We start from the raw sequence: 57,465 nt of genomic DNA on the forward strand, positions 1-57,465 counted from the left end.
TTCGCAGGTATGTCCGCCATCAAGAAAGAGTCGAAAAACAAGAGCAAGCTGAGCTTGCTCTTGTATAGAAGGCCCCCTTTTAGGGGGTAATCACAAAGCCACCTTCTTCAGAAGGTGGTTTTTTACTGCTAAGACGCCTGCAAGATCTCAGCGTCTTCTCCCAACGACGGGATTGACAGTAACGGCGTAGGATATACCAGCGCTAGATGCAAATGCCACCCGACCAAAGTCCCATCATTTCTGAGCAGCGTTCGGATTGCAACACCACCCACAATATGTTCAGATCTGTGCGCTTTATCACACCAACCTTAATTGAAGCTTGATAGTCAGCACTCATGGCTGACGCAGACTCTGGCAGGGACGACCCATGCTGCACACTTTTTTACTCATCTTGGCGGTGCTGGCACTGCTTAGTATTATTTTTGAAGAAATCACTCACATCAATAAGGCCAAAACGACGCTGTTTCTAGGCTGTATTTCGTGGATTGCCTTATTCGTCGCGGCTGGCGATGGTGGTCATCAAAAACTGGTTCAGGAGCGATTATCAGAAAATCTGCTAGAAATCGCTACCTTATGGTTATTTCTCATGTCGACCATGACGTTTGTTGCCTATCTAAATGCGAAGGGAATGATCCAGATTATTGTTGGCAAACTGTTCCCACAGCAGATCAGCGTCAGGATGTTAATGATCCAAGTTGCCCTGTTTTCGCTGGGGCTGTCGGCCATTTGCGATAACGTCACGGCGACACTGGTATCATTAGGGCTATTGACGACCTTCCAACTCGACAGTCACCTTCGGCGTCGGATGGCGGTATTGATTATTTTTGCCGTGAACTCCGGTGGGGTTTCGTTGATTACCGGTGACGTGACGACTCTGATGATCTTCTTAGGCGGCCATGTGCACATGATAGATCTGCTACTGCTGGTGATTCCGGCAGCAGTTGCGGTCATTTTGCTGGCAATTCTGTTCTCGCTGAGTGCCAAAGGCACAGTAAGCGCGGTTCCGGTGCAGCAACAATATGAAACGGTTGATCTGATCATTGCATTGATTTTCATCAGCACCATTATCCTTACCATGCTGCTCAATATATTGTTTGGTATTCCTCCCGTACTCACCTTTCTCACCGGACTATCGGTGATGTTTTTGGTGGGGAAAACGGTTCATACCGATACAGAAGAGATCCGCATCCTCGAATATATTCGTCAGGTTGAATACGACACCCTGCTGTTTTTCTTAGGAATTCTGTTACTGGTTGGAATGCTGAAGGAGATTGGAGTACTCGATCAACTGGCACAGATTTACGCCGGACATAATCCAGATATTGCCAATTTTGTGACCGGTATGGGCTCCGCATTGCTGGATAACGTGCCATTGACCGCAGCGCTGCTTAAGGCCGATCCGCAATTAGCACTTTCTGGTTGGTTAGGACTGACTTACGCGGTGGGTGTCGGCGGCTCTTTGCTAGTCATTGGTTCGGCTTCTGGCATTATTGCCATGAGCAAAGTTAAAGAGTTGACGTTTGTTTCTTATCTCAAATATGTGCCAGCACTGTTACTCTCTTATTGTACGGGGTATGGCCTAACGCTGTTATTAGGGCACTACCTTAATAACTGACAAACAACATTTGTATCTGATAAGTAGAAAAGGCGCCTAACAGCGCCTTTTCTTAGTCATCAATCGAGTGCCTAGATCGCGGGTACTTTAAAACGTGTTCCTTGAATATCCAGCACCACATCACGTGGACGGATCTCAATAATTTTAAGTTTGCCCTTAATTTTGTCGCCTTCTTGCAACTCCTTGCCATCCACATTCAGCCAGCGCTTTGTGGGATCAGTAGCATACATATGCGCGGTAATATTAAATTCTGGCACCTGCAGCTGCAAACTGGCGGGCAGGTTGCCATAAGAGGGATATTGCAGGTTCTGTTGTTTGGGTAAAGGCTGCTCCTCGGTCGGCGTCATAGGTTTGTCAATGGCATTGCGCCGTTCCACTTCGCTTAGCGCCGCCTGAAATTTGGCAATCAACGCTTGCTGATCTTCTTGCACCGGTTGAGATTGGGGCTGTGGTTGATCTTCAATGCCGGTCTCGTCAGCTGCAGTTTGTACTTCATTTTTCAGATCTTGCAGCGCTTGCAACCCTCTTTGATTTGGTTGCGCCCCAAGGATTATCGGATCGTTACCATCATTGGCCGCCACACTTTCAACCACTTGCGGTTGCGCACTCGGAGTCACCGTTTTATCAACCGCAACAGCTTGATTCGGCTGAGATGTCACTACCTGAGCAGCATACTGAGGACTCGGTAATGGCTGTGCAATAGGCAGAGCGGCGCGCCCGGCTACCCGAACCCCCGCGTCTGCCGCTGTATCCTTGGCTGTATTCGTTTTAACCTGCGGCTCAGGAGCCACTGTACTTACCGCCTTAACCTGCCAATGCCAAGCAAACGCCAATGCACCACCAGCTAGCAAAGCCATCATCACCACAGCTATTGGTTTCCACGGTAATGATGTTGTTTTTTCTATGGCTATTCTAGGGGCCAACACGGGGTCGAGATTACTATCAAGTTGCTGTTGCTTGGCGCGGGTTACTGCATCCAACAGAATCGACATCAGCGAGCTCCTCCGTTTTGCAGCACCGGACCATGATTATGCTGGTAAATACTTAGTTGAGCGAGTGTTGCCAATGAGGCATCACTTTCAACTGGCAAACCGTGAGCTCGCTGAAAGTCTTTTAACTCCTGCTCCAGCTCTGTATCAAAGTAGCTCATTACGCGCGGCGCCCGTTGACTGGCGGTTGCTAAGGCATTTTCCAGCCACTGTACTTTGTCGAGACTAGAGCTAGGGGTGATAGCCTGCTGCGCCTGAGCTGCTGGTTGCCACAATAATTCATACATGCCACTAAAGTGCTGATTGAACCAATCATCAGTTACCCAGAATTGCTGCTCGCCTAACTGCAATAACAATTGTTGCGCATTGCTGGAAACCAACGTGCCATAAAATGCTTTACCTGCATCGTCGGTGAGATACACAACCGCGGGGTAATTCAATTTTTGCAATGAACTCAGGGTCCCTTGCTGCTGAAAACAGGCCAAGCCCAACTGGCTCGCCGATTGGCAGGCAGAAACTCCGGCATAAGGCGCTTTACTCCATAGGCCAAACAATGCCGCATAGGCGGTATCAATATCTCGGCTCTTATCGATAGCGCTGGTCAAAACCCGCTCGGTCAGCGTGACCTGTTTGTCCGCTACATGGGTAGCAGGTTGGGCCGGGGCCAAAGCGACCGTATTTTCCGATGCCTGCGCCAGATTTATGCCTTGGTGGTAATAATTCTGCCAGTAATAGCCGCCACCAAACGCCAGCACTAATGCGCCTAAGGCTGATAGTGGCAACCACCAGCGCCGTTGCCGAGGTAATTCGCCCAACACCTCAGCCGCCGCAGCGTTCACCATCTTGCGATCAATGGGGGTACGAGACTGACCATACCCCGCCATCAGTGCGCGTTCACACAACAGGTTAATAATGCGGGGAATACCGCCACTAAAGCGGTGCAGTGCGCGAATAGCCCCCTTGTTAAACAGCGGTTCCATCCGTCCAGCAACCTGTAATCGGTGTTGCACATAGAGCCCGACTTCCTGCTCTGTCAGCGGTAATAAGTGATAACGCGCCGTGATACGTTGCGCTAACTGCCGCAATTCCTGACGTTTCAGCAGTTGTTGTAATTCAGGCTGACCGATAAGAATGACCTGCAACAGTTTCTTGGTATCGGTTTCCAGATTAGTCAACAGTCGTAGTTGCTCCAGCACCTCAGGACGCAAATGCTGGGCCTCGTCAATAATCATGACGGTATTTCTACCTGCCTGATGGTTATCGAGCAGATAACGACTGATAAGGTCGGTCAGTTGTTTAAGTGTTGGTGCCTCGCCGTAGTGAATACCTAGCTCGTCACACAAAGTCGCCAGCAGTTCAGCTTCCGTCAGCGATGGGTTAAGAATAAAGGCGGTATCGGTATTTTCCGGCAGTTGTCGCAACAAACAGCGCGACACAGTGGTTTTTCCGGTACCGACTTCACCAGTAAGCAATACAAAGCCACCGGTTTCTCCCAGACCATATTTCAGATGCGCCAGTGCTTCCCGATGACGATCACTTAAAAACAGATAACTGGGGTTGGGAGCAATAGAAAACGGGTTATCACTCAGTCCGTAAAACGCCTTGTACATGAGCTCGGCAATCCTTGGTTGAAAGAGACAGCTCAGTTTAAGACAAGGCCAGTGTTTGTCAAAACCTCCTGCAGCTAATTGTGTGATCACTCGATGAAGTCCACAGCAACCATTGCCCGTGTTATTCTTGCAGCAGACATATTAATGAAGGATTTATGGCAAGTGCAGACATATCTGGTTGGTGGCGCAGTGCGCGACCAAATGCTGGGCTTAACGGTCAAAGACCGGGATCATGTGGTGGTGGGCGCAACAGAGCAGCAGATGCTGGCACTGGGCTATCGTCAAGTGGGAAAAGACTTTCCGGTGTTTCTACATCCTCAGACACAAGAGGAATACGCACTGGCACGCACAGAACGCAAGATTGGTCGCGGCTACGGCGGATTCAGTTGCTATGCCAGCCCAGATGTCACACTGGAACAAGACTTATTGCGGCGAGATCTCACCATCAACGCCATGGCATTAGATGCAGATGGCAAACTGTATGACCCGTTTAACGGTCAGCAAGACTTGCAACAACGCCTACTACGGCACGTGTCTCCTGCATTTGTGGAAGATCCGTTGCGAGTACTGCGAGTAGCGCGCTTTGCGGCACGTTTCGCAGCGCAAGGTTTCACCGTCGCCGCTGAAACCCTCACATTGATGCAACAGATTGCTGCCAGTGGCGAGTTGCAGGCCTTGACGGCCGAGAGAGTATGGCAAGAACTGGAAAAAGTATTGCAATGTGATGCCCCACAGATCTTTTTTGAAGTGCTGCGCAGTTGCAATGCATTGCAACCCCTAATGCCAGAACTTGATGCGCTATTTGGCGTGCCACAACCAGCCAAGTGGCACCCGGAAATCGACTCAGGGATCCACACCTTGATGGCGCTCAAGCAAGCAGCCCAACTGACCACAGATCCCCAAGTACGTTTTGCAACGTTAATACATGATCTGGGCAAAGCGCTGACACCAAAAGAACTGTTGCCAAAACATCATGGTCATGGTCAACGCGGCCTCGTTCCTATCCGCCAGTTATGTGAGCGTCTGCGCGTACCTTCCGACTATCGGGATCTCGCATTGCTGGCCAGCGACCAGCACCAGAACATCCATATATTGGATGAGTTGCGCCCGGAAACCGTACTGAAGCTGTTCGACAAAGCGGATTTCTGGCGCAAACCAACGCGGTTAAAACAGCTAGCGTTAATATGTGAGGCGGATGCCACCGGCCGCTTGGGTTTAGAGCACAAAAGCTACCCTCAAGCTCAGCTGTTGCAACAGCTGTTTGCCGCTGCGACCACAGTGAATGTGCAACCGATTATTGAAGCTGGCTATCAAGGGCACGCCATTCGCCAGCAGCTCAATCTGCAGCGTCTGGAAAAAATCAGACTTGTTAAGCAAAACTACGTAAAAAATGACACAACTTGTTAGATATTTCATATAGAAACCCAGAATTAGGCCTTGAAACTTGCATTTCTGATCATATTGGATAAGGTAAAAAGGAGTTTTTGTTAATACCCATAGCAAATTAAATTGGCTATGAGATAATAAGCACGAATCGGTTGAACATCAGCCGAACGACTAAAAACCAAACCTTCAAAAGGGATTTCTTCATGAACAAAAAAGTACTGATGATTGCTGGCGTAGCAATGACTGCTCTGTTAGGTGGCTGTGCAAACACCACTGCTTTGGAAGAAAGCGTTGCCAACTTGGGTAACAAAGTTGACCAGCTGTCTGCCGAAGTAAGTGCAATGAAAGCTGACCAGAGCAAACTGTCTGCTGACGTGAAAGATGCCAAAGCAGCTGCTATGGACGCTCAGGCAGAAGCCAAACGCGCTAACGACCGTCTGGACAATGTAGCTACTCGCTACAAAAAATAATAATGGTGGCATTTCCCACCATAGAAATCGGCAACACTTTAGTGTTGCCGATTTTTTTTGCTGTTACCTATAACTCTGCCAAAACGTTCATATCCTGCCGATACCCACCACCTATTAGCTGTGCAGTGCAATAAAAACACACAGCCCCACGCCCAGCAATAACCGATAGATAACAAACGGTGTCATGCCCATTCTGCTGATAATTTTGAGGAAGTAGTGGATACAAGCATAAGCCGCAACAAAAGAAATAGACGTTCCTAAAAGTAATGCCTGCATATCAAGCGGCTCCGGACTCTCGGCCAAATCTTTCACCACCAGAATTGCCGCTCCCAAACTCACAGGTACCGACATCAGAAATGAGAAACGCGCAGCAGCTTCGCGAGTTAATCCCAGCATTAATGCGGCGGTCATGGTGATGCCTGAACGAGACGTTCCCGGGATAAGCGCCAGCGCTTGCGCAAAACCGATGATTAGCGACTTACGCCAGCCGGACTGATATTCTGTGAGCGCCAATCGGGAGTGTTTATCTGCCCACCATAACAACAAGCCAAATACGATAGTCGTAAATGCAATCACACTGGCACTGCGCAAATGAGTTTCCACAAACCCCTTTGCCATAAACCCAAAAAACACGGCGGGAATTGTTGCCAAAATAATCCACCACGCAAGCTGGCTTTCATTGCTTGACTGGCGTTTTATAATACTTGCCAACCAGGCCTTTGCCATGTTGTATAGCTCATGGCGGAAATAGATCACCACAGCCAATAACGAACCAGTATTGACTGCCACATCAAACGACAGCCCCTGGTCCGGCCATCCCAGCAACTGTGACGGCAAAATCAGATGGGCGGAACTGGAAATCGGCAGAAATTCGGTCAATCCTTGAATAAGTGCGAGAATGACCACCTGTATAATATCCATACAACTCCTTGAAATATCAGGCCAACGGGCCAAAATCCACAGCTACCGGCCAGAGTTTCTGGCGCGACTTATCATATTCATCCCACAGTTGCGCGTAGGGCTTACCGGCAATTGGATGCACCAAAGTCGGCGCAAGTTCCGCCAACGGCCATAAAACAAATGCATTAGTGAGGATCTCCGCCCGCGGTAGTACCACTGGGTTCTGACATATCAGATCGTCATACAGCAACAAATCTAGATCCAGCGTACGAGGCGCAAACTTCTTGGCGCCGGGCAACCGACCATGGCGCAATTCAATCGCTTTAAAGCAGGCCACAACGTCAGCAACCGACATCACCGTTGGCACGGATACCACCATATTCAGGAAGTTACTGCCGTTAAAGCCTACCGACTTGCTTTCATAGATAGGTGAACAGGCAAGCTCGCCGAAAATTGTCTGCAACTCCTGCAGACCAGCCCGCAAGTAACGCTCAGGCTCAATATTACTGCCCAGACTGATAAAGACTCGAGAACTCACACTATTACCTGCTACGCTCGATTTCAACGCCCACCGCTTGTGCAGCCGCCACCGCCCCGGGTTTCATTACTCGCACTTTGACCCAAGGCACTAGAAATTCCTCCAGCAGACAGGAAGCAACACGCTCGGCAACAGTTTCAATGAGTTCTATGGGCTTTGCGGTGATGAGCTGTACTAGCCGTTTACTGACAGTTTCATAGCATAGTGCCCGCTGGTAATCGTCATGTTCCGCAGCCGCTCGGTTATCCCAGGCCATCTCTAGATCAAGTACCAGTGTTTGGTGCAGTTGTTTTTCCCAGTCATAGATGCCAATCACGGTATCTACCTGCAGCCCGGTTATCAGGACTTTATCCATAGTTTTCCTTGCAGATTATGGAGGTCAGATAAGCTTTCACACTTAAAGCCGGTATAATCCGCGCTTTACCTCCGGATATTAGCGGTCAGCTCTTTCTCATAGAACTAAGTTTCAGTAGGATAAGACGCTGGTGGACATGCTACGCCATGAGCACAACCATCTCAGCCGTTTAAGCCGCCCGTTGGGTGTGCGCGATAATACCTTAAGACGTGTAAGGAAACCAATTTGAATACCGCAGTGCTGATTATCGTTATGATAGCCGTGGCTTACCTACTCGGCTCTATCTCCAGCGCCATTCTGGTATGTCGTCTCAAAGGGTTACCGGATCCGCGCAGTAAAGGCTCGAAAAACCCCGGAGCCACCAATGTGTTGCGGATTGGCGGGGTATGGGCAGCAGCACTGGTGTTTTTTTTCGATATGCTCAAAGGTGCACTCCCTGCGTATGGAGCGTACCTGCTGGGGATCCACGGGGTATGGCTGGGGGTGATCGCAATATCAGCCTGTCTCGGCCACATGTTTCCACTGTTTTTTGATTTTAAAGGTGGCAAAGGGGTAGCCACCGCACTAGGTGCTATGGCCCCCATTAGTTATATGGCGGTCAGCTTGATGGGGACTTGGCTATTGGTCGTGTTATTGACCCGTTATTCATCCTTAGCAGCCATCGTCACTTGCCTATTAGCCCCGCTTTATACACTATGGTTTGACGATCGCTTTACCCTGCCCGTCACCATGTTGTCAGCGCTGATCATTTGGCGTCACAAAGACAATATCCGTCGACTCTTCAATGGTGAAGAGTCGAAGATGTTTCGTCGCAAAAAAAACGGATAGCGTTAAACGGCCGGTAACGAGTCTAAAGGCCAGCGCGGTTGCGCTTTTACTGCCAAATCCTCAGTGGCTCCCGCCTTTAACCGCTGTAAACCAGCGTAAGCGATCATGGCACCATTATCAGTACAAAACTCGCCGCGGGGATAAAACACCCGGCCATGGCGTTTCTGCATCAATTCCGCCAGTGAGGTGCGTAACCGCTGGTTAGCACTGACACCGCCAGCAATGACCAAGCGCTGATATCCGGTCAACTCCAAAGCGCGGCGACATTTAATGGCTAAGGTATCAACCACGGCTTCTTCAAATGCTCGGGCAATATTGGCGCGAGTCTGTTCATCATCGGGTTCAGCAGCGATGGTGTTGGCCGCGAAGGTCTTTAAGCCTGAGAAGCTAAAATCCAATCCCGGACGGTCGGTCATCGGCCGTGGAAATTTATAGTCAGCGGCGTGGCCTTGTGCCGCTAGCTTGGATAAACGGGGGCCGCCGGGATAATCCAATCCCATCAGTTTGGCGGTTTTATCAAAGGCTTCGCCGGCAGCATCATCAATCGACTCACCCAAAACCTGATAACGCCCAATACCTTGCACATCCACCAGCATTGAGTGTCCACCCGATACCAGTAATGCCACAAAAGGAAATTTAGGCGCATCATCTTCTAGCATGGGTGCCAACAAATGCCCTTCCATATGATGCACACCAACCGCGGGTTTATTCCAAGCAAACGCCAGTGAGCGCCCGACACAGGCCCCAACCAACAAAGCGCCAATCAACCCCGGACCTTTGGTATAAGCGATGCCATCTAGATCTTCGATTCGGGTATCGGCCGTTGCCAGCGCTTCCCGGATAAGAGGCACAATTTTGCGCACATGATCGCGTGAGGCCAGTTCCGGCACCACACCGCCATAATCGGCATGCAGTTTTACCTGGCTATATAACGCATGGGACAGTAACCCCAGTTCTTCGTCATAAATGGCAATACCTGTCTCGTCACAGGAGCTTTCAATACCTAATACCCGCATGGTGCTTAATGTTGTCCACAACTACAATGAGCGGCAATTCTACTGTGATTCCCCACGAATATCCAACCAGAACGCCATAAACTAACAAGGTTCAGCCCTTTACAAGTGAGGGCGAATCGGTTTAGAATTTCGCACCATTTTTAATCTGACTTGTGTCACGTCTAGTGACTCAATACAAATAACACCTAAGGGGTGATGGCGTATGCCAATTATTAAAGTACGTGAAAATGAACCATTCGACGTTGCTCTGCGTCGTTTTAAGCGCTCTTGCGAAAAAGCCGGTATTCTGGCGGACGTTCGTGCTCGTGAGTTTTATGAAAAACCTACTACAGCTCGTAAACGTGCCAAAGCTGCCGCGGTAAAACGTTTGGCTAAAAAGCTTTCTCGCGAAAACGCTCGTCGCGTACGTTTGTACTAATTCCTGATTATGAATCTAACAGAACAGCTTAAAGCGCAGATGAAACAGGCGATGGTTGCCAAAGAAAAGGCACGCCTGAGCACTATTCGTATGGCGCTTGCTGCAATCAAGCAGGTTGAAGTGGACACCCGCGAAACCCTGACCGATGAGCAGATCATAGCTGTACTGACCAAGATGGTGAAACAACGGCGTGATGCAATCGAGCAGTATCAAGCCGCTGGACGTCCTGAGTTAGCCGCTGCGGAAGAAGCAGAAATTCTGGTGTTAAAAGAATTTCTGCCACAACCTTTGAGTGATGATGAACTTCATCAGATCATTGATGCAGCGATTAAAGAGACAGGCACCGTGTCCATAGCCGATATGGGCAAAGTGATGGGATTAGTCAAAAGCCAGATATTAGGTCGGGCCAACATGGGTGCAGTAAGCGCTCAGATAAAAGCCAAACTGCAATAATCTGGTGTTGTTTCACGAACAAGCCGTGCTTCAGCGCGGCTTGTTTGTTTCATCGGTCTAAGGGCAAAGACTGAAACGCATGGCAATACCTAGAGATTTTATCAACGAGCTCATTGCTCGCACAGATATTGTCGATCTCATCGACCGCAAAGTGCCGTTAAAAAAAGCCGGTAAGAATTATGCTGCCTGCTGCCCGTTCCATAGTGAAAAGTCCCCTTCTTTTACCGTCAGCCGTGAAAAACAGTTTTATCATTGTTTCGGCTGTGGTGCCCATGGCAATGCTATCGACTTTGTCATGGAGTATGAGCGCATGGACTTCCTCGATGCCATTGGGGAGCTCGCCGGGCAATTAGGGCTGGATGTGCCACGCGATTCCGGTAATCGTGCCGACGAAAGTATCAGCCGTGATTTATATCAGTTGATGGAAGATGCCGGGCGTTATTTTCAAAAGCAACTGCGCCAACATCCAGAAAAACAACGAGTATTGGATTACCTGCAAAAACGCGGGCTATCAGAAGAAATTGTAGAACGTTTTGGTATCGGTTATGCGCCTGATGGCTGGGATAATCTGCTGAACTTGTATGCTCAAAAACCACAACTACAAGAGAAGTTACTAACAGCAGGCATGCTCATCAATAATGAGCAAGGGCGCCGCTATGACCGCTTCCGCGATCGGCTGATGTTCCCTATCCGTGACCGTCGTGGCAGAGTCATCGCATTTGGTGGCAGAGTCCTAGGTGACGGTACGCCGAAATACTTGAATTCACCAGAAACGCCCATATTTCATAAGGGCAATGAGCTCTACGGACTGTACGAACTGCGACAACAACATCGCGACCCTCACCGAGTGCTAATTGTTGAAGGCTATATGGACGTGGTGGCATTAGCGCAGTTTGGCGTTGATTACGCGGTCGCTTCACTGGGAACATCGACTACCGCCGAGCAGTTCCAGTTGCTACTACGCAGTGCCAAAGAGGTGGTGTGTTGCTATGACGGCGATAATGCTGGGCGTGAAGCGGCATGGCGTGCGCTGGAAACCGCACTACCGATGCTCAAACCCGGTGATACCGTGCGTTTTATGTTTTTACCACAAAGCGAAGATCCAGATTCCATGGTGCGCAAGGCCGGGAAAGAAGCATTTGAGCAGTTGATTGAAGCCGCTCAGCCACTGGAAGCGTTTTTGTTTGATACATTAACCGAGCGTAATGGCGGCGACAAAGCATCGTTTGCCAAGCAAGCCATGACGTTACTTGAACGTATTCAAGACAGCGTGTTACAAAATCTGTTGCTGGAAAACCTTACCTATCGCTTGCGTATGGGAAATGTTGAAGAAATGAAGCGACGTTTAGGGTTCCAACCCAAAAGCATCGCACAAGCCCAGCAACAACAGACATTGAAAGGCAGAGGCACCCCCTTAAGATTGGCAATTGCCCTGCTGGTACAGGATCCCCGTTTAGGGGTTAACTTAGTGCCTCAACCGGCACTACAATTTTTGAAAATGGCCGGCATAGAGTTGCTGGTTCGCTTATTGGATTTAACTCGAAACCAAACGTTAAACAGCGCACAACTACTTGAATATTATCGGGATACAGAAGATTACCCGATACTGACTAAACTAGCCCAATGGGACCATCAAGTGGCGGATGATAACGTACAGCAAGAGTTTAAAACCGCACTGGTATGGCTGAACAATCAATATATTGAACAGCGCTATCAGGAATTAAGCCTGAAGCAAAATCTGACTAAGGAAGAAAAGTTACAGCTGACCAAGCTGATTGCCGCCATGAAGCGCTCATAACTTAAGAATTTTCCGGTTCAGGTTCGGCAACGGGCTGGCACAGTATTGTGCAAATGGTTATAATTGATGGTTTGCACGGCACCCAAGTAATGCCGTTGCTTATCGTTGTAACAGTTACCAAATTGGATGATATCTATGGATCATACTCCGCAGTCGCAACTTAAACTGTTGCTCGCAAAAGGTAAAGAGCAAGGTTATCTAACCTATGCAGAAGTGAACGATCACTTACCTGCCGACATGGTCGATTCAGACCAGATCGAAGATATTATCCAGATGATAAATGACATGGGTATCCGGGTGTTCGAAGAAGCCCCCGATGCCGATGACATTATGATGTCTGAAGACAACACTGACGACGACGCGGCAGAAGAAGCTGCTGCTGCGCTGGCTTCGGTTGAAAACGAACTGGGACGGACTACAGACCCTGTCCGCATGTATATGCGTGAAATGGGTACCGTAGAACTATTGACCCGCGAGGGCGAAATCCAGATCGCTAAACGTATTGAAGAAGGGATCAACGAGGTACAAGGCTCTGTGGCTGAATATCCACAAGCGATTGCCATGATCCTCGAACAATACGATCAATATGAAGCCGATCAACTGCGTCTGTCTGACATTATCTCTGGATTTGTAAATCCTGATGACGATGAAGTGGGCCCGGCTGCCACACACATTGGTTCAGAATTGTCTGATGACGATCTGGACGACGAAGATGATCTCGACGACGATGAAGACGAAGATGAGTCCGGCAGCGACGATGATGACGGTGCCAAAGGGCCAGACCCGGAAGAAGCGCGCGAACGTTTTGCACAGCTGCGAGCCGCCTATGAGAACTCACTGAAAATCATCGCTGAAAAAGGCCGTAACCATCCGCATGCCGTAGGTGCATTGTTTGAAATTGGTGAGATCTTCAAAGAGTTTCGTTTAGTTCCCAAGCAGTTTGATCGCTTAGTCAAAAGTATGCGTGCGATGATGGACAAGGTACGCGTTCAGGAACGGCTGATCATGAAGCTGTGTGTCGAACAAGCGAAAATGCCAAAGAAAAACTTTATCAAGTTATTCGGTGGTAATGAAACAGATATTACCTGGTTCCAGAAAGAAATCGCGGCAGCAAAAGCATATTCCGATACCTTGAAGGCCGTAGAGGAAGACGTGGTCCGCTGCCATAGCAAACTGGCGGCAATAGAAGCCGAAACAGGTCTGTCAATAACGGCAATCAAGGACATCAGCCGCCGCATGAGTATTGGCGAAGCGAAAGCCCGCCGAGCCAAGAAAGAAATGGTGGAAGCTAACCTACGTCTGGTAATTTCTATCGCCAAGAAATACACCAACCGTGGTCTGCAATTCCTGGATCTTATTCAGGAAGGCAACATCGGTTTGATGAAGGCCGTAGATAAATTTGAATACCGCCGTGGTTACAAATTTTCTACCTATGCGACTTGGTGGATCCGGCAAGCAATTACCCGTTCAATCGCGGACCAAGCTCGTACTATCCGTATTCCAGTGCATATGATCGAAACCATCAACAAGCTGAACCGTATTTCACGGCAGATGCTGCAAGAGATGGGACGCGAGCCATCGCCAGAAGAGTTGGCAGAACGTATGATGATGCCAGAAGACAAAATTCGGAAAGTGCTGAAGATTGCCAAAGAGCCAATCTCAATGGAAACACCGATCGGCGATGATGAAGATTCGCATCTGGGCGACTTCATTGAAGACACCACGCTGGAATTGCCGCTGGACAGCGCCACTAGCGAGAGCCTAAAACAAGCGACTCATGAAGTGCTGGCAGGGCTGACGGCACGTGAAGCTAAAGTGCTTCGCATGCGTTTTGGTATCGACATGAACACTGATCATACTTTGGAAGAAGTAGGTAAACAGTTTGATGTAACCCGTGAACGTATCCGTCAGATTGAAGCTAAGGCACTGCGTAAACTGCGTCACCCTAGCCGCTCAGAAATTCTGAAATCCTTCTTGGATGAATAAACGTTTATAATGAAAAAACCCTGCTTCTGCGGGGTTTTTTATTGCCAAATTTTCGACCACTGCATAACAGATAACCAATTGAAAGCGCAGCAGTTCAATAAGCACCAAAACACGGGTGACAAGCCGGAACAAAGTTCGTATACTCTCACCCGCTTGACAAAAACACCGTCAACAAGGCCCCTTAGCTCAGTTGGTTAGAGCACACGACTCATAATCGTTAGGTCCACGGTTCAAGTCCGTGAGGGGCCACCATCAAATTCCTCAAAAGAGCCTGTTTTTACAGGCTTTTTTGTTTCCTATTATTCACTAATTTATATTCAAAAAATCACTGGGCGATGGCCGTGTTACCCATGCATTACTACGAAACCTATCAAAGCCATTTGATAATTTTTTAAACCTCAATGTACTGACTTAATCACTGGTTCCTTAGATATTTAACGTCAATTGCTGTTCATGAGCAGAGCTGTCACCAGCGTGATTGGTTACTAAACCTGCCGCGATGCCCACCAACCGGATACCTCGACCTTCAGCACGTTGCAGGGCTTGCGTCAACAAGCTATCAAGCATCTGTGGCGATAATGTGCTGGCGCGACTCTCAATGGTGGTCTGACGAAAATCGGCGAATTTGAGCTTTACAACTAATTTTCCTATCTGCCGCTCGTGTGTGTGGCGCTGTAATCTGCCAGCCAGCTCTTTTATCAGTCCCTGCATCACCTGTCGGCACTGCTCCAGATTGAAAATATCCCGAGCAAGAGTGGTTTCAACCCCAACGGACTTCCGTGGGCGATAAGGCGTCAGTTCCCGGTCATCAATACCAAATGCACGTTGGTGTAATATGTGGCCAAACTTACCGAATATCTCCACTAATTTGTATTCAGGAAAGCGCTGCACATCTGCACAGGTATGTAATTGCATCTGTGCCAAGCGGCTGGCGGTAACTTTGCCGACACCGGGAATCTTGTGCAACGGTAGTTGTGCAATAAAATGGGGCAATTGCTCGGGAGTGATCACAAACTGGCCGTTAGGTTTGTTAAGCTCTGAAGCCACTTTGGCCAGAAACTTCACTGGCGCAACCCCAGCGGAGGCGGTCAGTTCAGTTTCAGCCCAAATATCCCGACGGATAGCCTCAGCAATAAGTGTCGCGGAGCCCTGATACAAATCACACGCAGATACGTCAAGAAAGGCCTCGTCTAACGACAAAGGCTCAATTTTATTGGTGTAGCGCTGAAAAATAGCACGGATCTGCTGCGATATTGCTTTATATAGTTCCATCCTTCCCGGTAGCAAAATTAGCTGGGGGCAGAGCTTTAACGCATAGCCGGTTGCCATAGCGGAATGCACACCAAATTTTCGTGCCTCATAGTTACAAGTACTGATAACGCCTCGGCGCTCCCGACTGCCGCCTACAGCTAGAGGTTTTCCTCGATATTCAGGAAAATCACGCATTTCAACGGCTGCATAATAGCAATCCATATCCACATGAATGATTTTCTTCATTTTGTTTTACCTGGGTGTCGCACATAGAAATACTGTACAAATAAACAGTGTTATTGTAAAGGATATTAAAAAAGGAGCCGAAGCTCCTCTTTGTTAACCCAACAGATCTCAGCTGGTGCGAAAGTGACCGATGTTGTCCGTCAACGCCTTGCTGACTGCACGAAACGCTTTCATCTGTTCGACTAACTCTTCACTGGCGGTAAGTGATTCATCTGAACTTTCGCGCACGTCCTCTATATTACGCGCTACTTCATCCGCAACTACCGCTTGTTGTCCGATAGCAGAGGTCATTTCTGCGGTTTGTTGTTGGATCTCATCAATTGCAGCAGTGATGTCAGCCAACACAGCTTCTACCTGCACCGTAAGTTCTCTGCCGCTATCAGCCTCTTTAACGCCTGCCTCCATCACCTGCTCTGCCTGCAGTGCCTGAGCTTGCAGCGTCTGGATAATATCCTGAATACTGCTGGTAGAATCTTGTGTCCGTGACGCTAGTGTTCGCACTTCATCCGCTACCACCGCAAACCCACGCCCTTGTTCGCCTGCTCGTGCTGCTTCAATAGCGGCATTGAGCGCCAACAGATTGGTCTGTTCTGCTATCGCACGGATAACGCTGAGTACTTCACCAATTTCCTCTGAGCTGCTTTTAAGTTCGCGGATGACGCTGGCAGCAGAATTAACTTGGTTGGATAAAGCATACATACCGTTGGCGGCTTTTTGCACTGTCTGTACGCCAGCCAACGACTGCTTTTGTGCGGCATCGGCAGAATCGGCGGTTCGTTGGGCTCCTGCCGCCATTTCCTGACTGGTATGTGCCATTTCTGTTGCCGCCGTGGCAACTGACGCAATCTGCTGCTTCTGCGCCCGTACAGAACTGAGTGCCTGTTCGCACACAGCTACCGAACCGTCAACCCCGCGATCAACTTCTTCTGTTAGCTGGCGAGTCTCTTTCAACATATCTTCCACCTTAGCGGCGAATTTATTGAAAGCACTGCTCAGGCGCCCAAGTTCATCTTCGCGTTTCATCTGAATACGACGAGTCAAATCACCTTCGCCTTCAGCAATATCTTCTAGTGCATGAAGCAGCTCTTTCAGATGACGTCGAAATGGCTGCAACACTAAGCTGATAACCAAACCCACTAACAAAATGATGACAATCGAGATCAAACTGGTCTGCCAGAATTTCTGTTTAACCGGAGCCTGAAAAACCGCATCTGGTAACATAAATCCCAGATACCAGCGAACTTGAGGGTAATCGCTGCTGATATTGACGTAGCTGACATGCTGCAGTTGCCCCTGATAAGTCACTTCGCTTACACCGCTGCCATTGGCTTGCATAGTGTGTTTCAGCGCTGCAAAGCCACTGTTATCCGCAGACAGCGCATCGACCTGAATAAGGTCTGTACCAGGCGTGAAGGACTTATTAAAGCCTGGGAAATACACTAACTTCCCTTGGTCAGTCATCAAAAATGCCTGCCCTTCGCCTTGGTATTTAATGGGTGACAGCAAGTTTTTACCAATGGTATCGATAAGAATATCCATACCACCAATGCCAATCAGGCGTCCTGAACTATCTTTGACAACTGTTTTAACCGTGGCAGATACAGTACCGTCATTGGCATCCACAGCCGGATCGGCAACAAATAAGCCATTCTTGTCAATGGCCTCCTGCCACCATGGGCGTTTGTTGGTGTAATAATCAGGGTCACCGTCATAACGGCCATTCAAATCAAAGTATTCAAAGGTGTTTGCCGAACCCAGAAAGACCGACTTGATGTCTTTGTCACGTTCAGAGAAAAAATGAAAATATTTAATTAGCTCATGGTATTGGTTGTCATTTGAAAGATCTGAACCACGATCTTTATATGCTGAAAACCAATTAACAACCCATGGATTGGAAAAGATTGAGTGGATAATCTGACCTTTGGCATAAAAATAACTGCCGATCTCCTGCGCCTTCAGGTCCAACATGGACGAAATATCGCTATCAATACGAACACGGGTTTCGTCACTATCGGTTTTAACAATCAGAGCAGCTACCAACGTAAGTAATATTGCCAAAGCACCAGCAATAGTCACTACTAGCTGTAGGCTTAATGAACGTTTAATTTGCAACATCAGGGCTCCTGCTTTTGCTTTTTTTATAGAGGAGCCAACAATGTATCAAAAGCCGCCGCACACTTTTAGTTAAAATTTACGTAACAAAGTGTTTAAAGGCTGACAAGTGTCAAAAATAACGTTCAGCAGAATAAAGAAAAGATGTACGCCAGTTCTTCCTTGCTGACAACAGGCTGTTGGGATGAGGAACAGCTAGGCGCTTTTTTTGTGACAACTTTATTTGTCACTTCGTCCAAACGTCGGTGCTGAGAGGTGTGCCCGGAGGAATGTCGACGGCTTCGCAGTGCGTTCATAAACAATATCCTTCTGTTATTGATTAAATAGTATACAGAAGCAACTGAATATGAACTGAACACTTATGTAAATCATCTTCTGGCTGTGTAAGCCGCAGCCGACATTCCTATGACAAATATTACATCTTTGACTGCAGATAATTATGTAACCCGATTTTTTGGATCAAACCCAGCTGTTTTTCCAGCCAATACATATGATCATCTTCGGTATCTTCCAGCAAAACTTCTAACAACTCTCGCGTCTGGTAATCCCCCAATTGTTCACACAGAGCAATCCCTCGGCGCAGAGACTCAGCCACTTTGTATTCGTACTGCAGATCGTTATGCAGCATCTGTTCAACATCAGCCCCGATGTTAAGCGCGTCACGATTGGCGATATCGGGCTTGCCTTCAAGAAATAATATTCTGGAAATCAGTTTGGCCGCATGACCTCGCTCATCAAGTGATTCATGATTGACACGTTCATACAACTCATTCAGCCCCCAATCCTCATACATGTGGGCATGAACAAAATACTGATCCATTGAAGATAACTCGCCGGTGAGCTGTTTATTCAGCATCTCGATAATCTGTGGATGTCCTTTCATAACGCCCTCTTAAGCCGCTTCTAATTGAGATTGCAGATAATTCTGAATACCGGTCAAACGTATAAGTTCAAACTGGGATTCTAACCAATCCAGATGTTCTTCCTCATCTTCGAGAATGTCTTCCAGCAGATCCCGGCTTACATAGTCTTGTTCAACCTCACACAAGGCAATGGAGTCCCGCAACAGTTGCAACTGTGCCTCTAACATCAGTTTGTCACATGACAACATCTCTTCACTATGCTCACCAATCCGCAGTTTTTCCAGCTGTTGCAGATTCGGCAGACCTTCAAGAAACAGTACCCGCTCTATCAACTTATCGGCATGTTTCATATCCTGAATGGATTTTTTATAACTGTGATGATTGAGACCTTCAAGTCCCCAGTTTTTAAACATTCTGGCGTGAAGAAAATACTGATTGATAGCAGTAAGCTCACACGTCAATACCTTATTAAGCTGTACTACTACTTTGGGTTGACCTTTCATAACACAGTTCCTTGTAGAAGTGGGTTTGATCTATATCAATTTTTTAAGAGTAACCTCTGCAGCAATAAATATCAAATTACGCTTTAATTTCATATGGTTAATAAAAATAATAATTACTATTTACAATCATATATAAAGAGAAGTGTTTTGATACAGCAATTTTTGACAATAAAAAAACGGCCGAAATGGCCGCTTTTTTATTAATTATCATATCATTAGAGAATACGGTGTTTAGCCAGATATTCCTGCCGTTTGGCTTCCTTCGCGTCTCTAGCCTTACGTCGGTCACAGGGCTCGTCACAATCACACGCTTTGGCAATACCCAAGGCACCTAATCCACCACAACTTCCCTGAACAGCTTTACGCTTAAGCAAGTAGCCGATCGACATCAACAAAAAGAAAACCAGTAAAAACAAAAAAGCGGCTATGAATGTACTCATCATGATTCCTCTTGCTTCAGGTATTAACTTAAGTACAACTGCATTATACCTCAAAGCGACAATCGTTTCATTGGCGGTCTAAAAAGCTAACAACACCAGTAATATCAATACGTTCAGTAAAAGGATAGGCTAGAAATTGGGACATATAACAGAAGGCACAGCATGGTGCTGTGCCTTCATATTTTACCTAACCACCGAAGTCATCCAACAATATATTGTCTTCTTCAACGCCGAGGTCTTTCAACATCGCAATGACCGCAGCATTCATGACTGGAGGACCACACATATAAAATTCACAGTCTTCCGGTGCTTCATGACTCTTCAGGTAGTTTTCATAAAGCACGTTGTGAATAAAGCCAGTGTATCCATCCCAGTTATCTTCAGGCTGCGGATCAGACAGCGCCACATACCAGTTAAAGTTATCGTTTTCTTTAGCCAGCATATCGAAATCTTCAACATAGAACATTTCGCGCTTAGAGCGAGCACCGTACCAGAAACTCATCTTACGTTTAGTTTTGATACGTTTTAGTTGATCGAAAATATGCGAACGCATTGGCGCCATACCAGCACCACCGCCAATAAATACCATTTCAGCATCAGTATCTTTAGCGAAGAACTCACCAAACGGACCGGAGATTGTCACCTTATCGCCAGGCTTGAGACTCCAGATGTACGAAGACATCTTACCGCACGGCAAACTCAGATTGCGTGGTGGTGGTGTCGCAATACGCACGTTTAACATAATAATGCCAAACTCTTCTGGATAGTTCGCCATTGAATATGCGCGGATTACCGGTTCATCAACTTTAGACTCCAACTTAAAGAACCCAAAATGATCCCAGTCCTTCCGATACTTCTCTGGAATATCAAAGTCTTTATAGTAGATATGATGAGCTGGCGCCTCGATCTGGATATAGCCACCAGCACGGAACGGTACTGATTCGCCGTCTGGAATACCCAGTTTCAATTCCTTAATAAAGGTCGCCTTATTGTCATTGGAGATAACGGTACATTCCCACTTCTTGATACCGAAGATGGATTCGTCTAGTTCAATCTCCATGTCAGATTTTACATTAACCTGACATGACAGACGGCAGCCCTCGCGGGCCTCCCCTTTATTAATATGGTTGAGCTCCGTTGGCAAAATATCTCCGCCACCGGATTTAACTTTCACTCGGCATTGGCCACAGGAGCCACCACCACCACAAGCTGACGAAACGAAAATGCCATTGTCAGCCAACACGCCAAGCAACTTACCACCGGCCGCAGTATTGATGGCTTTTTCCGGGTCGCCATTGATAGAAATTGTGATATTACCGCTGGAGACTAGTCTGGATTTGGCGAACAGAATCACCAATACCAACACCAGTACAATGGCGGTGAACATACTCACACCGAGGTACACCTCAAGTGGAGTGGACTTAAAAATACCAAGAATATCCATTAACTTATCCTTAGAAGGTCCAATTCAGGAAGCCACTGGCCGCATCAAAGCGACACACCAGAGAACGACATGAAACCCAACGCCATTAGACCTGCAGTCAGGAAGGTGATCCCCAACCCACGCAGCCCTGCTGGCACATCTGCATATTTAAGTTTCTCACGGATACCCGCCATCAACACAATTGCCAATGCCCAGCCGGCACCCGAACCAAAACCAAATACCGCACTTTCGCCTAACGTGTAATCACGTTCCACCATGAAGGATACCGCACCAAAAATAGCGCAGTTCACAGTGATCAACGGTAGGAAAATACCCAAGGCGTTGTAAAGTGGCGGGAAATACTTATCCAATGCCATTTCTAGAATCTGCACCAACGCCGCAATCACCCCGATAAAGGTAATGAACTTAAGAAAGCTCAGATCGGCATCAGGAAACCCCGCCCACGCCAAAGCACCTGGTGCCAGCAACCCTTGATAGATAATCTGGTTGGCAGGTACTGAAATTGTCATGACTAAAACAACGGCAATCCCCAACCCCATGGCTGTTTTTACTTTTTTGGACACTGCTAGGAAAGTACACATTCCTAGGAAGAAGGACAGTGCCATGTTTTCGATAAAGATCGAACGGATCAATAAACTCAGATAGTGTTCCATCATACTTATCCTTTCGCTTCAACCTGTTCGGGTTTCTTCGTACGAATGACCCAAATCAGCATGCCAATCAAGAAGAAAGCGCTGGGAGGTAACAACAGCAGACCATTGGGCTGATACCAGCCACCATCAGAAATTTTCTGCAGGATCTGCACACCAAACAGGGAACCGCTGCCGAAAAGTTCACGGAAAAAACCGACGGTCAACAGCACGGCACCATAACCTAAACCATTACCAATCCCATCCATAAAACTCATTAACGGTGGCGATTTCATGGCATAGGCTTCAGCCCGGCCCATAACGATACAGTTGGTAATAATCAATCCCACAAACACGGATAACTGCTTGGAGACATTGTAGGCGTATGCCTGCAACAGCTGATCGACCACAATTACCAATGAGGCGATAATAGTCATCTGCACGATGATACGAACGCTGCTAGGAATTTGGTTTCGGATCAACGAGATAAACAAGTTAGAAAATGCAGTTACCGCCGTGAGTGCCAGCGCCATTACCAGAGCAGTTTCCAGTTTGCTGGTAACCGCTAGCGCACTACATACCCCTAGAACTTGCAACGCAATAGGGTTGTTGTTGAGGATAGGTCCGGTGAGAACCTGTCTTAGTTCTTTAGTATCAGCCATTAGCTCAATCCTCCATTGCGTGCTTTTTCAATGAAGCGGGCAAAACCTTCATCGCCCAGCCAAAACGTCAACGTATGCTGCACGCCGTTACTGGTCAATGTCGCACCGGAAAGCGCATCGACACCATAGTCAGATGCGGCCACCGCAGGATTTTTGGTGACTTTAATTGCGATATTGCCGTTTTCGTCAAACAGCTTTTTGCCGTTCCACTTCGCTTTCCATTTTGGATTCTGAACTTCGCCCCCCAGCCCCGGTGTTTCCCCCTGACTGTAATAAACCAGATTCTGCACTGTGTTCATATCGGGCTTGACCGCTAGGAAAGCGTACATGGTTGACCATAGACCATAACCGTGAACTGGCAAAATAACAGTGGTGAGTTTGCCTGCATCATCATGCACTAGATAAACTACTGCGTTATCCGCAACACGTTTCACAGAAGCAATATCGTGTTGTGGCACAAATGATGTTGCCGGATCACGCGAAGCCTTCTGTTGATCGTAAGTGTCACCATCAATACCTGATACCATAGAGCCGGTTTTCAGGTCTACAACTTTAGCTTCTACATACTTTTTATAAGTCTGTAAGATATCTTTCTTGGTCAACTTGGCCTGCGGGTCAATCAGTCCTGCTGCTTCAAGAATATATTTTTGCTTGTCCAGCAACCTGTTTTCCTGTTGGGTCGGCTTAAGCAATACCGCCGCTGTCGATACAAAGATAGAGCAGATCAGACACAAACCGACAACGATAAACAGCGTCCTGGCGAATGAATCTTTATTCTTAGCCACGAGCAATCCTCCGCTTGATATTCGCCTGTACCACAAAATGGTCAAATAACGGTGCAAACAGGTTGGCGAACAAGATTGCCAACATCATTCCTTCTGGGAACGCCGGATTGATAACCCGAATAAATACCGCCATGGCTCCAATCAGGATGCCATATGCCCATTTGGCTTTATTAGTAAAGGAGGCCGATACCGGATCTGTAGCCATAAACATCATGCCAAAAGCAAAACCACCCAACACCAAATGCCAGTACCAAGGCATCGCAAACATAGGGTTGGTATTAGAACCTACGGCATTCAACAACAGAGACACCCCAATCATGCCGACCATCACGCCGCCCACAATGCGCCAAGACGCAATCCGGGTATAGATGATAATCAAGCCGCCGATAAGGATTGCTAAGGTGGAAACCTCACCAGTGGAGCCAGGAATAAAGCCAAGAAACGCATTCCACCAGCTCTGGTCAAAGGCATAACTCAACTTACCTGCGGCCGCCTGACTTAATGCAGTTGCTCCCGAATAACCATCAGCCACCACCCAAGTAGTATCACCTGACATATTGAGTGGATAGGCAAAGAACAGGAATGCACGGCCAGCCAATGCCGGGTTAAGGAAGTTACGTCCGGTTCCGCCAAAGACTTCCTTGGCGACCACCACCCCGAAAGTAATCCCCAATGCAACCATCCACAACGGAATAGTAGGCGGCAGGATCAACGCAAACAGGATGGAGGTAACAAAGAAACCTTCGTTAACTTCATGGCCGCGCACCATGGCAAATAACACTTCCCAAATGCCACCGATGGCAAAAGTCACCGCATAAATAGGCAGGAAGAAACAGGCACCATACCACATCAAGGTCGCCCAGCCGGCATTAGCGGTAAGTTGGGCACCAAACAACTGAAACAACCCGACCTGCCACACATCAGGAGTACCATGACCAGCAACCAACGCTATCTGTGCCTGCAATCCGATATTGTACATGCCCATAAACATTGCCGGGAACGTACACGCCCAAACGGTAATCATCATGCGCTTCAGATCTAGGTTGTCGCGCACATGGGTTCGCCCAGTATTCACCTTACCTGGCGTGTAAAGAATGGTCGCGGCTGCTTCATAGAGCGCGTACCATTTTTCGTATTTACCACCTTTTTCAAACTGCGGTTCAATACGATCAAGAAAATCTTTTAAGCTCATAGGCCTTCCCTCTCAATGGTATCCAAGCAGTCACGCAGATAGGAACCATAGTCATACTTACCGGGGCAAACGAAAGTGCAGAGCGCCAAGTCTTCTTCATCCAGTTCTAGCGCACCCAGTGCCATGGCACTGTCAGTATCGCCAGACAGCAGATCCCGCAACAGCATAGTGGGCAGAATATCTAGCGGCATGACCCGTTCATAGTTGCCGATAGGCACCATCGCCCGTTCAGACCCGCCAGTACTGGTCGTCATGTTAAACAGACGGGAAGGTGTTAAATGACTCAAGAAAGCACGAGTGACGGAAAACTTATCAGCGCCAGGCATTACCCAACCAAAAAATTCCTTCTCGGTTCCTTCTTCCACCAATGAAATCTGTAACGAGTAACGTCCAAGATATGCATGAGGGCCTGAGGCTGTTTCCCCGTTCAGCACCGACCCGGAAATCACACGTACCTGACCACCGGCTTTTTCACTGGCCACCAGCTCATCAGTACTTGCCCCCAATAAAGTACGGATAAGACGGGGAGATTTTGCTTTCGGTCCACCAATGGCTATGACTCGATGGCAGTTTAATTCACCTGTAGTAAACAACTGACCAACGGCAATCACATCCTGATAGCCGATGTGCCAAACCGTGCGTTTTGCAGAAGCCGGCATCAGAAAATGAATATGAGTCCCCGGCAGTCCTGCTGGGTGTGGACCAGCGAACTCTTCCACCTGAGCATTGGCGGCGGGAATATCCGCACCTGGCGCTTTGCACAAAAAGACCTTCTCGCTAAGTCTGGCAAGCACTTTCAGACCATTGACAAAATCTTCTTTATGTTCAGCAATGATGACTTGAGGATCCGCAGCCAATGGCTGAGTATCAATAGCAGTAACAAAAATAGCGGAGGTTGAGGAATCTACTGCAGGAACCTTACTGAAAGGCCGTGTACGAAATGCCGTCCACAAACCGGATTCAATCAGATTTTCCCTAACTTTGGCAGGCTCCAAAGAGTCAATGGCAGCGGGATCGTACTTAGCAAAAGAAACCGACTCGTTCCCTTCGACTTCGATCACCACTGACTGCAAAACTCGTCGGGCGCCGCGGTTGATGTCTGCAACAATGCCACTGGCAAAAGCGGTATATTTGACGCCGGGGTTCCTTTTATCTTCAAAAAGAACCTGGCCCTTCGCTATTTTGTCGCCCACTTTGATCTTCATCGTTGGACGTAAGCCAATATACTCTTCACCCAATGTAGCAACGTGTTTAATGGCTGGGCCATCATGGATAACTTGCTTTGGTTTACCTGCAAGAGGTAAGTCCAATCCTTTCTTGATTGTAATCATATCCACATGCACTACGGTTGAAGGAAAGACAATGCGCCGCGTTCCTGCCAATCCAGGGCATCACACAACAACTATGCCAAGCATTGAGTTAGCGCAGATTTATCTCAGAAATGCGATCGCAATCACGTTGTTCGGCGGGCATTCTACCCCAATTGAAATGCTATAGCCACGAAAATTGTAGTATTTTTGTGCCCACAAGTATTCCAAAAAAACCTATTTAAACAACAAATTCACAGCACTGTTTTTACAAATAAACCCAGCGACCCGCCATCGCTGCATTTATGAACTAATTCACTCTTTTAAAAATAGATAATTTTGTGAGTACAACCACTGCAAAAAAATAAATTTGCTACTGATCACACTTAACGAGCCTAACATTCTCCAATCGCCATAAACCCGGCGTGTCTATAGATAAATGGATCGACCGCGTTATACCGTACACCTTAGTGCAATTGGTATTACCATTGCTATTACACTTTAGTAAGGAAGCGCTAATTTGCAGCAAAAAACGGCATGAATTTACATCCATGCCGTTTTTCAAAGGGTCAAACCAGTACCGCTTACAATGTCTTCAAAATAGCGTCGCTAAGCTTAAGTTCTTCGTTGTGATTAACGCTAACACCAGATGCGATAACCTCTTTTGCTATCTGTTGTGCTTGCTCTAGCGAGTGCATCGTAAAGGTACCGCACTGATACTGATTAAGCTCAGGAATCGCGGCCTGATCTTGCACTTGCAGCACGTCCTGCATTGCGGCTAACCAGGCGTCAGCAACACGCTTTTCATTGGGGGTGCCAATCAGGCTCATATAAAAACCGGTACGACAACCCATCGGTGAAATATCAATAATCTCAACACCATCGCCATTCAGATGGTCACGCATAAAGCCTGCAAACAAGTGCTCCAACGTATGGATGCCACGCTCGCTCAATATGGCTTTGTTTGGCACGCAAAAACGTAAATCAAACACGGTGATCTTATCGCCCTTGGGTGTGGTCATCTGTTTAGCTACCCGCACGGCAGGTGCTTGCATCCGCGTATGATCCACAGTAAAGCTGTCTAACAGTGGCATAACTGCCTCCCTCAATTCACTCTTAGGTTGCCGAGATAAGCTCTGCAACTAAACACGTTCACACCAATATTAACCACGACATTTAGGTGACTGTGGCACTTCAGCCAGAGCCAGCCACTCTTCCGGGGTGTAAGTATGCATGGATAACGCATGGACACCGTTTGCCAATTCATGAGCCAATGTTTCATTGACTTTTCGATGCCGCGCCAGTAACCGCAAACCGTTAAACGCCTGACTGACCAACACCAATTTAAAATGTGTCTCCGAATTCGGTGGCACATGGTGGTTGTGGCTCTCGTTAAGCACTTCAATATGCTCAGGTAGCAACGCGGCCTGTAATTTTTGTTGAATAGTTTCAGCAACTGACATAACTCATTCCCCAGCGGGTGGTAATTGGCGGCAGGTTACTTGCTCAGCATACAAAGATCAATCAACAAACAACACCCAGCAATCCCAATTAACAACAATGAAAGTCAGGGTTCAACTGCCGAAAGGTAAAGTTTAACCGAGGTTGGTCTAACGTTAGCCTTTTGGGAACCGCGTGCTGCCAGTGTTGCTGCATTGGCCAGCGCATCAGTAATAAATCACCGCTATACAAAACCAATCTTAACTTTTCGCCGCTGTGTCGATGCCGAATATCAAAATCCCGCGCGGCGCCGATAGTCACCGACGCAATATCACTTCCAGGCTGCAATTCAGGTTCATTGTCACTGTGCCAGCCCATACATTCGCGCCCATTAGCATAGTGATTAACTAACACGCCGTTGCTGCGTAACTGGAAATCCCGCATTAGTTTATGCCGCAGGCGGCCACAGTATTTAGGCCAAGGCTGCGCTTTTACCATCAGGCCCGAGTATAGATAGTCACAACCGGGATCACCGAACCATACTTGCGTTCGAGGAATCGGGTGAGATTTACCAAAAACCTCCACCACGGGCTTTTGAAGCGGATATTGCTGTGCTTCAGCCCACAGTGCCTGCTGCTGCGATGGGTCAAGGTAAGCTCTGACCACTAACATCGGAGGTTGCTGATAAGTGATCATATGTTGGCATCCGCTGAAATCATGCTCAAACAGCGCCGACTGTTGTAAATTATTTGGCATAAGAGATGGCACTATGATTGGTGAAAGTCGCTATTCCTGATGGCTTCTGCGATAATCCGCGGCAGATTTTTTAGTTAACTCAGCGTTATCATGGCCCAGTTCTCCTTCGGAAACCAAGTACTCGATTTACAGCGTTATCCATCAGTATCGCAAACCAATTTGCAAGCGTGGGATGCCGCCGATGAACATCTCCTGCAACAATTGGCCGAAAGAACGCTACCTAACAGCATATTAATGCTAAATGATAGTTTTGGCGCCTTGTTATGTATGTTAAAAGCGCTGCATCCGTTGCTAGGCTGTTTTTGGGTGTCCGATGCGGCGACATCACATTATGGCGCCAAGCAGAATCTCAGTCTGAATCAACTCTCTACCGCCGATATTCAGTGGCTCCACCAGCCTTCAGACAACGTGGCATCAGTGCATTTGACGTTGATGAAACTGCCCAAGAATCTCAATTATTTTGCCTGGCAGCTAACACAATTTTCCAAACAATTACCTGCAGGCAGTGAGTTACTTATCGGTGCCAAAGCAAAATCGATCAATGCATCATTATTGCAAACCATCGCCCAATATTTTGGCCCAGCCACTGCCAGTCTGGCATGGAAGAAAACCCGCATCATTACTGCCATCGCCGATGGCAAGCCTCGGCCAGAGCTACTCCCAGAACAATGGACAGTGCCTGAATACAAGTTACAACTAACCAACCTGAGCAACGTTTTTGCTGCAAGTAAACTCGATATTGGGGCCCGCTTGATGCTGCAACATCTGCCACAAGGAGCGTTTCATGATGTTATTGATTTAGGATGTGGCAATGGCATTTTAGGCCTCAGAGCGGCACAACTTTACCCCCAAGCCAATATCCATTTCGTAGATGATTCTTTTCAAGCTGTCTCATCTGCCAAACAAAACTGGCAACAAAACGACGGCCATGCTGCCCAAGGGCATTTTTACTGGGATGATTGCCTGACCCATCTCCCAGAGGATATTGAAGCGGATTTAATTCTCTGTAACCCGCCGTTTCATCAAGGTGAAGCAATTACAGATCATATTGCCTGGCAGATGTTTGTCGATGCCCGCCGTCAGTTGCAACCAGGGGGCAAACTGCAGGTGGTAGGTAATCGTCATTTGGGTTATCACATCAAGTTAAAACGCCTCTTTGGTAATTGCCATACCGTTGCCAGCAATCAGAAGTTTGTCGTCCTGATAGCCATAAAGTAATCACCCACTTTGTTAACTTTTGCATTACAAACTGGTAGCATCTCCAAGTTTTTCTTCATATTCATTTGAGCGCTGAAGAAGGAGTTTCAACTATGCGTTCCTGTTTGATGATTTTTGGTTTTCTGCTACTTGTTTTATCACCATCGTCTCAGGCGCAGACGTTATATGAAAAGTACGCCTCGCTGCCCATCATGGAAAATCTAAGTATCTCGCCTGACGGCAACAAGCTCGCCGCAATATATAATGCTGCGGATGGACCACAAGTGGTACTGATGGACTTTCCCTCGGTGGAATTTACCCCCTTGGTGCAGTTGAAAAAAGCCCGTGACCGCATCGAATACGTGGTTTGGTCAGGGAACCGTTATTTGATTGTCGCCCTCAGTTATCCAGAATATAGCAGTGGTGATTACTTCCGTATCAATCGCCTATATCGTATTGACTTAAAAACCAAAGAAGCCAAGGAACTCACAGATAAACGCTTCTCCAAAAAAGACTATTACAGGTATGTCAATTTCAGACTAGTATCAGCGTTAAAAGATGACCCAGAGCATATTCTCGTCTCGGCTTATGATGAATTGGACAGAGGCATCAGTGTTTACCGCGTAAATCTGGCAGACAGTGATTTTGATAAAATCATTGTCAATAATTATAAAATTGATAGCTGGTATGCTGATAATCACGGTGTGGTGCGCCTCGGACTGCAATGGGAAAAAGATAAATCCACTGATGAACATAAGCTAACCACCTGGTATCGCAATGCTGATGGTGAGCCCATGAAAGCACTGCATACCGTGATCATTGGTAAATCTGAAACCTTTGAGGTAATGGGGCTCAGTGAAGATGGCAATAAAGCCTATGTTATGAGCGATCGCATAAATAAGCGTGAATCTTTATGGCTTTACGACATCCAGAACAACCAATTTGAACGAGAAGTGTATAGCAATCCCGAGTATGATTTGGCGGGAGCACTGACCAATAACGAAGGTGAGTTAAGCGGTGTCTTTTACTATGACGACTACCAGCGCCAACACTATTTCTCTGACAATGGTGAACAGCAAACGGCGTTAATCAAAAAACTCTTACCAGAGATGGAAAGTTTTGTCGTTGCCAGTTCACGAGACAAGCAACGCTTTATTGTCCAAGCAGAATCTACCACACAGATACCCGTTTATTTTTATGTGGATTTACGCAATAAAAAGGCGGGAGTTTGGCTTTCCAAGTACCCTCTGTTAAACCATGAAAAACTCAGCGAGCCAAAAAATATTTACTTTAAAGCCAGTGACGGTATGGCGTTACGCGGTTACCTAACAATGCCGGATAACGTCCAAAACCCGCCATTAATTGTGTTCCCTCATGGTGGCCCACATGCTCGCGACTATAAATATTTTGATCCCTTTGTGCAGTTCTTCGCAGCCAAAGGATATGCCGTATTACAAGTTAACTTTCGTGGTTCAGCAGGATTTGGTAATCCGTATGAAACTGCCGGATATTATGAATGGGGTAAACGAATGCAGCGGGACGTCGATGACGCAATGGATTACGTCCTAACTCACTTCCCTGTTGCTAAAGATAAAACCTGTATGGTGGGAGCGAGTTACGGCGGCTATGTCGCGTTGACGGAAGCTTTCCAGCAACCTACGCGCTATAAATGTTATGTCAGTATTGCTGGCATTAGCGATTTGCAAGCCGATATCGCCCATGAGAAAAAAATGCAGCTATATGTCGGCAATATTATCAAAGAAGAGACCAGCGCAGAGTTAGCAGCCCTTGGTGACGTGTCGGCCATCAATCATATTAGTAAAATCACCGCGCCAATTCTGCTCATCCACGGCACCAAAGATACACAAGTGAACTACCATCAATCCGCTGATTTTTACGATAAGGCGCGTGGTAAAATTGATGTCCAATATATCGAGTTAGAAGACACCACACATTACCTGGACGACAGTGCTGGTAGGAAAGCAACGTTTAAAGCGTTGGATGAATTTCTCAGTAAATATCTCTGATAATTAAATACTAAGGCCTGGGGAAACCAGGCCTTCTAATTTACTGAAGTGAGCGTCGTTGCCAGGCCAGCAAGCCCAACGCTAACACGCCAAGCATAGATAAACTGCCAGCGCTGACGGTTACGAGTGCGCCGCCATTATCATAATAATCCCGATCATGGCTCTGTAGCGGCAGCGCATAGAGACTATTAAGATCGTCACTGCTAACAGTGGCCACAATATCGCTGTACCCAACTTCATAGAGATCAATCAATACATCATAGTGATCGGTAGGGTATCCCGTCTCTAACGCAGTGGAAACCTGATAGCTGTCATAAGAACTATTGCCTTGCAGATAAAATATGTCCGTTGTGTATAAATGCAGCCAATCGCCACCATTGCGACTGAGATATATCTCTGCGTATACCGGCACACTTTCAGTCGGTTCAGCACCATAGACATCAGCATCAATATCCAACGAAAAGCTATGATAAAAACCATCATAGTTATCATCATCCAATAAATAAGTGGCGACATCGTAAAAGCTAAATTGATGATAATAACTATGGGCATTAAACGATGAGACATTTTGCAGCGCCTTACGGTCTACCACCGTTGCTTCTTTAGCGGCAATCACCTCGGTTCGAGTTTTCACGGGTAGATGACGGATATCGGCTTGCTGTAATCGCTCAGTCGCCTGCTGACGTAACTGCAATTCATCAGTCGCTTGCGCCATTTTGTAATCTACAGACTTAGTGGTGGTTGCAAAGCTGCTACTGTGCCAAAGGAGTAAAAAAGCTACAGAGATAATCAAACTGGCCTTTTTCATATAAGTCGCCTCTTCATAAAACTACTGTTAGCCATTAAAACGATATGAGGATGAATACAACATGAACGAAAATAGTCAGCCAGTGTTCATCTTGATTGCCGATAATCATACCTCGCGGATCGTCATACTTGATTTATCTGAAGCATAGGTATGCACGCCGGACAGGATCTTTTACACTGGTCGTATTCATCCAGACAGGATCGCAACATGAGTTTTAACAGATGTAACAATCCAAAAAAGGTCCGTCTATTCGCCAATCTGATAGTACTGTTGGGATTGTCGTTATCTAGTCCCATATTGCAGGCCAAACAACCACATAATAATCGACAGGAGCCGCAACAAACGCAGCTAGTGGTTCGCAGCGGCAATCAGGCAGCGCAGATGGTGAAAAGCCGCTATGGTGGAAAAGTGCTGAAAGTAGAAAACGCCAAAGTGGGGGGAGGCCCTGGTTATCGGGTGAAACTCCTCACTGAAAATGGTCGCATTATCTATGTTTCAGTCAACGCCAGCAACGGTCAGGTTGGTCAGTGACGGGGAGACAGCTATGCGCTTATTGTTAGTGGAAGATGACTGCGCACTGCAAGCCAACCTGAAACAACATCTGGAAGATGCGAATTTCGGTGTTGATTGTGCTGCTGACGGTGAAGATGGTTTGTTTTTAGCCAGTGAATATCCCTATGATGCCGCGATCATTGATGTTGGCTTGCCCAAGATCAATGGCATTGCATTAATCGAAGCGATGCGCAAACGGCAGCTTGATTATCCAGTATTGATCCTCACAGCACGGGATAGCTGGCAGGACAAGGTTGCGGGACTTGACGCCGGTGCCGATGATTATCTAACCAAACCATTTCATCCCCAGGAATTATTGGCGCGGGTCAAGGCGTTGATCCGCCGAGCGGCTGGCAAAGCCAGCCCATTACTGGAAAACGGGCCACTCACAATCAATACCAGCGCCGCAGAAGTCAGGCTAGGTAATCAGTTGGTCAACCTTAGCGCTTCCGAATATCGCTTGCTTGAATACCTGATGCTGCATCAAGGTGCCGTACAAGCCAAAACTGTGCTAATTGAGCACCTTTACGACCAAGACTTTGATCTTGACTCTAATGTTATTGAAGTATTTATCCGCCGCCTGCGTCGAAAATTAGATCCCGACAACGCCTTGGGATTAATAGAAACGCTAAGAGGCCAAGGGTATCGCATGAATTGTGTGGGTAAAAAGGGCAAGGAATGAGTCGCACCCGTTGGGCACAAAAGCGCTGGCACTGGTTAACAGGTTCATTGAAGGCGCGGCTGATAGCCAGTGCCATCCTGTTAAATCTGGTGTTGCTACCCTTAATAGGTATCACGCTGACAGATGCATTCCGTGTACAACTGACCGAAGCAGCCAAAGATGAACTCAGCGCCACCTTATATGGCATCCTAGCGTTAGCAGAAGTCGAGCAAGGAAAACTAGAATTACCGCAGTTGCTACAAGACAGCCAGTTTAATGTGGATCAGTCTGGGCTCTATGCCATCATTACCGATGAGGATCAGGATGAAATGCTGTGGCATTCTCAATCGTTTATCGGTCTGCCTCTGCCAAAAAATCTGCCTGCACCACCTTTAGGTGAGAGTCAATTCAGCCAAATAGTCATCAATGGTAAACCTCATTTTATCTACAGCCTAAGCGCCAGCTTCGCCTCAGCATCGCCCGGTGGTAGCGACCTACCTTTTTGTGTTCATATTCTTAAATCTACTGATGGCTTTGAGGCAACGTTACAAGAGTTTCGCCACCAACTTTGGCAGTGGCTGGCGCTGCTGATGCTGGCACTGATACTGATCCAGGGGGGCTGGTTATGGTGGACACTAAAACCTTTAGCACGTTTTCGCAGTGAATTGGCCGCAGTACAGCTTGGCCAACAACAACGATTGGGAAGCCACTATCCGGCGGAACTCGAACAGGTCGCGCAGCAACTCAACACACTGATAAGTAATGAACTGCACCAGCGCCAGCGCTATCGTAATGCCCTGGCAGACTTAGCCCATAGTCTGAAAACCCCATTAGCCATACTAAGCAGCATTAAAGCGCTACCTGCAGAAGCGCTAGAGCCCATAAACAGCATCAATGCCAACATCAGCCGACAATTAAAACGCGCGCAAGCGGCAGGCAATAGCGCTTGGCATCAGGGGATAAAAGTCCAACCAATCGCCGAGAAGCTGTTGCGAACCCTCAAAAAGATATATCAGCAGAAGGCGTTACAACTCACCGAACAGTTGGATGAGCAAGCCATATTTTTTGGTGATGAAGCAGACTTTAGCGAAATTCTTGGCAACCTGCTGGACAATGCCTTCAAGGCGGCAACTCATAACGTTATGCTCAGTATCAGCAGTGATCATCAGCGTTTGCTGATACAAATTGAAGATGATGGTCCAGGAGTTAACGACCAACAACGCGAACAGATCTTCCAGCGAGGCGTTCGCGCGGACACCTATGAACAGGGCCACGGTATCGGCCTAGCAATCGTCAAGGATCTGCTGCAAAGTTATCAAGGAAGCTGGCAAATTGACACCTCCCCGACATTGAATGGTGCCCGCTTTAGTATCATCTTGCCCCACTACCGCCAACCTCAGTAAATAAAAAATCGCTTTCAGCTTATGTTCATCTTGTGTTCTATAAGCTGTATCTCAATAAATGGAGAAACCGGCAACAATGCGGGTTTCCTGCTTGAAAGCGGAGGCAGATATGAACACTTTCAGCCAACACGCAAAACACCTAGCAACACAGTCAATATTACTGTTATTGCTGGTGCTGACCACAATAGGTTTCAGTGGTCGGGCATTCAGCGCTGATGATGGCAGCAGCAGATACTATAGCGATGCCCAATTAGCACAGATGCTGGCACCCATCGCCCTGTATCCAGACGCGCTGTTAACCCATGTACTGATCGCTAGCACCTATCCGTTGGAGGTGGTAGAAGCCCAGCGCTGGCGCAAGCAGCATCAGGATTGGAGCGACAACCAGCTTACCAATGAAGGCGCTAAACAAGGTTGGGATCCCAGCGTGGTGGCACTGTTGGCATTTCCCAATATCCTCGACAAGATGAGCCAAGATCTAAACTGGACGTCTGATTTAGGTGAAGCATTTGTCGCCGATGAAGGACGGGTGATGGACAGCATTCAGGATTTACGTCAAGCGGCTTACGCTGCGGACAGTTTGAAAAATGTCAGCCAGATCCAAGCCAAACGGGAAAATGACCGAATAATCATTGTCCCCGCAGATCCGCAAGTGATCTGGGTTCCTTACTATGATCCTCGTTTGGTATATGGCACTTGGCGCTGGAGCGCCTACCCACCGTTTTACTGGGATCCGTTTCCCGGCTATGTCATTGCGCCGCACAGCTTGTTCTACTGGCGTAACGGTGGTATCCAAATCTCCTTTAACTTCTTCTTCAGCACCTTCCGCTGGCATGAACGGACGGTATGGGTCGATTATCACCATACTCACTACCATTACGTACCCTATCGCAGTTCAATTAGCAGCGGCAGTCAACGTTGGGTGCATCGCCCCGAACATCGCCGAGGGGTACATTATCGCCATGAAAGCTTGCAGCAACGCTATGAGCCCAAATATCACAGAGACGATAATCGTTATCAGCAAGTACAGCATTCACTGCAAAATCGCCCACAACCACATGATAACAAAGGCATGAAGCGCTCTTTTGATAACAGAGAACACGGGTTAACAACTGACAATAAAAAAAATAACAATGTGCGACCAGTGGATGGCAAAAACAGGGAACACTATCAACCGCGGCCACAGCAGCAGGCAGTGAATACTCACCACCAGCAGCGCAATGACGTTGCAGCGGACAAACAGCGTCCCGATGACCACAGGTACCGCCAACAGCCGATGCCCAACGTGACAGAGAGACACCAAACGGTGCAACAGCAGCGACCACAGGTGATGCCGCAGGTGAAAACGCCGCAAACACGGATTGAACCGCCAAAATCGCAGAGTATTTCACGTGAGCAAGTGGCAGCGCAGCGACAAATGCCAAGTTATTCGCACGTTCAGCCACAGGTACATCAGCCGCAAGTACAACGAGTGGAGCGTCAAGCGCCACCAGCCCGCGCACTGCAGAACTCTGCACCGAAAACCAATAGCAATAATGGGATTAGACAGCGGGAAAATTAACGCAACAACTAGCGTCAACCAAAGGCAGTCATCCGACTGCCTTTTTTATTCCGCTGTTATAAGGCGACCTCGGCATATAAGTGCACGCCTGTCAGCTGTGCGACTTCGTCGATATAACGGCGTATATGAGGGCTAAACTCAATTCCCTTCACCATGGTTAGATTACGTAATCCAGGGAATAGCAGCACATCGTCATAACTCAATCGATTATCTAAAGACGATGGCAGACGAATATCTTCCAGCAACGGCCAACATTTATATAACCCTTCGAGATAAGTTTTGGTATTAGCCAGCGCCTCGTCAAAACTGATGCCAATGATTGCCGATTTACGTTGAGTAAACCAATCAACTGCGGCATCTGACGCAAACTCAGGTAATCCCAAACACACATCGCGGGGAAAAAGCAAACGGCTGCTACTATAGGCGGATTCGGTCAGGTAATGCTGAATAGCAGCTTGTTGGGTCGAAGGCAGCAACACCGGCTGACCATCGACATGATCCAGATAAGCCACAATATCCAAACTTTCAGCCATATAACTGCCGTCTGGCTTTTGTAATATCGGCACCTGATTAGCCCCAATTTTATCAAGTCTTGACTGCACATCATGATTTAGCAGATAGACCCATTCCACTTCCAGTTGTTTGAGTCCGGTCAGCATCATGGCTCTGACACAAAAGGGACAATGATCAAAAAGAAACAGCTTCATTGGATACTCCATGACGTCCAATTATGCACAAAAGGGCACCAGCTTAACTGAGTTTTCCCGCTAGGTCACCGTTATCACCAGATAGCAAAAAAGTCTTCTGCAATCCCCGGTTGCTGTTTTACGGACTGCTGTTGACCGGTACCATCACGGACCCAACCCTCAAACATTCCATGGTAATGGCGTCTTAACATCCGATGGCGCAAGCCCCGTTGCCGCAATTGGAAATGACCGGTAGGTGTAAACCACAAATCCAATTCTTCCCGTTCCGACCAGATACGCCAGCGCCCTTCTCGACCAGAGCGATGATCGACATTAAAATGTACCGGCGTTAACAAATGCCGAGCACCGTCCTGCCACAACACATTCTGGCAAGATCCAGTATCATTAATACCACTCGCCAAGTTCAACGCGAGCGGCGTAGAGGCATAATCGCCATTAATACAGACCCAACGCCAGTGACTTTGCCCCGCAGTGTAACCCGCCCAGAAACCATATCCCCCCCGCGTGCGCGATAACGGCTGCGGCTCATGATTGATTGCCAGTTGCCCAGAGAGTTTTAGTCCACTGTGTTGCTGCGCATAACTCCAGCCGTTGTAACCGCTGGGGCAGCACAAAGTCATAGGCAGACTCAGCGCTCCTGGGGTCAAGGTCAATTCCGCGTTAATATCCACATGCTGTAACGATAACCGCAGAATTAGCTGCCATTGTCCCTGCTCACGTTTAATGACAATGCCTTTGCCGTTGCTAATGCCCTGCCAGGGTGAATAAGCCAAGTGTCGTTTGAGCGCTATGGGGTACTGCCACCTTTGCTGAAACAACTTGCCAGAGATCTGATCAAATAGATAACAGTAGCCACTATTGCTATAACCAATATCAGTTAAGCCAACGCCAAGAAGGTAGCGACTGCTGTGGATAGAGATGAACTCCTGTTGCTTAAAGTGTAGCCGTTGTTGCCAGTGCGGCAATGGTTTGTCCAGTTCGTCAGTCAGATGAAACTGCTCCAACCCGAGTGTTTTCACCATTCCGTCAAAATGCCCAAACACCGGCATTCCCCCCATAACCAGCGACTGAGGTGCTTCCCGGGTAAACACACCACTGGCGGGATTTTTAACCGGAGTAATGTCTTCAGACCACATGAGTAATACTCTTGTTGCCATACCCTTAGCGCCACTCTACCCCGCATGAGTCAACATTAAAAGTGGTTGATTCAGCGGACTTCTGCAGCGCCAGAAATCTGTTATGCTGTTCGCCTGCCTCGATACAGATGAGTTTTTGATATGAAAAGTATTATTACTGCGCTGGCTATCGGCATGATGTTGTCGGCATGTGCCAGTAAGGGACCGGAAAAAATCGCGCTCGGACCTGAACAACCCCAAATACAGGTTCAGACCCATCAGCCAACGCCACTGACGCTGACAGCTAGCGATCTGCGCACCATTAACTATGTCGTGCGCTTTAATGATGAAAAACCGCCACGTTTGGTGGGAACCATGCAAGACATGCGAGGCCTGACCGAACAGTTTTTCCGCAAAGGATTCAACACTGCGGGTTATCAGATAGATCCGGCGAGTGCCACCACGCTTGAACTACGGCTTGAGCAGCTTCAAACAGATGTGGATGAATCGCTGCTGGGATTTGAAGCAGTCACCAATCTCGCTATCAGCGTACAGGCCAGTAATAGCAGCCATACGTTCAGCAAGCGTTATTCGGCCACCAGTCGCATGAAAGGTCCTCTCAGTGCCGATTTTGCGACATTGGAACTGGACATCAATAAACTGATGACTAAGTTATCGGCGGAAATAATTAACGACCCAGAGCTGAACCAATTTCTACAACAAAATTGACCACTGTCTGACAAGGAATATGTAATGACCCGTTGGCTTATTACTCTGTTATTGCTGTTAAGTTCACCTATGGTACTGGCGCTAGATCTGCAGCAAGACAATCTGTACCCCAAAGTGGAGTTGGATACCAGCATGGGGAAAATTGTCGTGGAGTTGGATCGTAGTCGTGCGCCGCTCACCGTTAATAATTTTCTGACCTTTGTGGTCAGAGGCGATTATAACAACACTATTTTCCACCGTATTATCAAAGATTTTGTCGTACAAGGCGGCGGTTACGATCCGCAACTCAAAACTTTGCCAGAAGATAAACCGATTTTTAACGAATCAGGAAATGGCCTGTCAAACACACTTGGCACCATAGCAATGGCGAGAGAAAATGACCCGCACACGGCAACACGTCAGTTCTATTTTAACGTAGCTGACAATACTAAATTGGATCCGTCCCCTAAACGTTGGGGTTACGCCGTTTTTGGTGAAGTTACTGCCGGGCTGGATGTATTGCAGAAAATGGCGCAAGTGCCAACCGGACCTAACGCTGCTCTGCAATGGGAAGATGTGCCGCTTAGTCCAATCATACTAAAAAAAGCGACATTACTCCCTATGCCGTGATCTGCTGTGGTATAAACAACCGCTATACTTTCAACAAAGATGATTATTGGGACTTGGATTGATGACAACGGATGACTTCATCCAGCTCAAGGCTCCGCAACTGGCTGCCTATGGAGAAGGGTTTTACCAGCAACAGATCCCCTTAACAGAGTTACGTCTGTACCTATGGGACACCCTCGAAGAATGGTTTGTGCTCGGCAACAACGGTGAAGCCCAATCAGATCTTGAACGAGTATTTTGGTTTTTGCTGTACAGTTTTGAAAAATGGCCGGAGTGGGCGTTGCTAGGCAATCAATATCTGCGTCAACAGTTACGTCAATGCTGTGCTTTCCTCGCTGGAAAGGGAAGCTTCCCTGATGGCTGTTCAGGTGTGCGTCCAGCAGCAAAAATCACGTAAGTAATACCGCTTTAATGCGGAACACCAACAATTGTGCGGTGCTAGCTTGCAGTCACTGACGCAGACTTTTAAGCTAGTGCCTTCATTTCCCAGTCGTATAGTCATGTCTATTAGCCGCTTATCCACGCTCAAAAAGACGTTTGCCATCTATCTGCACCGCCGGGTGTTGATAATGTTGTTGCTGGGATTTTCCTCCGGGCTACCGCTGATGCTGGTATTTTCCACCTTATCCTTCTGGCTCAGAGAAGCCGGTGTTGATCGGGCAGAAATCGGCTATTTCAGTTGGATAGCATTAATGTATGCGTTCAAATGGGCCTGGGCACCACTCGTGGACCGACTACAGTTACCGCTGCTTAGCCAGTGGTTTGGCCGTCGGCGCGGCTGGATGATTTTCTCACAGCTGCTGCTGATCTTGGCAATTCTTGGTATGGCCAGCAGCGACCCACGTAGCGATCTGACGCATCTGGCACTATGTGCATTAGCGGTGGCATTTGCCTCTGCAACTCAGGATATTGTCATTGATGCTTTTCGCATAGAATCAGCACCGGAGGGGATGCAGGCCGCGTTAGCTGCGGCCTATCAAGTGGGCTATCGCAGTGCCATGATCATTGCCACTGCAGGCGCGTTGACGATTGCCGCCTGGGTGTCACCGACGCCGGAAAGTTATGATCTCAACAGTTGGCAAACGTCTTACCTGATAATGGCGGGGCTAATAGCGATCGGCTTGGTGACCAGTTTTTTTGCCAGTGAGCCGCAAGTCGATGTACGCCAAGCCTGCGGTGATGAGATCCGCATGAAACAACATCTGCGCCAACAGCATTCACGGCCGATTGCCGGGCTACTGGCTTGGTTATATGCCGCAGTAGCGCTGCCATTTATTGATTTTTTCAAGCGTTATGGTCGCCACGCGATTATTATCCTGCTGCTCATTTCCTGCTACCGCATCTCCGATATTGTGATGGGGATTATGGCCAATGTGTTTTACGTCGATATGGGCTTTTCCAAGGAAGAAATCGCCACGTTGAGCAAGATATATGGACTGATCATGACACTGGTGGGTTCTGGCGTTGGTGGCTTACTGGTAGCGCGTTATGGCACCATGAAAATTCTTTATGTCGGCGCATTTCTGGTGGCCGTTACTAACTTGCTATTCGCCCTACAAGCATATGTGGGTTATAACGTGCCGTTGCTGACAGTGGCGATCTCCGCCGATAACTTCAGTGGCGGATTAGCCACTGCCGCATTTATTGCCTATCTGTCGAGCCTGACGGGGACAGGCTACAGCGCCACACAATACGCGCTGCTGTCGTCAATTATGCTGTTATTCCCGAAATTTGTAGCGGGTTTTTCTGGGGAGTGGGTTAATGCCTTCGGCTATGTGAATTTCTTCATCAGTGCCAGTATCATCGGATTGCCGGTGCTGTTACTGGTGAAACTGGCAGATCGCCAACCACCAGCCTCAGCGGAAATTAGCACAGCCCCAGTAAAACAACCGGAGGATTAATCACGGAAGTTGTTAAACTGAAACGGTTGACCCAGTTCGGCATTACGCGCCAGCGCCATGACTGCCTGTAAGTCATCGCGTTTTTTACCGGTAACCCGCACAGAGTCGCCCTGGATCTGCGCCTGCACTTTCAGCTTGCTGTCTTTAATCAGCTTTACCAGCTTTTTAGCGGTTTCCGTTTCAATGCCCTGCTTAAAACGCACTTTCATTGCAAAGCTTTTACCGGTGTGAACGATTTTCTCATCCACTTCCATCGCTTTGGGATCTACATTGCGCTTACTCAACTGCGTGCGCAGAATGTCCACCATCTGTTTACACTGGAAATCCGATTCAGATGACAACGTCACCACAAAATCTTTCAGTTCAACATCATATTCCACGCCACGAAAATCAAAGCGAGTATCCAGTTCCCGCCGACTATTATCTACCGCATTACGCAGTTCTACGGCATTTACTTCCGACACAATATCAAATGAAGGCATAATCTCGTCTTATTCCTGTCCTAATTCTGCCCCTTAGTTTACTGCATGTTGAAGATCAGCTGAACTGATGTGCGGTTACGAGTGACAGCCTAAGGGGCTTTTGCATATCATGAATAGCAGATTTCCCTGACATCGATGTGAATGTGATTAAACGACAGCTAGTTTTTCGTATCGCCTTATTGGCTGCAGTATTGCTAGTCAGTTATCTGGTATTCTCCAAACCCAGCTATCCACAGAATATTCCTAACCTCGACAAGGTCGGCCATATCGGTAGCTTTTTCATGCTGGCATGGCTAGCGTATCAGGCGTACCGCCCACGCTGGTACTGGATTGTACTAGAACTGGCGTTTTACGGCATGCTTATCGAAGTTGTGCAGTCTTTTCTGCCTTATCGCAGTGCCGACGTGAAGGACTTTATGGCGGATATGGCAGGCGTAGCACTGTTTTATTTACTGCTTGGCGTCTGGCATCGAGTGCGGCGGCCCAAACGCGTTGGCGAGCACCGCCAATGACCATCGCGATTCTCGGCGCGGGCGCTATCGGCCAATTGCTGGCGCATCAACTGGCAAGCAGCAGTTGTCAGCCACTATTGATCGTGCGTCCAGACAAGTGCTGCCAACCATTGCAAAAATTCACGTTAGAGACCAGGAACGGTAGTTATTGTCGTATGTTCCCTTGTCTAGCCATTGACGCTGCAGCCACCGAGTTCAGCAATATTAGTTTACTGATCGTAACGTTAAAGGCATACCAAGTTGTCAATACGTTATCGGCATTGCTGCCAAAGCTGTCGCAACACTGTCAACTGCTGCTACTACATAATGGCCTTGGCCCTCATCGCCAGTTAATACCACTGTTAGCGGGGCGAGGTCTGTCGCTGGGCACCACCAGCCAAGGAGCTTTGCGGATAGGTGAACGCCAGATACGCCATACCGGTAGCGGCATTACTCAGTTAGGCGATATCACTGGGCCTGCAATGCCCAAAAAACTGCAGTCACAGTTATTGCAGGCGATTCCTGACAGTGAATGGTGTGATGATATTATGCCAGCGTTATGGGGCAAACTGGCCGTCAATGCGGCGATTAACCCACTAACAGCCATTGATAATATCCCCAATGGGGCTCTGGCAGAAAAGCATTACCAACAGCAGATCCAGACGGTGATTGCCGAATTGGTCAAGATTGCAAAATTTGAAGGTTTAAGCCTCGACAACGATGCTTTACTGCAACGGGTGAATCAGGTGATTAGCCTTACCGCTACCAATTATTCCTCCATGCAGCAAGACATACAACACCAGCGTCTGACGGAGATCGACGCGATTAACGGTTATCTATTACAACTGGCGCAGCAACATGATGTTGAACTTCCCGTTAATCAATCATTAGTAGCCCAGGTGAAGCGCTTACAAACTCAGCTAATACGTTGTAGCCATTGACCGCAAGCCCAAGCAACAAAATTCGCCCAGGCATAGCCAAAAACCGCAATCAGCAGTGCCAATGGCACCAACCCTTTGTTATAGGCACTTGCAACCACTGGAGCAGAAGCCGCCCCACCCAAGTTACACTGACTGGCTATCGCCATGTAACCAAATGGCAACCGCAAATACCAGGTAGCTAATAGCATTACCGCTATGTGGATCAGCAACCAGATTGCGCCGATCACAAAAAACCAAGGTAACTGCAGCAACATGGCGATATTCATCTTCAGCCCCATAATTGCCAGCATCAGATACAGGCAAACTGAACCTATCTTATCGGCACCATAGACCGCCAATTTTCTCGCCGGACTCAAAGACAACAATACGCTGCCGGTTGTAAGAATCACCATCCGCCACAGAAAAGGCAAATGCAGCTGATACTGGCTGGCACCAGGCCAGAATGAGGCACACCATTGTGCTAGAAACCCAGAAATAGCGTGAGCCAATCCACCAAGACATAACGGCATACACAGCAACAACATCAAATGCCGTAAATCAGCTACACGTTCGGTTTCTTGTTCGGCACTAGTGACTGGGATGATTGAAGCGCTCCGCAACCAGCGATTAATTTGTGTTTCATGGGGTGCCAACAAAAGCAGTAATGACATCCATATTCCAGACAGCAACACATTGACGGTCACAAACACACCAAAAATATCATCGCCAACATGAAATAGCTGTTTGATAGCCAGTTGATTGGCGGTACCGCCGACCCAGTTACCCGCCAAGGTTGCCATGCCTCGCCACAAACTGTTATCGCCCTGCTCCAGCAACATTTCTGGCCGAAAATGAGTCACCGCCAGCAACGCCAGAGGACCACCAATAAAAACACCAACACTGCCAATAAAGAATAACAACAGCAACTTACCGCCACTGCTAAATACTGCACGGATATTCAAGCCCAACAGCAACAGGCAAAGACAGGCAGGCATCAAGTAATCTTGCACCAGTATAAACAGATGGGAGTCGGGGATCTGGATAAGGTGGAAAGTATTAAGCAGTGACGGCAAAAAATAGCAGGCAACCATCACCGGTATCAGCTTATATAGCGCGATAAAAAACCGATTTTTTAGCCCGGCGGTATAAAAGATACCACCGAGGAAGAGACATAACACGCCAAACAGCTGGAAATCGTTGGTGATCTTTAGCATAAATGACGCAGCGCATTGCAATTGTCGCTGGCAAACTCCCTAAAGTTACAACAAGCGGGAGATAGCGCTTCATCTGCACGGTATATCATCCAGTAATTGCGCTCAAAATCCCAACCGGGGGCCGATAATTCGACTAAGTCAGCACGCTCCAACTCGGCGTCTATAGACATATAAGGCAACACACTGACTCCATAGCCACTAGCGGTGGCACGTTTGATAGCGCCAAGTGTCGTCATCGTAATGTTTTGTGAAGGGACAATCCCACAACTGTGCAGCAGTTGAATAGCGCGCACCCGCGAAACTGTGGCAGACTCATCCAGATACCAGACCTGCTGAGATAAAAGTTCGGTAGTGATGGGTTGTTGTGCCAATGGATTATCCGCCCCGCACACAATGCAAATGCGATCCCTTAGCCACATGTCACTGCAAACAGACGCTAAACTGGGCTTAGCATCCACAAAGGCCAGATCCACTTCCCGTTCGACCAGCATCCGCTCAATACTATTGGAGTCGTTGATCACCAGCCGCAATTGCGTCGCCGGAAAGCGCATATGAAACAGCGGCAACATACGCGATAGCACATAGTTACCCGCTGTCTTACAAGCCCCAATCGTGACACTGCCAACAACACCAGACGCCGAAGCGGAGAAAACCTGCTCCAATTGCTCACCCGTTGTTAGCATCTCATTGGCATAAGGTAACAACAGCTCCCCTTGCCTGTTCAGCTGTAAACCACTACAGGTGCGTTCAAATAAGCGGCTTTCCAATATACTTTCCAGCTCTTTTAGCGCCATACTCACCGCAGGCACCGACATATGCAGTTGTTTTGCCGCTTTAGAGATCTGCCCCTCTTGTTGAATGGTCTTAAAAACCAGCAACTGTTTTAAGGTGACTTTCATTAATCAGTTCCACTTGTGCTTGTCAGCAGAGCCTAGCATTTACTCTGCCGACAAACCTTGATCAATGCGGCGAATGCTCATTTGCGCGTGATACTGACACGCGGGATAGTTAAAAAATCTGTTTTAAATAGACAGTAAATTGGTTGTCGTCATAGTCCCGATAACCATTTTTGTCAGTGACATCACCGTTAAGGTAGCTGGCAATCACACCGATAGTGGTCGCTTTGGATGGCATGTAATCCAACCCTAAAGACAACAGGTAACTGCTGGTATCAGTGACACTTTTTTTATCTGCAATATTGCTAGTGACTTTACCTAAACCGGCTCGGTCATAGAGATACTGCACTTTCACTTGGTACTGATCAAAAGGCAAAGCCGCACTCAACATATAGCTATTGCCATCAAGATTTTCATATTTGTCTGATTTAGCGTGTTGAACCAGTGCGCCCCAATGAATACCCGCTAACTTAACACCACCCACCACACGATATGCGTCTAACTGATTTAAACCATCAGCATAGGCCAATGCCACATAATAGTTATCTTTCTTAAGATGACTGTCGCCTAAAGTAGCACTCAGGGCATAGTTACCTGAACTGTTATCGACATTGTCAGCGAATTGATAACTGGCACCGAATTGAATCCCTGATAATTTCGGAGAATAATAAGTAACAGAATCACCAAGACGATCATTTCCAGAAATCAACTTGGCCATATCTGCAGATGTAATATTAAACTGATCTACTTTACCTTCTGTTTTCTTAAACACGGTATCATTACGACCAAAAACCATTGAGCCATAATTACCAGCAACACCAATATAGGTATTTCTCGCAGTAAATAGTTCTGATGTTTCGTAGTAACCTTCGGTTCCGGCTTCAGCAACATAAATAAGTTTCAAACTATCATTTAATTTTTCTTCCCCTTTCAAACCGATGAAAGAGGCAAAATTCTCAAGCTGGGTGCCATTCTCTTTGCGATTGGCAAGTAATCCATTATCTGAGTATGTTAACCCAAGCCATGCACGACCGTAAAACTGAGTTTCGTTCGCAAATGCATGAGAAACAGGGAAAGCGGCGGTAATAAGACTGACTGCCAGAATTGTTTTTTTCATTGAAAAATATTCCTGTGGTAACTATAAAAATCGCTGCAAAGAATAGATAAAATAGTCAATAAAAGAATTACAACCCGATCACAATTAACTAGATCTAAAACCATCTTAAGAATTTAAAAAACAGCATTAAAAAATATTTAAAGCTTGAGTTAATTTTTTCTTAAACCAACTTAAATAATAAATAAACAAAAAATAAAGCAGATCTAATTCAACTTTTTAATCATGAATAACCTGCACCATATACTAAGTTTTATCTATACAAGAAAAAGGGAACATCATGAAATTTGCAGTGTTAAGTGGTTTGATCCTAATGTGTCTAGCCGGTATCGGCAATGCAGAAGCTAAAGCTAATGATTTAGCCTCGTTTCACAAAGACAAAGGTGATGGTTGTAAAACTTGTCATCAAACGCCAGGGAAAGTTGCCGATGACAGTGAAAACTATATTAATGGGCAATGCCTGAGCTGTCATGGTGACTATTCAGCGCTGAAAAATCCAAAATTAAAGATCGATCCACATAATTCGCACTTGGGCGACATCCATTGTACGAGCTGCCATAAGGGCCATGAGCAGTCAAAAGTTTACTGTAATGAATGTCACTCTTTCGATCTTAAAATTCCATTTAATGATGCCAAGAAAAAAGAAGCTTGGGATGCAAAATGGGATCAGGAAAAAATTCAGCAAGCTATCGCTAAAGGCCCTATCGAGAGCACAGATGTTGTTGTTATCGGTGCAGGCAGTGCCGGCTATAACGCCGCAATTGCGGCAAAACAAGCTGGTGCCAAAGTCATTCTCGTAGAAAAAGCGCCGTTCAGTGGCGGTAACTCTATGTTGGCTGCGGGTGGTATGAACGCCGTTGGAACACCACAACAAAAAGCCCACCACGTAGAAGACAAAGTGGAATGGTTTGTGGAAGACACAATGAAGGGCGGCCGCTATGCCAATGACCCTAAATTAGTGGAAATTCTTGCTGAACAATCAGCCGCAGGGGTGAAATGGCTAGAGTCTTTAGGCGTCAACATGGATGACCTGAAGCGCTCTGGTGGTGCTCGCGTTGACCGTACGCATCGACCTGCAGATGGTCGTAGTGCAGGTCCGACTATCGTCCAGGCACTGCGCAAAGCAGCAGACAAATATGGCGTAGAAACCCGCCTGAACTCCCGTGCAGAAAAACTGGTACTTAACGACGACCACCAGATTGTTGGGGTAGTGGTACACGGGAAACACAGTGGTTATTACATGCTGAGTGCTAAGTCAGTCGTATTAACTACCGGCGGCTATGGCTATAACAAACAGATGATAGCCTTCTACCGTCCAACCTTTAAAGACATGACCAGTTCCAACAACATTACCGCTACTGGTGATGGTATCAATATGGCCAAAGAGATTGGTGCCAGCATGACAGATATTGACTGGATCCAGGCTCACCCAACTATCGGAATGGACAGCCGTATTCTGATTTCAGAAACAGTACGCGGTGTTGGTGCCATTATGGTCAACGCTGAAGGTAAACGTTTTGTTAGTGAATTGACCACTCGTGACCGTGCGTCTGATGCCATTCTGAAGCAACCAGGGAAATTTGCTTGGTTGGTATTTGATAATCAACTGTATAAAAAAGCCAAAATGGTGCGCGGCTATGACCACTTACAGATGCTTAAAAAAGCAGACACCATTGCAGACTTGGCTAAGCTAACCAAAATGGACGCCAAACTGTTAGCTGGTACCATTTCTGACTACAACGAATATCAGAAAACCGGCGACGATAAAGCCTTCCACCGTGAAGACATGCCATTAAACCTGACACAACCTCCCTACTATGCAGTAAAGGTTGCCCCTGGTATCCACCACACTATGGGCGGTGTTGCCATTGACACCAAAGCCGAAGTACTCGATCTGCAGAGCTGGCCAATCAAAGGTCTTTATGCAGCCGGAGAAGTAACTGGCGGTGTACATGGATACAACCGTCTGGGTGGTAACGCCATCGCTGACACCGTGGTATTTGGCAAAATTGCCGGTGAAAACGCTGCCGAAAACGCATTGAAGAAATAGAAATAACGTCCCTAAGGCACTTAGGTGCCTACCCCCGCGGTCCGCTCCGGCGGACCGCACCTTTTAATAACAAAGGATGACACTATGAAAGGTATTTTTTATCGTTTAGGGCCGGTGTTATTGGCCGCGATATTAAGTTTGGGTAGTTATGCTGCTGAAGCCGCTGTAAAACTCAAAGTTATCACTTCTGGAGGATTTGCTGGCACTCTCACCGCCATGGAGCCGCAACTGGAAAAAGATACCGGGCTGGACATCGATATCTCTTATGGCTCATCGTCAGGTGGTGCGGTGGACTCGATTCCTGAGCGACTCAAGCGCGGCGAACAGTTTGATGTACTGATCCTGTCTCGTAGTTCACTGGATAAACTGACCAATAAAGACTTCGTCAGTAAAGATACTCGCACAGACTTAGTGCGCTCACGCATTGGCATGTGTGTGAAAAAAGGGGCCAAAAAACCGGATATCAGTACGCCAGAAAACTTCATTAAGGTGCTGCATGAAGCCAAAACTATTGGCTATTCCGCCAGTGCCAGCGGTACTTATTTGTCGACTAAACTGTGGCCGGAGATGGGCCTGTGGCAAATGATCGAACCGAAAAGTACCCGGGTATTAAGTAAACGCGTTGCCAGTTTAGTCGCTGATGGACAACTGGAAATCGGGTTCCAACAAATCAGCGAAATATTACCCATTCAAGGGGCTGAATTGGTTGGTCCTATCCCTAGCAAATATCAAAAAGTAACTACTTTTTCTGCCGGAGTAACCAAGAGCAGCCTGCATCCGCAAGAAGCCGCAGCGTTAATCCACTATCTTGCCTCAGATACCCCATACGTGATTACCAGTATTCGTCAGGCAGGACTTGATCCAGTCGCCGCTGAATAAGTTAACGCCACAACACTAAAATGGCGGCCAAGGCAATCAACAACAGGCCGCCAATATCTTTAACTCTTACTTTTTCCCTCAGCCAGAAGTAAGAGATAAACATCATGAAAAACACTTCCACCTGTCCAAGCGTCTTCACATAAGGCACCGCCGTTAACGACATAGCGCTGAACCAGCCAAGCGACCCCATAAAACTACTGATGCTGGTAGCGACGGTCAGCTTAGGACGCTGCCAAAGCGCTTGTAAGGTATTGCGATCCGTCAACCACAACCAAAGCAGTAACAGCAACGTTTGCGTCAGGATCACCAGCAATAACACCCAGGCCGCACGATGGGGAAAAGGCAAGCCCAACACCAGACTAGCTTCACGCACCCACAAGGAGGTCAGCGCCAAGCCGCTGCCACACGCTATCCCCAGCAACACCGTGGACCAAGACATGCTGCGCCAACTATCACCGACACTCAGCAGGAATACCGCCAGCGCCCCGATAAAGACACCGACCCATCCCAATAAACTTAGATGTGTGCCAAAGATGAATGTCCCAAGGATCGCTGCCACCAACGCTTCACTTTTTGCCAGACCAGCCCCCACGGCAAAGTTTTTCAGCTTAAACAGCTTTACCATTAATGCGGTAGCAAGGATCTGCATCAAGGCCGCGCCTAAAATATACAATCCACCTAAACCCCATAGTTGCGGCCACGGAGCAGGTTGCCACAGATACAGTAGCCCCAAATAAAGCGCTGCCAACGGACTGGCATACAGAAACCTCGCTAATGTCACCCCGGCAATTTTAACATCCCGACTCAGTCGACTTTGAAAAGCATTGCGCCATGCCTGCATAAAAGCAGCCATCAGGGTAAACAGAATCCACATGATTTGATCCAGACGAGAATTTGAAAAAAGACACAAAAATGCCCAGCAACTACCGGGCATTTGAGCATATTACAGGTCACTGCGGCTTACGGTCACTTGCTGGTATCCAACACCGGAAAAGCTTTCACTAAATCATCAACCGCTTTCATCTGGCTTAGATAGGCTTCCAGCAGATGCAACGGCAGCGCACAGGGGCCATCGCACTTGGCATTGTCGGGATCAGGATGCGCCTCAATAAACAACCCCGCAAGCCCTAACGCCATCCCGCTGCGCGCCAATTCTGTGGCTTGGGCACGGCGACCTCCAGCGGAGTCTGCGCGGCCACCTGGGCGCTGCAGTGCATGGGTGGCATCAAATATAACCGGGTAACCACTCTGCTTCATCTCATCCATACCCAGCATGTCCACCACAAGATTGTTGTAGCCAAAGCAACTGCCACGTTCACACAGTATGATCTCATCATTGCCAGCTTCATTGAATTTTTTGATGATGTGGCGCATTTCATGGGGCGCGAGGAATTGCGGTTTTTTCACGTTAATAATGGCCCCGGTCTTGGCCATGGCTACCACTAAATCCGTTTGCCGAGCCAAAAACGCTGGCAACTGGATGATATCAACCACTTCGGCCACTGGCGCACATTGATATGGCTCATGCACATCGGTGATCAACGGCAAGTTAAAGGTGTCTTTGATCTCCTGAAAGATCTTCAACCCTTCTTCCATACCAGGTCCCCGATAGGAGTTGATAGAGGAGCGATTTGCCTTGTCGAACGAGGCCTTGAATACATAAGGGATACCGAGTTTCTGAGTCACTTCGGCGTAGGTTTCTGCAATTCGTAGCGCCAGATCTCGCGATTCCAGCACGTTCATGCCACCAAATAGCACAAATGGCTTGTCGTTAGCGATCTCAATATTGCCGAGCTTGATGTTTTTCATGGTCATCACCGCATCTCTCTCAATGGCTGCCCTGCAGCACATGAATATTCATAAAAAAATTCTTTACCAACTCGCTACCACTTGTAACAGCTGACCACAGAGCCAAGCCATGTAAGTCCCTAGCGCGTAACCGAATACCGCCAACAACACGCCTACCGGTGCCAGCGCTGGATGAAACGCGGCAGCTACCACCGGTGCTGATGCCGCGCCCCCAACATTGGCCTGACTACCTACCGCCATATAAAACAGCGGCGCACGGATAAGTTTCGCCACCAGCAGCATTAATCCCGCATGGACAATCATCCAGATAATGCCAAGCAAAAAATACTCTGGCGTATCCATTATTTTAGTGACATCCATATGCAGGCCAATGGTTGCCACGAGCACATACAAAAATGCAGAGCCCACTTTGGAAGCGCCCGCGGCCTCATAATGCCGTAATGGCGTAAAAGACAAGGCCAGTCCTATGGTAGTAACAATGACTACCAGCCAGAAAAATGACGAAGTCAGGCTGTATTTTTCCGTCCACGGATAGTGTTCACTGAAGAAAGGTGCTAGCCAGTCAGCACACATATGCGCAATCCCGGTGACGCCAAAGCCGATGGCCACTATCAGCATGAGATCTCGCAGACTGGGGATCCGAGCATTCTCCGCATGGTACGTTTCCACTTTGTGGCGCAGGGCATCAATTGCACGGGTATCAGCACCGGTTTTAGCATCAATGGTTTTGGCATTAGCCGCCAGAAAAAGCAACACGGCCATCCAGATATTGGCGACGATCACATCCACCGTCACCATTACCGAAAAGATGTTACCACCAACTTCGTAGACTTCTTTCATCGCTGCCTGATTGGCACCACCGCCAATCCAGCTCCCGGCCAAGGTAGTCATACCGCGCCATACAGCGTCTGGCCCATGGCCTCCTGTTAATGATGGATCAACAAGCGACATCAGCAACAGCGCTACTGGACCGCCAATCACAATGCCGAAAGTGCCCGTCAGAAACATCACCAACGCCTTGGGACCGAGACTAAGAATGGCTTTCAGATCTACACTGAGAATAAGCAGCACCAGACAGGCAGGTAACAGATAACGGGAAGCGACGAAATAGAGTTTAGAGCTATGGCCATCGATAATGCCAAAAGTGTTCAGCAGCGACGGCAAAAAATAGCAGAGCAGCAGCGCCGGAACAAAACGGTAAAACTTTTGCCAGAATGGATGTTCACTGCTGTTCGTGTAAAACACAAATCCCAGTATGGCGGCCAAAATTCCCAGCGCCGTTGCGTCGTTGGTAACCAGAGCGGTCGTCATAAGGCAGAGGCTCTCCCTAAATAGTGATTATGTTCCGTGTAGATAACATAGTGTAATTGGCGTAACCGCTGTTGAATATCAGTGAAATACCTGAGTTTCTTCACCGAGTTCCTGTAACTGCATTTTCACCAGTTCGACTATCGGATCATGCGGATTGTTATCGATAAAATACTGCAGATCAGCCGTTGCCACCTGAATGGCGCCCAACTGCTGCGCAATAAAAGCACGTTCACGGTGCAGATTTAGATCATCTGGATACCAGTCGAGGAGCAGATTACAACATTCCAGTGCCGACTCAAATCTGTGCTCAACAATGCAACCGGCTTTAAGTTCATGCAGCAGTCGAGTTAACACCTGTTTGACAGAGGCAGGTTTGAGATAGCTATCCTTCATAGCAGCCCAGTTGCCTAGTTCACCGCGTACCAGCGCATGCAACTGTTTCCGATTAAGGCGGTTACCGGTCAATGGGTCAATGTAATGGAGTTCTCCCGCTAACTGGCAGGACATTACCGTGGTTCCCGGCAACAAGATCAGCGCGGTTTTCAGATCCAGCTCTCGCCCAAGCAACATAAGTGCCGTCGCAAGCGTAGTGCTGTTGCCTTGTCGGCTTTGCAGACAACGCCCCAAATCTGCGGCATCACGGGAGAAATATTCCGCTTTTTCACAGAAACGCAGATCCTGATAAAACCATTTCAATAACGCCGCAAAACGCTGTTCTTCATCAAACAGATAATGGCTCAACACCGCGCCCGAAAGCTCATACCAAGCCCACTGTACCTGTTTGAGGTCACTGAACCCCAGATACTGACACATTTCAAATGCGGTTTCCGGCAGGGAAAGCGCTTTGTCGTCTGAAGGAAATCTTTGCATTACCCTAAAAATACCGCTTGTTTGATGTAAGCCACTTTAGCCGCAAATACCAGCCAACCGATAGCACCGAGGAAAGCAAAGATGCGGAATAACATGCCGCGGGAGCTTTTCATGGCAGCAATGGCCAACACAATATATGCGACGACTGCCGCCAGCTTCTCGGTCATCCAGGTGTCGACAAATGGATATTGCTTGATCATAAAGCACAGGGTTACGCCGGAGAGCAGCAGCAAGGTATCAATCACATGCGGAGCAATCCTTAATAACTTTTTATCCATCCATGCAGATTGCCCGAGGCTTAACACGAAGCGCACACTGAGAAAGGTGACACTCAGGCCAATCATCAGCAAGTGAAAGTACTTAATTCCCGAGTAAACACTGTAAAAATTATCCATTTGTAAACCGCCGATGCGAAAAGAAGGCGTCAGTTTACCCTATGGTTCTCCCACGTCCAAACGATTGTCCGTTCGCGGGTTCCACAGTGAAGTAGATGGTGGCTAAGTCGCCGATTTTCAAGTGGAGGAACGATTACCCCGGCCAAAAACCTAAGGTACAACGCTCATTGGAGCCAAAATCCCGAACCGTCGCCACCTGCAGATATCCTAGTTCATTGAGTTTTTCGCGCAGCCGCCGACCTTGGGTAAAACCATGTTCCAGTAACAGATAACCACCTGGCAGCAAAAATTCACGGGCATGCTCGGCAATATGAAACAAAGCGGCAAACCCTTGCTGACCTGCTGTTAATGCACTGCGAGGCTCAAAACGCACATCGCCCTGTGCCAGATGTTCATCATTTTCTTCAATGTAGGGAGGATTGGACGCTATCAGTTGAAATTTACGCCCCGCAAGCTCAGAGAACCAGTCGCTTTTAAGGATCTCAACCTGAGGCAAAGCCAGGTTCTTACGATTAGCCTTGGCCAGTTCTACTGCGGCACCAACATTATCTACCGCGCACACTTGCCATTGTGGACGTTCATGGGCCAATGCCAGTGCGATAGCCCCTGTACCCGTCCCAAGGTCTAAGACTGCCGCGTTTTCCGCTAGCGGCAGATTTAACGCGGTTTCTACCAGGATTTCAGTGTCAGGTCGCGGAATTAAGGTAGACTCGTTGACAATAAATGGCAGAGACCAGAATTCGCGCTCACCCACAATATGTGCTACCGGCACACCTTGCGCGCGGCGCGCCACCATCTGTTGCAATTGCTTATGTTGTTCGTCAGTTAATTGCCGTTCAGGCCAGGCATAGATAAAACTACGATTCTTTCCGAGGCAGTGTAACAACAATACTTCAGCATCCACGTGAGCAGATTCTGACGTTGCGGACAATACAGAGGAAGCCCATTGCAGGGCTTCTGCGATTGTAGTTCTGGTCACGACATCAGTCCTTATTCTTCGGAGAGTGCGGCCAACTGATCGGCTTGATATTCCTGAAGTAACGGGTCAATCAGTTGATCCAGATCGCCTTCCATGACTTCATTCAGACGGTATAACGTCAGGTTAATTCGATGTTCACTGACACGCCCTTGAGGAAAATTATAGGTGCGGATCCGCTCGGAGCGATCACCGCTGCCGACCAATGAGCGACGAGTCGACGCTTCCTCACTGGCGCGTTTTTCATCTTCTCTCGCCTGCAGACGTGCAGCCAGCACACTCATGGCCCGCGCCTTGTTTTTGTGCTGCGAACGCTCATCCTGACATTCCACCACCAAACCTGTTGGTAAGTGAGTGATACGAATGGCAGAATCAGTTTTATTGACGTGCTGACCACCGGCCCCGGAAGATCGGAAAGTGTCAATACGCAGTTCGGCAGGATTAATTTCTACCGCTTGTGCTTCTGGCACTTCGTGCATCACGGCTACCGTGCAGGCGGAGGTATGCACGCGGCCCTGTGACTCGGTTTCCGGTACCCGTTGTACGCGATGCCCCCCCGATTCAAACTTCAAGCGACCATACACGCCATCACCGCTGACTCTAGCAATTACTTCTTTAAAGCCACCATGCTCGCCCTCGCTGGCACTGACGACTTCCACCTGCCAACGCCGGGCTTCGGCGTAGCGGCTGTACATACGGAACAGATCCCCAGCAAACAGTGCGGCTTCATCACCGCCAGTACCGGCACGAACTTCCAAGAAAGCGTTGGTATCATCGTTAGGATCTTTGGGGAGCAGCAGGATCTGCAATTCCCCTTCCAGCTGTTCCAAGCGGGCTTTGGCCGCTTTCAGCTCGTCCTGCGCCATTTCGCGCATATCAGGGTCGTCTTCCTGCAGCATCTCCTCGGCGGTATGCAGATCCGCCAATGCCTGCTGGAAGTGACGGAATCCTTTCACCACATCTTCTAATTGGGAATACTCACGGGACAGGGTACGAAATCGATCCTGATCGCTGATGACATCTGCTTCACTGAGCAGTGCCTGTACTTCTTCATAACGCTCCTGTAAGCCTTCCAGCTTACGGATAACGGAATCCTTCATTCAGTTGCTAACCTTAGTCTTTATCTAAACCGAGCGCGGTTCTTAACTGACCAAGTGCATTGAGATCGCCGTGACGACTGGCGACAGTTAGCGCCTGTGTCGGTGCATGAATAAGTCGATTAGTGAGGCGGTTAGCCAGTTCGCGCATTACCTCTTCGGCATCCGCGCCCTGCCCTAACCTGTTGATAGCTCTCTCTAACAGCTCATCCTTAATATCCATGCAGTGGGTACGGTACTCTCGAATGCTGTCAACGGACTCTAGCGAGCGCACCCACTCCATAAACTGCAGTGATTGCTCTTCGGCGATAAGTTCCGCTTGCTCGGCGGCCTCACGTCGAGAGGCCATATTCTGTTCCACTATGCTTTGCAGATCGTCAACCGTGTACAGATAAGCCGCATCCAGATCGGCGACTTCTGCTTCAATATCACGGGGAACCGCAATATCAACCAGTAACATAGGTTGATGGCGGCGCTGCTTCAGCGCTTTTTCCACCATGCCTTTACCCAGTATAGGTAACGGGCTGGCGGTAGAGGATATCACGATATCGGCTTTAGGGAGAAAATCTGGGATCTGTTCCAAGGTGATCGCTTGGGCACCAAACTCTTCACACATGGCTTCGGCACGCGACAAAGTGCGGTTTGCCACCACCATACTGGCAACACCATTTTCCTTGAGATGGCGGGCCACCAGTTCAATGGTTTCACCGGCCCCAATAAGCAAGGCTTTGGTGGTCGCCAGCGATGAGAAAATATGTTTTGCCATGCTCACTGCGGCAAATGCGACCGACACAGCGGCAGTGCCAATTTCCGTTTCGGTGCGCACTTTCTTGGCGACAGAGAAGGTGTTCTGGAACAGACGATCCATGGTCATGGCCACGGTACCAGACTCTTTGGCTTTGACAAATGCCTGTTTCACCTGTCCAAGGATTTGCGGTTCACCTAACACCAGTGAATCTAGACCAGATGCCACCCGCATGAGATGCTGAACGGCTTTCTGGCCTTGAAATTCATAAAGACACGGTGCCACTTCGTCGTGGCTCAGAGAATGATACTGCTCCAGCCAGGAAACCACCCGCGCCACATCCTGAGTGTTACAGTACAGCTCAGTGCGGTTACACGTGGACACTATCACCGCTTCACCAGAAGCCGTCTCTTGGGCGAGGCTTCTCATGGCTTCATGGATCTTGTCCGGGGCAAAGGCTACTTTTTCACGCAGGTCGACAGTGGCAGTTTTGTGGTTAATACCAATTGCTACAAGGCTCATCTGACTCGTTCTGGACTCTTGGCGTCTTGTTAAGATGCGGCCATTCTACTGAATTGCCCCAGCTAAAAACAGAATACGCTTAACAAAACCGAATAAAGGTTTATTAGTGAATAAAGGGTTAATTTTATCAGGCAATTAACCTTGATGACGCGGCAAGCCGCGCTATAACAGCGATTGCTGATAAAAAGGTCATCACGCACAGGTTGTGTCTGACCGCTAAGCCCCCGTATCATAGGCCATCATTTATGGTCGATGAGTGGCGAATATTTTGACCAACATCACAAATTGCACATACTACCGCCCGACAATACAAGTGTTGCTGTGGATTATCATGACCATTTTCGTGAGCGGCTGCAGTAGTTTGGCGGACAAAAACTGGGTGGCGACACAAGTCACTAGCCCGGCGGCTGCAAGTGCTTGGGAATTGCAGGG

At 47.9% G+C, this 57,465-nt stretch carries 57 protein-coding genes, 1 tRNA gene and 1 pseudogene (1 of these 59 only partly in view); 24 read left to right on the forward strand and 35 right to left on the reverse strand.

The window, feature by feature from the left end; all coding sequences use genetic code 11:
* The first annotated feature begins 367 nt into the window (after positions 1–367).
* The gene (nhaD, locus tag J3L11_RS02175; RefSeq protein WP_207569868.1) at positions 368–1,615 is read left to right on the forward strand and encodes a sodium:proton antiporter NhaD; all 1,248 of its coding nucleotides are present in this window, start codon (positions 368–370) and stop codon (positions 1,613–1,615) included.
* 71 nt (positions 1,616–1,686) lie between these two features.
* Here the strand turns inward: nhaD and J3L11_RS02180 are convergent, their stop codons facing one another.
* Both J3L11_RS02180 and J3L11_RS02185 read right to left on the reverse strand, forming a co-directional pair.
* A complete protein-coding gene (locus J3L11_RS02180; protein ID WP_207569869.1) occupies positions 1,687–2,607 on the reverse strand; it encodes a general secretion pathway protein GspB in 921 nt (306 codons plus the stop codon).
* The gene (locus J3L11_RS02185; RefSeq protein ID WP_207569870.1) at positions 2,607–4,214 is read right to left on the reverse strand and encodes an ExeA family protein; all 1,608 of its coding nucleotides are present in this window, start codon (positions 4,212–4,214) and stop codon (positions 2,607–2,609) included. The genes J3L11_RS02180 and J3L11_RS02185 overlap by 1 nt, the downstream gene beginning before the upstream one ends.
* A gap of 162 nt (positions 4,215–4,376) precedes the next feature.
* Here J3L11_RS02185 and J3L11_RS02190 point away from each other — a divergent pair, with 162 nt between their 5' ends.
* On the forward strand, positions 4,377–5,621 hold the full coding sequence (locus tag J3L11_RS02190; protein WP_189617638.1) for a multifunctional CCA addition/repair protein: 1,245 nt from the start codon (positions 4,377–4,379) through the stop codon (positions 5,619–5,621).
* Between the two features lie 182 nt (positions 5,622–5,803).
* Positions 5,804–6,070, forward strand: a complete 267-nt coding sequence (locus J3L11_RS02195) for an Lpp/OprI family alanine-zipper lipoprotein (protein WP_133038007.1) — start codon at positions 5,804–5,806, stop codon at positions 6,068–6,070.
* A gap of 114 nt (positions 6,071–6,184) precedes the next feature.
* Here the strand turns inward: J3L11_RS02195 and J3L11_RS02200 are convergent, their stop codons facing one another.
* The 3 genes and pseudogenes from J3L11_RS02200 to folB all read right to left on the reverse strand — a co-directional run bounded on the left by J3L11_RS02200 (position 6,185) and on the right by folB (position 7,863).
* On the reverse strand, positions 6,185–6,991 hold the full coding sequence (locus J3L11_RS02200) for an undecaprenyl-diphosphate phosphatase (protein WP_207569871.1): 807 nt from the start codon (positions 6,989–6,991) through the stop codon (positions 6,185–6,187).
* Positions 6,946–7,508, reverse strand: a pseudogene (gene folK / locus J3L11_RS02205) (2-amino-4-hydroxy-6-hydroxymethyldihydropteridine diphosphokinase). Before folK ends, J3L11_RS02200 begins: the two are co-directional and overlap by 46 nt.
* A gap of 4 nt (positions 7,509–7,512) precedes the next feature.
* Positions 7,513–7,863, reverse strand: a complete 351-nt coding sequence (gene folB / locus J3L11_RS02210; RefSeq protein ID WP_189617542.1) for a dihydroneopterin aldolase — start codon at positions 7,861–7,863, stop codon at positions 7,513–7,515.
* A 225-nt stretch (positions 7,864–8,088) separates the two neighbouring features.
* On the opposite strand from folB, the gene plsY reads away from it, so the two are divergent.
* Positions 8,089–8,691, forward strand: coding sequence for a glycerol-3-phosphate 1-O-acyltransferase PlsY (plsY, locus tag J3L11_RS02215; RefSeq protein ID WP_189617541.1), 603 nt, complete (start codon positions 8,089–8,091; stop codon positions 8,689–8,691).
* Between the two features lie 2 nt (positions 8,692–8,693).
* Here plsY and tsaD read toward each other — a convergent pair whose 3' ends face one another.
* Complete coding sequence (tsaD, locus tag J3L11_RS02220) at positions 8,694–9,707, reverse strand: tRNA (adenosine(37)-N6)-threonylcarbamoyltransferase complex transferase subunit TsaD (protein ID WP_207569873.1); 1,014 nt, start codon at positions 9,705–9,707, stop codon at positions 8,694–8,696.
* A gap of 202 nt (positions 9,708–9,909) precedes the next feature.
* Here tsaD and rpsU point away from each other — a divergent pair, with 202 nt between their 5' ends.
* The 5 genes from rpsU (at position 9,910) to J3L11_RS02245 (ending at position 14,614) form a co-directional block, all read left to right on the forward strand.
* On the forward strand, positions 9,910–10,125 hold the full coding sequence (rpsU, locus tag J3L11_RS02225) for a 30S ribosomal protein S21 (RefSeq protein WP_006080725.1): 216 nt from the start codon (positions 9,910–9,912) through the stop codon (positions 10,123–10,125).
* A gap of 9 nt (positions 10,126–10,134) precedes the next feature.
* Positions 10,135–10,578, forward strand: coding sequence for a GatB/YqeY domain-containing protein (locus J3L11_RS02230; RefSeq protein WP_207569874.1), 444 nt, complete (start codon positions 10,135–10,137; stop codon positions 10,576–10,578).
* 79 nt (positions 10,579–10,657) lie between these two features.
* Complete coding sequence (gene dnaG, locus J3L11_RS02235; RefSeq protein WP_207569875.1) at positions 10,658–12,376, forward strand: DNA primase; 1,719 nt, start codon at positions 10,658–10,660, stop codon at positions 12,374–12,376.
* Positions 12,377–12,511: 135 nt separating this feature from the next.
* Positions 12,512–14,362 carry an RNA polymerase sigma factor RpoD gene (rpoD, locus tag J3L11_RS02240; RefSeq protein ID WP_189617538.1) on the forward strand — a complete coding sequence of 617 codons (1,851 nt, stop codon included), beginning with the start codon at positions 12,512–12,514 and terminating at the stop codon, positions 14,360–14,362.
* 175 nt (positions 14,363–14,537) lie between these two features.
* Positions 14,538–14,614: transfer RNA gene (locus tag J3L11_RS02245), tRNA-Ile, on the forward strand.
* A gap of 174 nt (positions 14,615–14,788) precedes the next feature.
* On the opposite strand, the gene dinB is transcribed toward J3L11_RS02245, so the two are convergent.
* From dinB to J3L11_RS02315, 14 genes are all read right to left on the reverse strand, one after another.
* Complete coding sequence (gene dinB, locus J3L11_RS02250; RefSeq protein WP_207569876.1) at positions 14,789–15,859, reverse strand: DNA polymerase IV; 1,071 nt, start codon at positions 15,857–15,859, stop codon at positions 14,789–14,791.
* 108 nt (positions 15,860–15,967) lie between these two features.
* On the reverse strand, positions 15,968–17,974 hold the full coding sequence (locus tag J3L11_RS02255) for a methyl-accepting chemotaxis protein (RefSeq protein WP_189617524.1): 2,007 nt from the start codon (positions 17,972–17,974) through the stop codon (positions 15,968–15,970).
* A 412-nt stretch (positions 17,975–18,386) separates the two neighbouring features.
* Positions 18,387–18,854 (reverse strand): bacterioferritin, encoded by a 468-nt coding sequence (gene bfr / locus J3L11_RS02260; protein WP_133040452.1) that lies wholly within the window; start codon positions 18,852–18,854, stop codon positions 18,387–18,389.
* 9 nt (positions 18,855–18,863) lie between these two features.
* On the reverse strand, positions 18,864–19,337 hold the full coding sequence (gene bfr, locus J3L11_RS02265; RefSeq protein ID WP_207569877.1) for a bacterioferritin: 474 nt from the start codon (positions 19,335–19,337) through the stop codon (positions 18,864–18,866).
* A 215-nt stretch (positions 19,338–19,552) separates the two neighbouring features.
* Positions 19,553–19,777: a (Na+)-NQR maturation NqrM gene (gene nqrM, locus J3L11_RS02270; RefSeq protein ID WP_133040464.1), complete on the reverse strand. Its 225-nt coding sequence runs from the start codon at positions 19,775–19,777 to the stop codon at positions 19,553–19,555.
* A 187-nt stretch (positions 19,778–19,964) separates the two neighbouring features.
* Positions 19,965–21,221, reverse strand: a complete 1,257-nt coding sequence (nqrF, locus tag J3L11_RS02275) for an NADH:ubiquinone reductase (Na(+)-transporting) subunit F (RefSeq protein WP_189617521.1) — start codon at positions 21,219–21,221, stop codon at positions 19,965–19,967.
* A gap of 44 nt (positions 21,222–21,265) precedes the next feature.
* Entirely contained in the window at positions 21,266–21,874 is a 609-nt protein-coding gene (gene nqrE, locus J3L11_RS02280; RefSeq protein ID WP_133040465.1) for an NADH:ubiquinone reductase (Na(+)-transporting) subunit E, read from the reverse strand.
* A 5-nt stretch (positions 21,875–21,879) separates the two neighbouring features.
* Entirely contained in the window at positions 21,880–22,512 is a 633-nt protein-coding gene (locus J3L11_RS02285; RefSeq protein WP_133040455.1) for an NADH:ubiquinone reductase (Na(+)-transporting) subunit D, read from the reverse strand.
* The gene (locus J3L11_RS02290; RefSeq protein ID WP_133040456.1) at positions 22,512–23,297 is read right to left on the reverse strand and encodes a Na(+)-translocating NADH-quinone reductase subunit C; all 786 of its coding nucleotides are present in this window, start codon (positions 23,295–23,297) and stop codon (positions 22,512–22,514) included. Before J3L11_RS02290 ends, J3L11_RS02285 begins: the two co-directional genes overlap by 1 nt.
* On the reverse strand, positions 23,290–24,489 hold the full coding sequence (locus J3L11_RS02295) for an NADH:ubiquinone reductase (Na(+)-transporting) subunit B (RefSeq protein ID WP_207569878.1): 1,200 nt from the start codon (positions 24,487–24,489) through the stop codon (positions 23,290–23,292). The genes J3L11_RS02290 and J3L11_RS02295 overlap by 8 nt, the downstream gene beginning before the upstream one ends.
* On the reverse strand, positions 24,486–25,820 hold the full coding sequence (locus tag J3L11_RS02300; protein WP_207569879.1) for a Na(+)-translocating NADH-quinone reductase subunit A: 1,335 nt from the start codon (positions 25,818–25,820) through the stop codon (positions 24,486–24,488). Before J3L11_RS02300 ends, J3L11_RS02295 begins: the two co-directional genes overlap by 4 nt.
* Before the next feature lie 560 nt (positions 25,821–26,380).
* Positions 26,381–26,890 (reverse strand): S-ribosylhomocysteine lyase, encoded by a 510-nt coding sequence (gene luxS / locus J3L11_RS02305; RefSeq protein ID WP_133040459.1) that lies wholly within the window; start codon positions 26,888–26,890, stop codon positions 26,381–26,383.
* Between the two features lie 69 nt (positions 26,891–26,959).
* Positions 26,960–27,259 carry a BolA/IbaG family iron-sulfur metabolism protein gene (locus tag J3L11_RS02310; protein WP_207569880.1) on the reverse strand — a complete coding sequence of 100 codons (300 nt, stop codon included), beginning with the start codon at positions 27,257–27,259 and terminating at the stop codon, positions 26,960–26,962.
* 88 nt (positions 27,260–27,347) lie between these two features.
* Entirely contained in the window at positions 27,348–27,932 is a 585-nt protein-coding gene (locus J3L11_RS02315; protein ID WP_242695055.1) for an alpha-ketoglutarate-dependent dioxygenase AlkB, read from the reverse strand.
* A 150-nt stretch (positions 27,933–28,082) separates the two neighbouring features.
* On the opposite strand from J3L11_RS02315, the gene J3L11_RS02320 reads away from it, so the two are divergent.
* Both J3L11_RS02320 and J3L11_RS02325 read left to right on the forward strand, forming a co-directional pair.
* Entirely contained in the window at positions 28,083–29,210 is a 1,128-nt protein-coding gene (locus J3L11_RS02320; protein WP_207569882.1) for a methyltransferase, read from the forward strand.
* A gap of 92 nt (positions 29,211–29,302) precedes the next feature.
* The gene (locus J3L11_RS02325; protein ID WP_207569883.1) at positions 29,303–31,216 is read left to right on the forward strand and encodes an alpha/beta fold hydrolase; all 1,914 of its coding nucleotides are present in this window, start codon (positions 29,303–29,305) and stop codon (positions 31,214–31,216) included.
* A gap of 40 nt (positions 31,217–31,256) precedes the next feature.
* Here J3L11_RS02325 and J3L11_RS02330 read toward each other — a convergent pair whose 3' ends face one another.
* On the reverse strand, positions 31,257–32,024 hold the full coding sequence (locus J3L11_RS02330) for a choice-of-anchor H family protein (RefSeq protein WP_207569884.1): 768 nt from the start codon (positions 32,022–32,024) through the stop codon (positions 31,257–31,259).
* A gap of 207 nt (positions 32,025–32,231) precedes the next feature.
* On the opposite strand from J3L11_RS02330, the gene J3L11_RS02335 reads away from it, so the two are divergent.
* From J3L11_RS02335 to J3L11_RS02350, 4 genes are all read left to right on the forward strand, one after another.
* Positions 32,232–32,555, forward strand: a complete 324-nt coding sequence (locus tag J3L11_RS02335) for a PepSY domain-containing protein (RefSeq protein WP_242695049.1) — start codon at positions 32,232–32,234, stop codon at positions 32,553–32,555.
* A 13-nt stretch (positions 32,556–32,568) separates the two neighbouring features.
* The gene (locus J3L11_RS02340; RefSeq protein WP_207569885.1) at positions 32,569–33,258 is read left to right on the forward strand and encodes a response regulator transcription factor; all 690 of its coding nucleotides are present in this window, start codon (positions 32,569–32,571) and stop codon (positions 33,256–33,258) included.
* Positions 33,255–34,640, forward strand: a complete 1,386-nt coding sequence (locus J3L11_RS02345) for an ATP-binding protein (RefSeq protein WP_207569886.1) — start codon at positions 33,255–33,257, stop codon at positions 34,638–34,640. The genes J3L11_RS02340 and J3L11_RS02345 overlap by 4 nt, the downstream gene beginning before the upstream one ends.
* A 109-nt stretch (positions 34,641–34,749) precedes the next feature.
* Positions 34,750–36,201, forward strand: coding sequence for a DUF3300 domain-containing protein (locus J3L11_RS02350; protein WP_207569887.1), 1,452 nt, complete (start codon positions 34,750–34,752; stop codon positions 36,199–36,201).
* Between the two features lie 56 nt (positions 36,202–36,257).
* On the opposite strand, the gene grxB is transcribed toward J3L11_RS02350, so the two are convergent.
* Both grxB and J3L11_RS02360 read right to left on the reverse strand, forming a co-directional pair.
* Complete coding sequence (grxB, locus tag J3L11_RS02355; protein WP_242695050.1) at positions 36,258–36,908, reverse strand: glutaredoxin 2; 651 nt, start codon at positions 36,906–36,908, stop codon at positions 36,258–36,260.
* A gap of 74 nt (positions 36,909–36,982) precedes the next feature.
* Positions 36,983–38,065 (reverse strand): DUF2804 family protein, encoded by a 1,083-nt coding sequence (locus J3L11_RS02360; RefSeq protein ID WP_207569889.1) that lies wholly within the window; start codon positions 38,063–38,065, stop codon positions 36,983–36,985.
* Positions 38,066–38,185: 120 nt separating this feature from the next.
* Here J3L11_RS02360 and J3L11_RS02365 point away from each other — a divergent pair, with 120 nt between their 5' ends.
* From J3L11_RS02365 to J3L11_RS02380, 4 genes are all read left to right on the forward strand, one after another.
* Positions 38,186–38,752 (forward strand): YajG family lipoprotein, encoded by a 567-nt coding sequence (locus tag J3L11_RS02365; RefSeq protein WP_189618109.1) that lies wholly within the window; start codon positions 38,186–38,188, stop codon positions 38,750–38,752.
* A gap of 24 nt (positions 38,753–38,776) precedes the next feature.
* Positions 38,777–39,361 carry a peptidylprolyl isomerase gene (locus J3L11_RS02370; protein WP_207569890.1) on the forward strand — a complete coding sequence of 195 codons (585 nt, stop codon included), beginning with the start codon at positions 38,777–38,779 and terminating at the stop codon, positions 39,359–39,361.
* Positions 39,362–39,422: 61 nt separating this feature from the next.
* Entirely contained in the window at positions 39,423–39,758 is a 336-nt protein-coding gene (locus J3L11_RS02375) for a hypothetical protein (protein ID WP_133040524.1), read from the forward strand.
* Between the two features lie 103 nt (positions 39,759–39,861).
* A complete protein-coding gene (locus J3L11_RS02380) occupies positions 39,862–41,262 on the forward strand; it encodes an MFS transporter (RefSeq protein ID WP_207569891.1) in 1,401 nt (466 codons plus the stop codon).
* On the opposite strand, the gene J3L11_RS02385 is transcribed toward J3L11_RS02380, so the two are convergent.
* On the reverse strand, positions 41,259–41,744 hold the full coding sequence (locus J3L11_RS02385; RefSeq protein ID WP_189618106.1) for a YajQ family cyclic di-GMP-binding protein: 486 nt from the start codon (positions 41,742–41,744) through the stop codon (positions 41,259–41,261). The two genes, J3L11_RS02380 and J3L11_RS02385, sit on opposite strands and share 4 nt — an antisense overlap.
* Positions 41,745–41,887: 143 nt before the next feature.
* Between J3L11_RS02385 and J3L11_RS02390 the strand changes: the two genes are divergently transcribed.
* Together J3L11_RS02390 and J3L11_RS02395 are read left to right on the forward strand one after the other, a co-directional pair.
* On the forward strand, positions 41,888–42,256 hold the full coding sequence (locus tag J3L11_RS02390; protein ID WP_207569940.1) for a VanZ family protein: 369 nt from the start codon (positions 41,888–41,890) through the stop codon (positions 42,254–42,256).
* Positions 42,253–43,176, forward strand: coding sequence for a 2-dehydropantoate 2-reductase (locus J3L11_RS02395; RefSeq protein ID WP_207569892.1), 924 nt, complete (start codon positions 42,253–42,255; stop codon positions 43,174–43,176). Before J3L11_RS02390 ends, J3L11_RS02395 begins: the two co-directional genes overlap by 4 nt.
* Here the strand turns inward: J3L11_RS02395 and J3L11_RS02400 are convergent.
* The 3 genes from J3L11_RS02400 to J3L11_RS02410 form a co-directional block, all read right to left on the reverse strand.
* Positions 43,152–44,369 (reverse strand): DUF819 family protein, encoded by a 1,218-nt coding sequence (locus J3L11_RS02400; protein ID WP_207569893.1) that lies wholly within the window; start codon positions 44,367–44,369, stop codon positions 43,152–43,154. The genes J3L11_RS02395 and J3L11_RS02400 overlap by 25 nt on opposite strands.
* A complete protein-coding gene (locus tag J3L11_RS02405; protein WP_207569894.1) occupies positions 44,363–45,268 on the reverse strand; it encodes a LysR family transcriptional regulator in 906 nt (301 codons plus the stop codon). Before J3L11_RS02405 ends, J3L11_RS02400 begins: the two co-directional genes overlap by 7 nt.
* A gap of 109 nt (positions 45,269–45,377) precedes the next feature.
* On the reverse strand, positions 45,378–46,382 hold the full coding sequence (locus tag J3L11_RS02410) for a porin (RefSeq protein WP_207569895.1): 1,005 nt from the start codon (positions 46,380–46,382) through the stop codon (positions 45,378–45,380).
* A gap of 277 nt (positions 46,383–46,659) precedes the next feature.
* Between J3L11_RS02410 and J3L11_RS02415 the strand changes: the two genes are divergently transcribed.
* Both J3L11_RS02415 and J3L11_RS02420 read left to right on the forward strand, forming a co-directional pair.
* Entirely contained in the window at positions 46,660–48,429 is a 1,770-nt protein-coding gene (locus J3L11_RS02415; protein WP_207569896.1) for a flavocytochrome c, read from the forward strand.
* Between the two features lie 84 nt (positions 48,430–48,513).
* Positions 48,514–49,308 carry a substrate-binding domain-containing protein gene (locus J3L11_RS02420; protein ID WP_207569897.1) on the forward strand — a complete coding sequence of 265 codons (795 nt, stop codon included), beginning with the start codon at positions 48,514–48,516 and terminating at the stop codon, positions 49,306–49,308.
* A gap of 1 nt (position 49,309) precedes the next feature.
* Here the strand turns inward: J3L11_RS02420 and J3L11_RS02425 are convergent, their stop codons facing one another.
* The 8 genes from J3L11_RS02425 to hemA form a co-directional block, all read right to left on the reverse strand.
* The gene (locus tag J3L11_RS02425; protein ID WP_189618099.1) at positions 49,310–50,182 is read right to left on the reverse strand and encodes an EamA family transporter; all 873 of its coding nucleotides are present in this window, start codon (positions 50,180–50,182) and stop codon (positions 49,310–49,312) included.
* 92 nt (positions 50,183–50,274) lie between these two features.
* The gene (gene kdsA, locus J3L11_RS02430) at positions 50,275–51,123 is read right to left on the reverse strand and encodes a 3-deoxy-8-phosphooctulonate synthase (RefSeq protein WP_133039595.1); all 849 of its coding nucleotides are present in this window, start codon (positions 51,121–51,123) and stop codon (positions 50,275–50,277) included.
* 57 nt (positions 51,124–51,180) lie between these two features.
* A complete protein-coding gene (locus tag J3L11_RS02435) occupies positions 51,181–52,428 on the reverse strand; it encodes a DUF819 family protein (protein ID WP_207569898.1) in 1,248 nt (415 codons plus the stop codon).
* 78 nt (positions 52,429–52,506) lie between these two features.
* Positions 52,507–53,298 carry a tetratricopeptide repeat protein gene (locus tag J3L11_RS02440; protein ID WP_189618097.1) on the reverse strand — a complete coding sequence of 264 codons (792 nt, stop codon included), beginning with the start codon at positions 53,296–53,298 and terminating at the stop codon, positions 52,507–52,509.
* Positions 53,298–53,693: a SirB2 family protein gene (locus tag J3L11_RS02445; protein ID WP_189618096.1), complete on the reverse strand. Its 396-nt coding sequence runs from the start codon at positions 53,691–53,693 to the stop codon at positions 53,298–53,300. The genes J3L11_RS02440 and J3L11_RS02445 overlap by 1 nt, the downstream gene beginning before the upstream one ends.
* Positions 53,694–53,826: 133 nt before the next feature.
* Positions 53,827–54,672, reverse strand: coding sequence for a peptide chain release factor N(5)-glutamine methyltransferase (gene prmC, locus J3L11_RS02450; RefSeq protein ID WP_189618095.1), 846 nt, complete (start codon positions 54,670–54,672; stop codon positions 53,827–53,829).
* Positions 54,673–54,683: 11 nt separating this feature from the next.
* Complete coding sequence (prfA, locus tag J3L11_RS02455) at positions 54,684–55,769, reverse strand: peptide chain release factor 1 (RefSeq protein WP_133039536.1); 1,086 nt, start codon at positions 55,767–55,769, stop codon at positions 54,684–54,686.
* A gap of 13 nt (positions 55,770–55,782) precedes the next feature.
* Positions 55,783–57,033: a glutamyl-tRNA reductase gene (gene hemA / locus J3L11_RS02460; RefSeq protein ID WP_133039537.1), complete on the reverse strand. Its 1,251-nt coding sequence runs from the start codon at positions 57,031–57,033 to the stop codon at positions 55,783–55,785.
* 331 nt (positions 57,034–57,364) lie between these two features.
* Here hemA and lolB point away from each other — a divergent pair, with 331 nt between their 5' ends.
* On the forward strand, positions 57,365–57,465 hold the beginning of the coding sequence (gene lolB, locus J3L11_RS02465; RefSeq protein WP_207569899.1) for a lipoprotein insertase outer membrane protein LolB. Its footprint extends 487 nt past the window's final position; the window shows 101 of its 588 coding nt (coding positions 1–101); its start codon is at positions 57,365–57,367; its stop codon lies beyond the right edge, outside the window.

Source organism: Shewanella sp. 4t3-1-2LB (assembly GCF_017368415.1).
In the GTDB taxonomy this organism is placed as follows: domain Bacteria; phylum Pseudomonadota; class Gammaproteobacteria; order Enterobacterales; family Shewanellaceae; genus Shewanella; species Shewanella fodinae.

Bases quoted from the DNA above. Each gene is read 5' to 3' on its own strand.
- nhaD (WP_207569868.1), top strand. From the start codon at position 368: ATGCTGCACACTTTTTTACTCATCTTGGCGGTGCTGGCACTGCTTAGT.
- J3L11_RS02180 (WP_207569869.1), bottom strand. From the start codon at position 2,607: ATGTCGATTCTGTTGGATGCAGTAACCCGCGCCAAGCAACAGCAACTT.
- J3L11_RS02185 (WP_207569870.1), bottom strand. From the start codon at position 4,214: ATGTACAAGGCGTTTTACGGACTGAGTGATAACCCGTTTTCTATTGCT.
- J3L11_RS02195 (WP_133038007.1), top strand. From the start codon at position 5,804: ATGAACAAAAAAGTACTGATGATTGCTGGCGTAGCAATGACTGCTCTG.
- J3L11_RS02200 (WP_207569871.1), bottom strand. From the start codon at position 6,991: ATGGATATTATACAGGTGGTCATTCTCGCACTTATTCAAGGATTGACC.
- folB (WP_189617542.1), bottom strand. From the start codon at position 7,863: ATGGATAAAGTCCTGATAACCGGGCTGCAGGTAGATACCGTGATTGGC.
- tsaD (WP_207569873.1), bottom strand. From the start codon at position 9,707: ATGCGGGTATTAGGTATTGAAAGCTCCTGTGACGAGACAGGTATTGCC.
- rpsU (WP_006080725.1), top strand. From the start codon at position 9,910: ATGCCAATTATTAAAGTACGTGAAAATGAACCATTCGACGTTGCTCTG.
- J3L11_RS02230 (WP_207569874.1), top strand. From the start codon at position 10,135: ATGAATCTAACAGAACAGCTTAAAGCGCAGATGAAACAGGCGATGGTT.
- dnaG (WP_207569875.1), top strand. From the start codon at position 10,658: ATGGCAATACCTAGAGATTTTATCAACGAGCTCATTGCTCGCACAGAT.
- rpoD (WP_189617538.1), top strand. From the start codon at position 12,512: ATGGATCATACTCCGCAGTCGCAACTTAAACTGTTGCTCGCAAAAGGT.
- dinB (WP_207569876.1), bottom strand. From the start codon at position 15,859: ATGAAGAAAATCATTCATGTGGATATGGATTGCTATTATGCAGCCGTT.
- J3L11_RS02255 (WP_189617524.1), bottom strand. From the start codon at position 17,974: ATGTTGCAAATTAAACGTTCATTAAGCCTACAGCTAGTAGTGACTATT.
- bfr (WP_133040452.1), bottom strand. From the start codon at position 18,854: ATGAAAGGACATCCACAGATTATCGAGATGCTGAATAAACAGCTCACC.
- bfr (WP_207569877.1), bottom strand. From the start codon at position 19,337: ATGAAAGGTCAACCCAAAGTAGTAGTACAGCTTAATAAGGTATTGACG.
- nqrM (WP_133040464.1), bottom strand. From the start codon at position 19,777: ATGAGTACATTCATAGCCGCTTTTTTGTTTTTACTGGTTTTCTTTTTG.
- nqrF (WP_189617521.1), bottom strand. From the start codon at position 21,221: ATGGATATTCTTGGTATTTTTAAGTCCACTCCACTTGAGGTGTACCTC.
- nqrE (WP_133040465.1), bottom strand. From the start codon at position 21,874: ATGGAACACTATCTGAGTTTATTGATCCGTTCGATCTTTATCGAAAAC.
- J3L11_RS02285 (WP_133040455.1), bottom strand. From the start codon at position 22,512: ATGGCTGATACTAAAGAACTAAGACAGGTTCTCACCGGACCTATCCTC.
- J3L11_RS02295 (WP_207569878.1), bottom strand. From the start codon at position 24,489: ATGAGCTTAAAAGATTTTCTTGATCGTATTGAACCGCAGTTTGAAAAA.
- J3L11_RS02300 (WP_207569879.1), bottom strand. From the start codon at position 25,820: ATGATTACAATCAAGAAAGGATTGGACTTACCTCTTGCAGGTAAACCA.
- luxS (WP_133040459.1), bottom strand. From the start codon at position 26,890: ATGCCACTGTTAGACAGCTTTACTGTGGATCATACGCGGATGCAAGCA.
- J3L11_RS02310 (WP_207569880.1), bottom strand. From the start codon at position 27,259: ATGTCAGTTGCTGAAACTATTCAACAAAAATTACAGGCCGCGTTGCTA.
- J3L11_RS02315 (WP_242695055.1), bottom strand. From the start codon at position 27,932: ATGATCACTTATCAGCAACCTCCGATGTTAGTGGTCAGAGCTTACCTT.
- J3L11_RS02320 (WP_207569882.1), top strand. From the start codon at position 28,083: ATGGCCCAGTTCTCCTTCGGAAACCAAGTACTCGATTTACAGCGTTAT.
- J3L11_RS02325 (WP_207569883.1), top strand. From the start codon at position 29,303: ATGCGTTCCTGTTTGATGATTTTTGGTTTTCTGCTACTTGTTTTATCA.
- J3L11_RS02330 (WP_207569884.1), bottom strand. From the start codon at position 32,024: ATGAAAAAGGCCAGTTTGATTATCTCTGTAGCTTTTTTACTCCTTTGG.
- J3L11_RS02335 (WP_242695049.1), top strand. From the start codon at position 32,232: ATGAGTTTTAACAGATGTAACAATCCAAAAAAGGTCCGTCTATTCGCC.
- J3L11_RS02340 (WP_207569885.1), top strand. From the start codon at position 32,569: ATGCGCTTATTGTTAGTGGAAGATGACTGCGCACTGCAAGCCAACCTG.
- J3L11_RS02345 (WP_207569886.1), top strand. From the start codon at position 33,255: ATGAGTCGCACCCGTTGGGCACAAAAGCGCTGGCACTGGTTAACAGGT.
- J3L11_RS02350 (WP_207569887.1), top strand. From the start codon at position 34,750: ATGAACACTTTCAGCCAACACGCAAAACACCTAGCAACACAGTCAATA.
- grxB (WP_242695050.1), bottom strand. From the start codon at position 36,908: ATGAAGCTGTTTCTTTTTGATCATTGTCCCTTTTGTGTCAGAGCCATG.
- J3L11_RS02360 (WP_207569889.1), bottom strand. From the start codon at position 38,065: ATGGCAACAAGAGTATTACTCATGTGGTCTGAAGACATTACTCCGGTT.
- J3L11_RS02365 (WP_189618109.1), top strand. From the start codon at position 38,186: ATGAAAAGTATTATTACTGCGCTGGCTATCGGCATGATGTTGTCGGCA.
- J3L11_RS02370 (WP_207569890.1), top strand. From the start codon at position 38,777: ATGACCCGTTGGCTTATTACTCTGTTATTGCTGTTAAGTTCACCTATG.
- J3L11_RS02375 (WP_133040524.1), top strand. From the start codon at position 39,423: ATGACAACGGATGACTTCATCCAGCTCAAGGCTCCGCAACTGGCTGCC.
- J3L11_RS02380 (WP_207569891.1), top strand. From the start codon at position 39,862: ATGTCTATTAGCCGCTTATCCACGCTCAAAAAGACGTTTGCCATCTAT.
- J3L11_RS02385 (WP_189618106.1), bottom strand. From the start codon at position 41,744: ATGCCTTCATTTGATATTGTGTCGGAAGTAAATGCCGTAGAACTGCGT.
- J3L11_RS02395 (WP_207569892.1), top strand. From the start codon at position 42,253: ATGACCATCGCGATTCTCGGCGCGGGCGCTATCGGCCAATTGCTGGCG.
- J3L11_RS02400 (WP_207569893.1), bottom strand. From the start codon at position 44,369: ATGCTAAAGATCACCAACGATTTCCAGCTGTTTGGCGTGTTATGTCTC.
- J3L11_RS02405 (WP_207569894.1), bottom strand. From the start codon at position 45,268: ATGAAAGTCACCTTAAAACAGTTGCTGGTTTTTAAGACCATTCAACAA.
- J3L11_RS02410 (WP_207569895.1), bottom strand. From the start codon at position 46,382: ATGAAAAAAACAATTCTGGCAGTCAGTCTTATTACCGCCGCTTTCCCT.
- J3L11_RS02415 (WP_207569896.1), top strand. From the start codon at position 46,660: ATGAAATTTGCAGTGTTAAGTGGTTTGATCCTAATGTGTCTAGCCGGT.
- J3L11_RS02420 (WP_207569897.1), top strand. From the start codon at position 48,514: ATGAAAGGTATTTTTTATCGTTTAGGGCCGGTGTTATTGGCCGCGATA.
- J3L11_RS02425 (WP_189618099.1), bottom strand. From the start codon at position 50,182: ATGTGGATTCTGTTTACCCTGATGGCTGCTTTTATGCAGGCATGGCGC.
- kdsA (WP_133039595.1), bottom strand. From the start codon at position 51,123: ATGACCATGAAAAACATCAAGCTCGGCAATATTGAGATCGCTAACGAC.
- J3L11_RS02435 (WP_207569898.1), bottom strand. From the start codon at position 52,428: ATGACGACCGCTCTGGTTACCAACGACGCAACGGCGCTGGGAATTTTG.
- J3L11_RS02440 (WP_189618097.1), bottom strand. From the start codon at position 53,298: ATGCAAAGATTTCCTTCAGACGACAAAGCGCTTTCCCTGCCGGAAACC.
- J3L11_RS02445 (WP_189618096.1), bottom strand. From the start codon at position 53,693: ATGGATAATTTTTACAGTGTTTACTCGGGAATTAAGTACTTTCACTTG.
- prfA (WP_133039536.1), bottom strand. From the start codon at position 55,769: ATGAAGGATTCCGTTATCCGTAAGCTGGAAGGCTTACAGGAGCGTTAT.
- hemA (WP_133039537.1), bottom strand. From the start codon at position 57,033: ATGAGCCTTGTAGCAATTGGTATTAACCACAAAACTGCCACTGTCGAC.